This is a genomic window from Microbacterium marinum, assembly GCF_014204835.1.
Classification (GTDB): Bacteria; Actinomycetota; Actinomycetes; order Actinomycetales; family Microbacteriaceae; genus Microbacterium; species Microbacterium marinum.
In genome coordinates this window covers 2370202-2427267 of sequence record NZ_JACHMD010000001.1, presented here as the reverse complement: position 1 = coordinate 2427267, position 57066 = coordinate 2370202, and the positions used below count along the sequence as shown (strand labels likewise).

Sequence of the window (57066 nt, the reverse complement as noted above, 5' to 3'; positions counted from 1 at the left end):
GCTCGAGTCCGGGCGCGCGCTCGTGCTGGCGTTCAACAAGTGGGACCGCCTCAACGACGTCGACATGGACAACGCCGATCGGCGCCGCTACCTGGAGCGGGAGATCGAGCAGGACCTCGCGCACGTGACGTGGGCACCGCGCGTGAACCTGTCTGCGCGCACCGGTCGTCACCTCGACAAGCTCGTGCCGGCCCTCGAGACCGCACTCGAGTCGTGGGATCAGCGCATCCCGACCGGCAAGTTCAATGCGTTCCTCGCCGAGCTCGTCGCCGAGCACCCGCATCCGCTGCGAGGCGGCAAGCAGCCGCGCATCCTGTTCGGCACGCAGGCGTCCACCCGGCCGCCGACATTCGTGCTGTTCACGACCGGATTCCTCGACCCGGGATACCGGCGCTTCATCCAGCGCCGCCTGCGCGAAATCTTCGGCTTCGAGGGCACGCCGATCGTGACGAACATGCGGGTGCGCGAGAAGCGCCAGCGCTGATCCTGTTCCCTCCCGTGACGCATGCCGCGTCCTCGCGTGCGGCTGCGTGAGAGGGTGGACGGGTGACCATCCACCCTCCCGCTCCCGGTGAGCCGCGGCGTCCGGCCGGCCCCCGCGATCCCGGCGATGCGTGGGTCGTCGCGCCCACTGGGGAGAAGTACTGGGGCCGTTTCGGCGCTGCAGGGCTGCTCGCGCACGATCCCGAGCGGGGTGTGCTGCTGCAGCATCGGGTGTCGTGGAGTCACTTCGGCGGCACCTGGGGGATCCCCGGCGGCGCACGCCACGAGGGTGAGTCCGCTGCCGCCGCCGCCATCCGCGAGTCGCAGGAGGAGGCCGGCGTGCCCGACGGCGTGCTCGCGCCCCTGTTCACGAGCGTGCTCAACCTCGGCATCTGGTCGTACTCGACGCTGGTGGCGACCGTCACGACCCCGTTCGAGCCGGTCATCGCCGACCCCGAGAGCAACGCGCTCGAGTGGGTGCCGGTGGACCGCGTCGATGAGCTTCCGCTCCATCCCGGCTTCGCGGCCTCTTGGCCAGCGCTGCGCGAGGCGCTGTCCACCCGAGTCACGATCATCGTCGATGCTGCGAACGTCATCGGATCCGTGCCCGACGGCTGGTGGCGGGATCGTCCAGGCGCTGCGGAGCGGCTGCTCGACCGGCTCGATGCGGTCATCGATGCCGGACTGCCCGCCGACGAGTTGTCCCTCCCGGGGACCACGTGGCACCCGGTCGTCGTCGCCGTGCTCGAGGGCGACGCGCGCAGCGCGGCCGACGCTCATCGCCGTGTCGAAGTCGTCCGGGCCGAGGGTTCGGGTGACGATGCGCTCGTCGCCGAGGCGGAAACGCGTGTCGCGCGCGGCGAACAGGTGATCCTGGTCACGAGCGATCGTGGTCTCGCGGACCGTGTCGACGCCGTCGGGGCCGCCGTCCGTCCGGTGTCGTGGCTGCGTGACCGACTCTGAGCCGATGAGTCGTGACCGATCAGCGGTGACACGGCGGATCGTCGGGGCCGCCGCGGCGGTGGCATCCGGTCTGGTCGTCCATCTCGGCGCCGGCTGGTGCCGCCTCCGACATCGCGGGCGACGCCCTGTACGTGGTCGCGGTCTGGGGCGGCCTCGTCGCGCTGCTGCCGCGGCTGTCGCCGTGGGTGGTGGGCGCCGTCGTCCTGGCGTGGTGCGTCGCGGTCGAAAGCTTTCAGCTCAGCGGCTGGCCGCTGCGGTGGGCGGGGGAGTGGCCGCCGATCGTTCTCGTCTTCGGGACGGTCTTCGATCCGCGGGATCTGCTGGTCTACGCCGTGACGGCGTCGCTGGTCACCGTGGTCGATGTCGTCGTGCGCCGCTCCCTCAACCGCCGTCAGGGATGATCGTCAGCGGCCGCGGAGACGTTCGATGTCGCGTCGTTCGCGTTTGGTCGGCCGTCCGGCGCCCCGATCGCGAACGGCCAGCTGTGCGACGGGTTCGCGGGCCGGCGTGCGGTCGTCGGCGGCCGCGGCAGCAAGCGGCGCACTGACCCGCTTCGTGAGGAGCTGACGCACCACGAGGATCCGGTCGAACCCGGCGATCCGAATGCGCACGTCGTCGCCGACGCGGACCTGCTGGGCGGCTTTCGCCTTCTCCCCGTTCACCCGTACGTGACCGGCTCGGCACGCCGTGGTGGCGGCCGAGCGGGTCTTGTAGACGCGGACGGCCCACAGCCAGGAGTCGGCGCGAACGGCATCCGGCATGGTCGTCCTCTCTGTCGGGGCGTCGGTTGGTGGTTCGACGGCGGGCGGAACGGATCGCCCCATCGTAGAACGGTCAGCCGCCGGCGAGAATCTGCGCGCGGCGGTATCGACGCGTGGCGGCGTCGAAATCCTTCGGCGCCAGCGTCCACCACTGACACCAGCAGCTGGCGCCGTCGCCGCCTCCGGTGGGGGCCGCCGACGCGGGCTGGGCCGGTTCGCGCCGCGCCTGCGGACCGGGTAGAGTAGGGGAGTTGTCCGCGAGGACGACGTCCGGGATGTGGCGCAGCTTGGTAGCGCACTTGACTGGGGGTCAAGGGGTCGCAGGTTCAAATCCTGTCATCCCGACCGGAGGGGCGTGAGCAAAGCGGTCGAGAAACGAGAAGGGCACTGGCTTCGCGCCGGTGCCCTTCTCGCTTTCATCGCGATACGGTGAGGCCACAACCGGGGGAGACGACAGTGACGCACCGCAGCATCCGCAAGGCCGCCCTCATCGTCATGGCCTCCGTCAGCGCGGTCGCGCTCGCCGGCTGCATCTCCACGGGACCGAAGAACATCGAACGCGCTCCGGAGGAAGTCCCCACTCCGGCAGCAACGGAGACCGCCGGCACCCCCGGACCAGACGACCTCATCGTGCGTACCGCCGACACCGAGCTGCACCTCGAATCTCTCACCGAAGAAGCAGGGTACGAGGGCATGCCCGACGGCACCCCCGCGATCAGCGGCGACGAGCTCTACGTCTTCGTCCGGCAGGACGGCTGGACGCTCTACGCCGAGCAGCGCGGCGGAGATCCCGTGGGATGCGGCCCGGAGAGCCGGGAGCCCGAAGTCACCGATCTCGGGAATGGGTGGTGGAAGGTCTCGAACCGGTCGGCCGCCGGCACATACGCGCTGTGGCTCATCGCGGGCAGTGGCCCCAGCCTGCCGTTCGGCGGGACCGTGGGTGCTTCGCGAGCGTACGTCGAATGGACGACGAAGACCGATGTCGACGAGCCCGCCGCCAGCTACCTCGACATCACCGCCTACGCCGACGGACGCGACGGGTCTGTCACCCTCGGACTCCTCGGCGTGGAGACGCCCCTCACAGCTGTGAAAGCCACCGTCACTCTCGAGGGAAGCGACGGGGAGGCGACAGTGGAGCTGTTCACCCCGGCGTGGGCGTGCGACCAACTCGGCGACCTCACCCTCCACGCCCCGCTCACGGCAGCGCAGGTCACCTCCCTCGGCGACACGGATGACCTCAGCTACACCGTGGAGCTCTTCCTCGACGGGGTCACGTACACCTCCTCCGGTTCGACCAACACAGCGTCCGCACCCGAACCCGACTGGACTCCGACGCTGCCCTGACAGGCGTCGTCTGTATTGGGGCCTCAGTACCCCTCCGCAGCGCCGGAGTCTGACCGGGTTTGCCGGACACCAAGGGTGAGGTGATGGGTCGGGCTCCGACGTCCTCTCGTGGAGTGCTCGTTCTGCTGCGGCTGGGGGGTCAGTTGTAGGTGTAGAAGCCCTCGCCGGTGGCGACGCCGAGCTTGCCGTGGTCGATGTACTCGCTCTTGAGCCAGGCCGCGAGCGTCTGATCCTTCTCTCCGCCGTGGGCGAGGATGTTGTACGGCGTGGTCAGGCCGATGATGTCGGTGATCTGGAAGGGACCCATCGGCGCTCCCGTGCCGATCCGCCACACGTTGTCGATGTCTTTTGGTTCGGCGAATCCGCCCGCGGCGAGTGTGAACCCGGCGTTGAGGAACGGCACCAGCAGCGAGTTGAGCACATAGCCGGACTTCTCCTTGTGCACGGGAATCGGAACCATGCCGATGTCGCCTGCGAAGGCCACGACCTCGTCGAAGACGGCCGGATCGGTGTCGGCGGTGCCCATCACCTCGGCGGTATTGAACTTCCAGACCCGGTTCGCGAAGTGCAGCGCGAGGAACTTGGCGGGGCGTCCGGTGGAGTCTTTGAGGTCGCTGGGCAGGAGTGTCGACGAGTTGGTCGCGAAGATGGTCTTCTCAGGTGCGAGCTCTCCGAGCTTGCGGTAGGTGTCCTGCTTGATGGAAAGCACCTCGGGGATCGCCTCGATGACCAGATCCGCGTCCGCGACAGCCTCGGCGAGGTCGGAGGAGAATCGGATGCGGCTCAGCGCCTCGTCGGCCTTTCCCTCGGACGCTCCTGCGACTCCGTCCTCCTTGTAGGCGGTGACGAGAGCATCGAAACGCGCCTCGGCTGCCGCGATTACGTCGTCGCTGATGTCATATGCGGTGACCTGGAAGCCGCTGAAGGCGGTCTGAAATGCGATCTGGCTGCCGAGGACCCCTGTCCCCAGGACGGTCACGTGTGTGATGTTGCTCATTGTTCTGTCTCCTTCATTTCTTCTCGCGCGGCCGATCGGGCCGCCGGGGTGTGTTGCAGCGCGCCGGTCACGATGTGGGTGACCTGACGTCTGAGGTCGTCGATCGCGTCAGCCTCGGGGATGCCGGAAGCCGTCATCCGGGCGATCGCGAGGTGAGTGACGGCGAACAGCGCCGACCCTGCGACCCGTGCCTCCCCGTCGCTGAGGGTCGGCGCGGCACGGCGCAACGTGTCAGACAGCGATGCCTCGAGCGCGAGGATCAAAGCCATGCCCTCGGCCCGGAACTTCGCCTCATGAGGGCCGAACAGCAGCTCGCGCTGGTACGCAGCACTGTTCTCCGGCTCTCGGGCAGCGGCGGCGACGAGCGGGCGCAGGCGAGTGAATACCGCGTCGGCAGGATCCGCCATCAACGCCGCACGCGCGGCGCCGTCAGCTATCGACGACCGGAGTGCCTCGTTGTAGACCATGAGCAGCAACTCACTCTTCGTCGCGGCGTAGCGGAAGAGTGTGCCCGCCGCGACTCCGGCCGCCGCGGACACCTCCTGCGTCGTCACCGCGGAGAATCCCCGCGCGCGCAAGAAATCAGACGCGACGCGAAAGATCCGCTCCCGCTTGAGTCGCATGTTCTGCTCGCGGCGGGGTTCCATCTCCCCGACGCCCGAAGCCCGTCCAAGCTCTGACGGCTGGCACAACCCGTTCACATGAATGAGCGTACTCAGTTTTTTGCACACGGCAAGGAGGCCCCGCGCGGATGGTCGGCGAGACGTTTCGTCGTTAACGTGCACAGAGCTGTGCAAATTGCGTATGCTTGCGAGGTGCGGATGAGCTGGCGGATTTTCAGGAGGGACGTCACCCGACTGATCCGTGTCCGGAAGACATGGATCATCGTGATCGGCGTGCTGATCACTCCGGCGTTGTACGCGTGGTTCAACATCAACGCGTTCTGGGACCCGTACGCGAACACCGAGAACATCGACGTCGCGGTGGCCAATCTCGATGAGGGTGCATCCTCGGACCTCACCGGCTCGCTGAACGTGGGTGATCAGGTCAGCAAGCAGCTTGAGGAGAATGATCAGCTCGGCTGGGTCTTCATGGGCGAGCAGGAGGCCATGGAGGAGGTCAAGCGCGGCGACGTGTACGCGGCCATCGTCATCCCTGCAGACTTCAGTGAGGATCTCCTCAGCATCACCAGCGGAGAGTTCACCCAGCCGGCGCTGCAGTACTACGTCAACGAGAAGGCCAGCGCGATCGCGCCGAAGATCACTGACGTCGGCGCGTCCCAGCTCGATCGGCAGATCACGGCTGCCTTCACCGAGCAAGTCGCCGAGGCCGCGACAGACGCGGTGCGGGACGCGGGGGACGGCGTGGAGTCGCGGTTGCTGACGGCGAAAGACAACGCGCTGAACGCCTTCGACAGCACTTCGCAGTCGCTGGCATCGGCGCGGGACAGCATCACCGACCTCCAGAATCGAATCGCCGGTTCCCGAGTGACGCTGTCCGATGCCCGCGACACGCTCACGGATGTCGATTCGACGCTGGCGGACGTTCAGAAGGCCGCTGGGGAAGCACGGTCGATCATCGCCGAAGCACAGGACCAGGTGATCGAGTTCGCCGATGCCGCGACGGCCGCGTACCTCACAGGCACGTCGCTGTTCGCGGAGGCCTCTGCCTCCGCGAACTCCTCGGTCAGTCAGGTGACGGAAGCTCTGACTTCTGCACGGCTACGGGTGGACACGGCGATCGGCGACGTCGAGACCGTCCTCGAGGCGAACGAGGCCGCGATCGCACAGGTGCAGGCTTTGCTCGATGACGCCGATCTCGATCCTGAGACGGCGCAGCGTCTGTCCGGGGTGATCGAGGCACTGCAGGAGCGGAACGCTGCAGATCAGCAACTCGTCGCGGATCTGTCGCAGTTGAGCACCGGCACTTCAGACGCCGTCGAGGGGCTGCAGGCGGCTTCGGATGCCCTCGACGAGGCGGCCCAGGGTACGCAGACTGCGGCATCTGATCTGCGGACGGTGCTGACCGAGAACCTTCCGGCGCTGAACAGTGCGATGGCGCGGCTGTCCTCGAGTGCGGGAGAATTTTCGGCCGCGGTTGCCTCGCAGAGACAGGTCCTCACCCAGGTCGGGGATGTACTGCGCAGCGCGGATTCGCAGCTGGCATCCACCTCGACGGCGCTCGACAGCTTCGACGCCGACATCACGAGCATCGAGTCGAATCTGCAGACGGCTCGTACCGATATCGAAGCGGTCGCCGCCGCGGCGGAGTGGGATGCCCTCGGCACGATCACCGGACTGAACCCGGACGACATCGCCCGTTTCACCGCCTCGCCGGTCGCTGTCGACGAGCAGATGATGTTTCCGGTGTCCTCCTACGGGTCTGCGATGGCGGCGCTGTTCACGAACCTGTCCCTCTGGATCGGCGCGTTCGTGCTGATGGTGATCTTCAAGATCGAGGTCGATACGGAAGGCGTCGAGGGAGTCACGGTCCGAGAGGCCTACCTGGGACGTTTCGGCCTGTTCGCGCTGCTCGCCGTCGGGCAGGCGCTGGTGGTCTCGATCGGCAACCTCATCATCGGCGTGCAGACCGTGAGCGCCGTCGCCTTCGTGGGGACCGCTGTGCTGATCGCCTTGGCGTACGTGAGCATCATCTACGCGCTCTGTGTCGGGTTCGGGCACGTCGGGAGAGGTCTGTGCATCCTGCTCGTAGTCATGCAGATCCCGGGCGCGTCGGGGTTGTACCCGATCGAGCTGATGCCCGACTTCTTCCGCGCGATCTATCCGCTGCTGCCGTTCTCTTACGGCATCGACGCAATGCGGGAGACGATCGCGGGGTTCTACGGCGGCCACTACTGGCGGTTCCTCGGGACACTCGCCGTCTTCGTCGCCCTCGCATTCTTCTTCGGACTGGTCCTGCGGCGCAGGCTCGCTAGCTTCCACATTCTGTTCAACCGCGAGGTGGCCGCGACCGACCTGCTGATCGGTGAGAACGTCCAGGTCGCCGGTTCGGGCTACCGGCTGAGAGAGATCATCCGCGCGCTCTCGGATCGCCGTGCATACCGGGTCGAGCTCACCCGCCGAGCGCAGCCGTTCACTCACCGTTACCCGGTGCTGCTGCGGGCGACGCTGATCGTCGGACTGGCGGGACTTGCACTGGTCTCCGCGGTAGCTCTGACATTCGCGGACGCCAAGGCGCTGCTGCTGGGTATCGGAACCCTCTGGTGCCTTCTGATCATCGGATTCCTTGTCGCCATCGAGTACATCAGATGGAGCTTCGCGCAAGCCGGAGAGATCGCCGGGCTTGATGACGCCGACCTGCATCAGGCGGTCCTCGCCGGGGGCGCGGATGCGCACGCCGCCGTCGCCTCCACGGAGTCGCGCACGGCACGCCAGTCCGTTCCCGGCGCACAGCATTTGCTCGCGGAGGACCTCAGCTCCGGTGATTCTCTCGACGAGAGTCACTCCGCTGACGTCGCTGCCACTGGTGATGCGGATGAGCACATCAGTGACGACGCGGATGATGTCGTGGCGAAGTGGTTCCAGGATGCGCCCGAAGCCGACGCGTCGCTCGAGGCTGACGACTCCGCCCAGCGGGACGTCGACGCGCCCGAGACGACGAAGAAGGCGGCGAGCCGGGTTGAGCCCGCCGAAGCGGAGGAGAGCGAAGGCGTAGCTCAGCAGGAGGACGACCGCGCTGCGGGGAAGGGGGAGCAGTCGTGAGGGTCATCCTGCGGCTGGTCGCGCGAGACGTGCGTCACGCGACACGGAATGTGATGGCGTGCATCGTCATCTTCGGCCTCGTCGTCATCCCGTCACTGTTCACCTGGTTCAACGTGATCGCCAGCTGGGATCCTTTCGCGAACACCAGCAACTTGAAGGTCGCCGTCGCCAGCACCGACACCGGCTACGAAAGCGATCTGGTTCCGCTCCGGATCGACGTCGGCGAACAGGTCTTGTCCGCGCTGCGCGCCAACGATGACCTCGACTGGGTCGTCACGACGGAAGACGACGCAATCGACGGCACCAAGTCGGGTGCCTACTACGCCGCGATCGTGCTTCCGCCGTCCTTCAGTAGCGACATGATGACCTTCTACGTCGACGGTGCGGAGCACACCGACATCGCGCTCTATACCAACGAGAAGAAGAACGCCCTCGCTCCGAAGATCACCGCCCAGGGCGCCGACGGTGTGTCTGCGCAGATCTCCGAGACGTTCACCCAAACCCTCAGCGAGATCGCGCTCGGGCTGCTCTCCTCCCTCTCCGACTACCTCACCGACGACGACACCCAGGCTGCGCTCGCCCGGCTCCAGGCGCGTGTGTCCGGTCTGTCGACGCAACTGCGTGCCGGTGCGCAGACCGCCGACATGTTCTCCGCCCTCTTCGACTCCAGCATCCCCCTGGTGAACAGCGCCTCCCAACTCGTCGACGCCGCAGGAGGTGCGTTCAACGACGCCGCCGGCGCTGCCGGCAGCGGGCGCGATGCGGTCGACTCCGTCGCCTCCGCTCTGCGTAACGCCACGGGGGGAGTCTCCGACGCACTGTCTGCGACCACCAAGAGCTACAACGCGGTGGGCGATCGCATCGACGACCTCTACGCGGACATCGATCGTCTCAATGGCGACCGCGTGACGGTGCTCACCGACATCGCGGCACGAGTCCAAGATCAGATCGACCGATACAACACCATCCGCGACACCCTCGACACTGAGGTCCGGCCCACGCTCCCCGCAGCCGCGGAAGGCGCCCTCGACACCGTCATCGCCGTTCTCGATGACGCGATCGCCCGACAGCAGGCCGTCCACGATCGACTCGCGGAAGCTGCAACGGACGTTCAGGGGGACAGCGCTTCCGCTCAGGACTCCCACCAGGAGATCCTCGTCGCGATCGCCGAAGCGAAGACTGCTGTACAGAAAGCGCAGAGCGCGTACACCGACGATCTGAAGCCGCAACTGGATCTCCTGTCGTCGACGCTCTCGCGCCTCGACTCGGACGTCTCAGTCGTGCGTAGTGACCTCGCCGGCGTATCCGCCAGCTTGTCCGGTTCAGCGGACTCCGTGCTGACGGCCATCGATCGCGGCAAGACCGTCGCCAGCGGGATATCCACCTCACTGGACGAACTGGCCGACCGATTCGGCGACCTCGATCAGGCGCTCGGAACCGCAGCCGACACCGGTGATCTCAGCGAACTCCGCGACATCATCGGAGGCGACCCCGGCGTTCTCGCCGCCTCACTGGCAGAACCCGTCCGGGTCGACCGCACGGCGGTATTCCCCGTCGCCGGCTTCGGCGCTGCCATGGCGCCCCTGTACACCATCCTCGCGCTCTGGGTCGGAGCGTTGCTGATGACAGTCACCATCCGGGTCGACGTCAACCACAACACGCTTCGTGGCGCCCCAGCACTTACGACGACCCAGAAGTACCTCGGACGATATGGCATCTTCGGACTCGTCGGCCTCGCCCAGAGCACACTCCTCACCCTCGGGCTCATCCTGTTCGTCCGCATTGAGCCTGCACACCCACTGCTCATGGTCCTCGCCGGATGGCTGACTTCCCTCGTCTTCACCCTCATCGTCTACACCGCGGTCGTCACGTTCGGCAATGCCGGAAAGGCGCTGTGCGTGCTCCTCCTCGTCATCCAGATCTCCGGATCCGGCGGCGCGTACCCTCTCCAGCTGCTGCCGGATTGGTTCCAGAACATCAGCCCGTTCTTGCCAGCCACCTATGCGATCCAGGCCATGCGCTCGGCGATTGCCGGCGTCTACGCGGCGGACTTCTGGATCTCGCTTCTCCTCCTCGCCCTCTTCATCGTTCCGGCCTTGCTGCTCGGCCTGGTGCTGCGGCGGCCCCTGATCGCATACAACCGGGGCATGTCGGAGGCGCTTGAATCAACCAAGCTCATGTGAGCGTCCGCGAGAGGTGATCATGTCCACGCAAGAGTCCCCCGCCCGGCCGGACTCGGTTCCTACGCGCGAGCGCAGAAGTGACGCCACAACCAACCACAAAGCACTTCTGCACGCTGCGCAAGCCGTGCTCGCCGAAAATCCACAGGCATCCCTCGACACCATCGCGCAAGCAGCCGGCCTGTCGCGACGGGCTCTCTACGGCCACTTCCCCGACCGGGAGACCCTGCTGAAAGAGGTCATCGCGCTCGGCGCTGAGCGGTTCAATGCGATCGCCGACGTCATCGAAGACACCGACCCGCGCGTCGCTCTGGCCCGCCTCGCCGTGCGCCTTTGGCGCGAAGCTTCAGCAGTGCGCGCCGCCGCCAATATCGCCCTCAGTGAAGCCCATGTCGCAGAGACAGTCCGTTCGCTCGCGCCCCTTCGACGACGTGTCCGCGAGCTCTCAAATACAGGCATTGCAGCGGGGGTCTTCCGAAGAGACGTCTCGCCCGAAGTCCTCGCCATCCTCATCGAAGAGACAGCCCGAGCCACTCTGCGCCAGACTCGCCTGGACGCGGAGAGTGGTCCGTCAGCCATCGCGCGAGTCGTGCTCAGCATCGTAGGCCTGTCGTGGACCGAGCAGGCTGAGCTCATCGAGTCGAACCCCGACATCGTGGACCAAGCATGATCGGAACCGACCGACGTGATCGTTGTGAAGGCGAGCCGGACAGCCGACGGCTTCGAGAAGTTTCAAGCGCGCGATGACTCTGCCATAGTCATCGGGTCGGTCCGCTCCATCGAGGAGATGTCGCATCATCCGCCGCGCGTCGCCCCACGCTGGCTGAGAGGAGAGGATCGTACGGTGGGTCATCCGCACTGCGGCGGGCATGGCTGAATCATGAGTGCGCGAACGACGCTCGCGTTGAACGCTCAAGACGCTTCAGCTGCTCGCGGTTGGTTCCGCCTGCGCCACAGGAGCCAGGCGCAGAGCACGCCCTGGATCATGGCAATGGCGCTGATCGTTGAGGCGATGCTCCCGGCGGCGTGGTCAGCGGCGGTCAGCAGGTCGAAGCCGGCATGCCAGAGCAGCACCGGGATGATGCTCCAGTGTGCGCCGACGGTCATCCAGGCGAGCAGGTACGAGCCGCAGACCAGCGCTAGCATCCATCCGATGATTCCGGCGCCCATCGCCATGTAGGTCGGGTTGAAGAAGAACGCGGGGGCATGCCAGGCGATCCATACCCCGGCCACAATGAGCGCAGACCAGAACACCGGCATCCGCTGGGAGAGGGCGGGCAGAAGCCAGCCTCGCCATCCCGCCTCCTCCCCGAGACCGAAGGTGAGCACCCAGACGAACGCGACCGCCGGCCATGCCAGGCCGGGGAGTTTGTCGGTGAGGCCGAACGCGGCGGAGTCCGGCCACGAACCCGTCACGATGAGCGTGGTCACCCAGGCGATGGCGAAGTACGCCACCGGCATGCCGATGCCGGCGAGCCACCACTTCCATGAGAGGTGTACCGAGAAGGTGCGCCTCACCCATGCCGCCAACCCTCGCGGCCCGCTCTCCCAGAGCGTCGCGGCGATCGCACCGCACGCAGGCCCGGCGGAGGCGAGGAAGAACGTCCACGGCATTGCGTCGAGTCCGGTCGTTTGTGCTTCGACGAGGATCGGCAACCACATCGCCCAAGTCGCGCCGAATGCGACGACCAGGAACACCGCGAGCCCGCCGGGTGGTCGAACTGTCGACGGAGTCCCATTGGTCAAGTGGGATTGTTCGTGCATGTGCGGACTCCAGCTCCATCCTTGGTCGGGGAGGCCGTAGCAAGCGGTCCACCTGTTCGCGCGAGCCGACCGCTACCGTTCCGGTGATCCCCTTCGGGAGGAACCGAAGCCGCCAGTGTCGATGCGCGCCCGCGGATGACGTCGTGTCAGTGGGTCGACTCGTGTAAGCGAAGAGCATCTCCGCCCTGCAAGACTCCGGGCCTCACGAGGTGATCCAAGCATCTTTCTCGACCAGCGAGTCAAGAACGCGGGGACGGACAGCAGGATGAATCCGGCGCAGCCGACGGTAAGAACAGCCCCGCGAGAGACGCGTCAGCGTAACGACGGGTGACGTGATTGCATGCCATTCGGTTGCATGGAAGCGTGATTCTCGGGGGTCACCGCCCGTTGACGGCCGATGCCAGGACGCGCGTCGGAAGGTCGGCGATACTCGTCGCCGTTCGCACGACTGCAGCGAGATCGCGGGAGTGACTGTGCGCGGGCCAGGCAATCACGGTCGTCACTTCGGGCGCGTCGACCACGGGGATGGCGACGTGCTCTGGCCATTGCCAGGCACGGCTTGAGGCGGGGATGACGAGGAGAGCTTTGCCGAGGGCGATGAGTTGCGCGATCTGCGATTGTGTGTGCACTTCGGGGCCCGGGCCGTCCGGGTATGTGCCGTCTAGGCGTGGCCACCGGGCCAGGGGAAGGTCGGGCACATCACTGATATCAGCCATCGTGACGTGGGCTCGCCTGGCGAGAGGGTGTTTGGCGGGGACGATGGCGACCTGGCCCTCAATGAAGAGTTCCTCCGCGTCGAATCCTGCAAGGTCGTCGACGGGCCGATGCATGAGCGCGACGTCCGCGCGTCCGTCGCGGAGCATGCTCGCTTGTTCACCGACCTCGCAGAGGACGACATCGACGGCGGGGACCGTAGGATCGTCCGCGATCACCTCAAGGAGGTGCTGCAAAAGGTCGTGGGAGGCTCCGGCTTTCGTTGCGAGTGCGATCGAGTGTCGAGAGTCACCCGCCCGCCTTGTGCGTCGAGCCGCAGCAGTAACCGCGTTCAGCGCGAGTTTAGCCTCGCGGAGCAGAACGGCGCCGGCGTCGGTGAGGGTCACGCTGCGACGGTCCCGGTCGAAGAGCCGGACCCCGAGGCGCTCCTCGAGTTGCCTGATCGCTCGGGAGAGCGGCGGTTGCGCCATCCCCAGCAAATCGGCGGCGCGACCGAAATGCAGTTCCTGCGCGACAGCGACGAAATAACGCAACTCGCGGGTCTCTAGATCGCTCATGCCCCCAACCCTTCCCTGATACCTGCACGGTATCAGGGAAGGGTTGATTGGTCGGGGTACCTGGTTGGGGCAGGAGTGGGGATGGCGCGGAGTGTTTGTCCTGAGCGCCGGAGCGGCCGTGCTCGCATTCATCATTCAGGCGGCGACGCTTCCGCGCGTCCCCGCCGCTCACGGCGGTGGTTTCCGAGCCCTAGGTGTTCTTCCCCGAGACGTTGTGATCGGCTGAGGTAGGCGAAGACCTCCGGGACGATGTGGGTTACCACACTCGCATAGTCACACAGAGGTCTTCGTGACTCACGCTGATGCTCCTCTGACGCCGGAAGGGCGTCGTCGTCTGGCTTCGTCGATTGTCGATGACGGTTGGTCGGTTCGGGTCGCGGCGCAGCGGTTCCAGTGTTCGCCGGCGACGGCGTCACGGTGCTCGCGACGTTATCGGGCCGGGTTGCCGTTGACGGATCGCAGCTCGCGGCCGGCGAGTTCACCGAATCGGTTGCCGGTTCGGACGGAGCGGCGCATCGCTTTGCATCTCGGGATTCCGCGCTCGACGGTCGGGCGAGTGCTGACCCGATATCGGATGCCGTTGCTGCACCACCTGGATCAGGCCACCGGCCTACCGATCCGCCGACCGAGACCGGTCCGCTACGAGATGGGTGCCCCGGGTCAGCTGGTCCACGTTGACATCAAGAAGCTCAGCGTCATCCCGAATGACGGCGGCTGGCGAATGCACGGTCGTGGCTCCACACAAGACCGCCGAGCCGGTGCCGTTCGAGACCGCGCTACTCGTCGGGGCGCGTCCCCCTCACGCGGCTACGTGTTCCTGCATCACGCGGTCGACGACCACAGTCGCTTGGCTTACTCCGAACGACTCGGCGACGAACGCGGCGAGACCACGCCGGCTTCTGGGCCCGAGCTCGAGCGTTCTTCGCCGACCACGACGTCACCGTCGCTGCGGCGATGACCGACAACGGCGCCTGCTACCGCTCCCCGGCCTTCGCCGCGGCGCTCGGCGAGGGCGTCAAACACCGACGCACTCGCCCGTTCCGACCGCAGACCAACGGCAAGGTCGAACGCTTCAACCGCACCCTCGCCACGGAATGGGCTTACGCCCGCCCCTACGCCTCCGAAGCCGACCGCGAGGCCGCCTACACGGCCTGGCTGCATCACTACAATCACCATCGACCCCACACCGGCATCAGCGGCCAAATCCCCTCAGAGCGCGTTCACAACCTCACAGGGAAGAACACCTAGGCGCCACACTCGCCTCAGCCCTCCTCCTGGCCGGGCTGGTGGTGATCCTGCTCATCCAGGGCGGACAGTTCATCGGGTACACCTACGTCCTGCCCGCCACCGAAAGCCTCTCACCGATGGATGCGGGTGGACTGGCGCTCCTTTTGCTTGTCTATGGCGCTCGGAGCAACCGTTGCAGGGCCGGTCGTCGACCGCGCACTCCGCCTCGCGTCGATCCTCTTCCCCGCGATTCTCGCCGCTGGAATGGTCGGCGTGGTACTCACCGGCGGCACTTCGCAGGCCTGTTCGTTGCGGTTGCTCTGTCGGGATTCGGATACGGCGGTGCGACACCGGCCGCGCAGACCTGGGCAGCGAAAGCAGCCCCGGATCACCTCGAACAGGTCGGCGGCCTGGCCGTCGTGACCTTCCAGAGCGGCATCGCCCTTGGCGCCATCGTCGGAGGCCTCCTCGTCGACGGCATCGCACCCACAGCACCACTCGTCGTCGGCGCGATAGTCGCTGTCATCGGCGGCATCCTGCTCACGAGTTTGCGTCTGCGGCCCGCCACGTCGTAGCGCGACCCGTCCTCTGTTCAGGACGGCCGGGTATCACCTGATACTCGGCCGATCTTGGACGGCCCTAGCATCGCGGCGCACGATTGAGTGGATGAATACGAACAAGACGGCGCTTGTCACGGGCGCGAATAAGGGGATCGGCTTCGCGATCGCAGAGCAACTCGGAAACCACGGCTTCACGGTCGCCATCGGCGCGCGTGACGATGGTCGGCGCGCCGTCGCAGTAGAAAATTTACGGGGCAAGGGCATTGACGCGTTCGGCGTCCCCCTCGATGTCACCTCAGACGCCAGTGTCGCAAACGCAGCCTCTCTGATCGCGGGCACAACGGGAAGACTCGACGTCCTCGTCAACAACGCAGGTATCGGAGGCAACAGCGCTGGTGGTGCACAAGATCCCACAACGCTTGACCTGAGCGTGGTCCACACCGTCCTAGACACCAACGTTTTCGGCGCGGTGCGAGTCACAAATGCCCTGCTTCCGCTCCTATCTGCGGCACCGTCTCCGCGCATCGTGAATGTCTCCAGCAACATGGGCTCGCTGGAGCTTCACACTGGACCGATCATGGCAGCGTACGCTCCGTCGAAGGCGATGCTCAACGCCATCACCGTTCAGTACGCGCGCCGCTTCGCCGACTCGAACATCATCATTAACGTGTGCTGCCCCGGATACGTCTCCACCGACTTCACCGGTCACAACTCCGCCCGCACGCCCACGCAGGGTGCCGCAATCGCCGTCCACCTCGCGACTCTCCCGGACGACGGTCCCCGTGGCGGATTCTTCGACGACAGCGGCCCCATTCCCTGGTGATTCGCCCTCACACGAAAGGAGTGTCCGTGTCCGGCAACGCCCGGGAGGTCAGGACCTCATCCAAGCAGTGGGAGTCGATCGAGCCGTAGCCGCCATCGAGATCGGGGCGGCGTGGTCACCCGTTCAGTGACAACTGGCTGGTGAACGAGGGAATCGCGTTTCGGTTCCGGACCGGGATCCCGTGGCGTGAGCTGCCGCGGGAGCAGTTCGGCCCCGCGCAGACGGTGTGGAAGCGGCGTCGCCGGTACGCCAGCGACGCACCTGGGATCGCGTGCTGGCGCAGATCCTCGCGCAGCGTGCGCAGCGGCGAGATCGATGCCGCTGGCGCGGGGTCGGGGACTACCAGATCCTCATCGGATATCGCGGCGTGATCGACGAGATGTCTGTTCGACGCGGAGTTGAGGTCACCTATCGGGTCGGGTTCATGATCTACCATGACACGTTGCCGGCAGCCATCATCATGTGCCCAGCCGATCAGCAACAAGCCTGCCTCGACGAGATGGATCGGCTCGTGGAGGAGCTGGGCGACGCCGAGTAGGCGAAGCCGTGGTGACCCGCCATCGCCGCAGCCTCGATTCGTGTAGTCACGTCCCGGTCGGCCACTCCCACGTCGGGTCCGCGGCGTTGACCTGACGTCTGACCGTTCGCGCGTGCGAGATCTCGCGTTTCGCCATCGAGAGACCGGCCGCTCGCGGCCAGATCCACTCGTCGGGTACGAGGTGCAGCGCGAGAGTCGCGGTGTCCCCAGCGGTCACGTGGACGAGGATGACGGCGAGTGAGCCGACCCGCCAGGCGCATGCGCGACGCTCCCACTCGCCGCCCGCTGCGGCGATCCGCGCGCCGTAGCCTTCGCGCGCGGACAGGAGGGTCTCGGCGTGGATGTCGCCGCCACCCAGAAGCCAGACACCCTCCCGCTCGGTCTCCTCGCGTATGCGGCCGAGGTCTCGCCGTGCGTCGATCCCGACCGCTCGGGCGATCGGCACGATCCGCACCAGCCCTCGCTCCAGGACGACATCGCCCGAGACGGGTGGGGCGGCGGGTGCCTCGCGGTATTGAGGGTCCGGGCGCAACCACCCCCGTTTCAGTGCGTGGAGCGCCTCGCTGCTATCGACGAGCTGCTCGAGTGTCACAGGCGCAGGCTACTGCCTCCGTCGACGTCCGTCGCCCACCGTAAGCTCTTCCGGTGGGAATCGGAGAGTGGGTCGCGCCCCGGCGCCTGGGACGTGACTTCCGCTGGCTCCTGGCGTCGTCGTGGACGAGCAACATCGGCGATGGGATCGCGCTCGCGGCATCCCCCCTGCTGATCGCCTCGATGACGGATTCGCCGGTGCTCGTGGCATCCGGCGCCGTCATGCAGTTCCTGCCGTGGCTGCTCTTCGGCCTCCATGCGGGAGCGATCGCCGACCGGGTCGACCGGCGCGTGCTGATCATGTGCGCCAACGGCATCCGGGCTCTCGTCCTCGTGGCGCTGTGCGCGTTCCTGATCACGGGCACGGCGAGCATCTGGATCGTGCTCGCGGTGGCCTTCGTCTACGGGTGCGCCGAGGTGTTCGTCGACACCACGAGCAGCACGCTCCTGCCGATGATGGTCAAGAAGAAGGATCTGGGCATCGGCAACGCACGGCTCCAGGCCGGGTTCCTGGTCGCGAACCAGTTCGGTGGACCGCCGCTGGGCGCCTTCCTCTTCGCGCTCGGCTCGTTCTGGCCGTTCGCCGTGCAGGCGAGCTGCGTTGCGCTCGCCGTCGTGCTCATCTCGCGTATCGCCCGCACTCGAGTCCCCGCCCGTGAGAGCGACGGCGGGCGCACCGCCGTCCACACCGACATCGTCGAGGGGATCCGGTGGCTGTGGCGGAACCGTCCGGTGCGCACCCTCGTCATCATCATCCTCACGTTCAACATCACGTGGGCAGCCCCCTGGGGCGTGCTCGTGCTGTACGCGACCGAGCATCTTCAGATGGGGCCGGTCGGATACGGTGCGCTCACGACCGCGTCGGCCATCGGGGGCCTGCTGTCCACCGTCAGCTTCGGCTGGCTCGAGCGCCGGTTCACCTTCACCGCGCTCATGCGCGTCTGCCTGACCGCAGAGGTGCTGATGCACCTCGCCTTCGCGCTCACGACCTCAGGCGCCGTCGCCTTGGTGATCATGGTCGGCTTCGGTGCCTACGCGTTCATCTGGGGCACCATCTCCACGACCGTCCGCCAGCGCCTCGTCCCGCACGAGCTGCAGGGACGCATCGCGTCGGTGAACATGGTCGGGGTCTTCGGCGGCCTCGTGATCGGGCAGGCGCTGGGCGGGGTGATCGCCCAGGTGTGGGGGCTGACCGCTCCGTGGTGGTTCGCCTTCGTCGGGGCGGCCCTCACGCTGGCGCTGGTGTGGCGGCCGATCTCCCATATCGTCGCCGCGCCCTCGATCGATGACGAGGATGCCGCGCCCGCGTCGTGACCACGCGGCATCCTCGTCTCGCGTCTTCCCGCCGGTCGATCAGAGATCGGCGACCCGGATGAGCACCTTCCCGACGGCGGCGTTCTCGACCGCATCGTGCGCCGCAGCGGTCTGATCGAGGTCGAACCAGATGAGGGGGAGGCCGTCCGCGTCGCCGACGGGGAGCGCGCCGTCCTCGAGCGCGTGTGTGATGTCCTCGATCGCGGCGTCGAGCGCCGGTTCGCCCACGGTGTAGAGCAGCACGCCCTGCACGCGCAGGTTCTTCGCGAACGTGGGCCGGATCGGCATCGAGAAGGTTTCGCCGTTGTTGTCGGCGTAGAACGCGATGACGGCGTGGTTGGCCGCGAGTTCGGCGTCGGCGGCGGCATTGGTTGCGAGCGACACTTCGACGAACTGGTCGATTCCCGACGGCGCCAGGGCTTTCACCTGCGCGACGAGATCACCGGCGGTGTAGTCCACGGTGTGATGAGCGCCGGCGGCGCGCGCGAGACCTGCCTTCTCTTCGGAGCTGACCGTGGCGATCACTGTCGCACCGGCCCAGCGGGCGAGCTGGATGGCCGCGTGGCCCACGGCGCCGGCGCCTCCGGCGACGAGGATCGTGCGGCCCTCGAGCGCTCCCGGCGACAGGCGCGTCGGTCCGTCCTCGTGGACGGTCAGCGCGCGGTGCGCCGTGACCGCCGGGACGCCGAGGCTGGCCGCGAGCTCGAAGCTCACGCCTTCGGGCAGTCGGATCGCGCGCGACGCGGGGACGACCGTGTACTCCTGCGCGGTGCCCGTCGGGCGCTGATGCTGCGCGAGGTGGATCCAGACGCGGTCGCCCACGGTGAGCTCGGTGACCCCGTCGCCCACGGCGTCGACGATGCCGGCACCGTCCTGATTCGGCACGACCTCGGCGGAGTCTCCGCGCTGGGTCCCGCCGGCGCGCGCCTTCCAGTCCGTGGGGTTCACCCCCGAGACGGCGACCCGCACCCGCACCTCTCCGGTGCCAGGCGTGGCGATCTCCCGATCGACGAGGGACAGGACCTCTGATCCGCCGGGGGCGGAGTACACGATGGCTCTCATGTCTCGCCCAACCCGTCTGCGTGCTTCGTCATTCCGAAGAAGTGCGAACGTCGCCGGGCAGATTGCCAGGCGGCACCTGCGATGCTGGAGGCTCGCCTCAATCGGGGCGTTGCAGGGAAAGTGGTCACGTGCCCACCTGGCTCGAGGAGATCCTCCACTCCGTCTTCGGCCGATCCAGCGCGCACGACGCCCTGCCCGACCTGCGCCACCTCGTCTCGGCGCGCGTCGAGCTTGAGCGGACTCACTACTTGGTGGACGATCGCGAACGTCGCGCGCAGGGCGACCGGCTCTACGTCCTCCGGCGAGACGTCGGTTCGAAGAGGGACGACCATTCGATCGCCGTCTTCTCCAACGGGCGCGGCGTCGGATACCTGCCTGATCGAGCCTCACGCGAGATCGCACCTCTCCTCGATCAGCTTGGAGGCGCCGCTGTCGTGAACGGCGCAGGCGCCGCTCGCGGGAGCATTCGATTGCGGCTCGACTTGCCGACCCGCTCGGCTCTGCGCGTTTTCGCCACCGCGCGCCAGGCCTGATCTCATCGCGCGGCTCCGCCGTGGCAGTCTGTCCCCGTGATCGAAACCCTCGTCGTCCTCGTCCTGGGGCTGGTCCTCGTCGCAGCGGCGGCGGTCGTCGGCCCGCGCGTGGGTGTCGCTGCGCCCGTCCTCCTCGTGGGCCTGGGTGTGCTGGGGAGCCTGCTGCCGTTCTTCTCCGGCTTCGAACTCGACCCGGAATGGATCCTGATGGGGATCCTGCCGCCGCTGCTCTACTCGGCCGCCGTCTCCATGCCCGCCATGCACTTCCGGCGAGAGTTCGCGGCGATCGGCGGCCTGTCGGTCTTCCTCGTCGTGGCGACCTCGGTGGCTCTCGGTCTCTTCTTCATGCTGGTCATCCCGGACCTCGGGTTCGCGTGGGGTGTGGCTCTCGGCGCCATCGTCAGCCCGACCGACGCGGTCGCCACCTCCATCATCAAACGCACCCCCGTCTCAAAGCGGGTCGTCGCGATCCTCGAAGGCGAGAGCCTGCTCAACGACGCCACAGCCCTCGTCCTCCTCCGCACCGCGATCGTCGCGGCAGCGGCATCCTTCTCGTTCTGGGGTGCCGTGGGGACGTTCGCGTACTCGGTCGTCGTCGCCGTCGCGATCGGTGCCGTCGTCGGCTGGCTGAACCTCGTCGTGCGGGCGCGTGCGAGCGACCCCACGGTGAACACAGTCATCTCCTTCACGGTGCCCTTCCTCGCCGCGATTCCCGCGGAGCTGCTCGAGGCTTCCGGGCTCGTCGCGGCGGTCGTCGCGGGCATCGTGACCGGCATCCGAGCCCCGCGCGTGCTGTCCGCACGCAATCGGCTCTCCGACTCCCAGAACTGGCGCACCGTGGAGCTGGTCCTCGAGGGAGCGGTCTTCCTCCTGATGGGCCTTCAGATCACGTCGATCATCGCCGACGTCGAGGCCGCCCACGCCGGCGTGCGCGCCGCGATCCCCGTGGCGCTCGGCGGGTGGCTCCTCACGGTGCTCGTCCGTGCGGGATACGTCGCTCCGCTCCTGGTGCTGCTGCGTTCTCGGGGCCGACGCGTGCGGGAGCTCCAGCCGCGGTTGGAGACGATCCAGCGGCAGCTCGCCGATCCCGACGGCGAGTCCGGCGTCCGCGACGCGTTCGCGCGGCGCGGTCGTCCGATGTCGGAGAACGACGCCAGCAGATTCACCCGCCGGGTCACCCAGGGACTCGCGGACATCCGCTACTTCCTCGCGGCGCCCCTCGGATGGCGGGAGGGGACGGTGGTCGTCTGGGCCGGGATGCGCGGGGCCATCACCCTCGCAGCCGCGCAGACCCTGCCCGAGGAGACACCGCAGCGATCGGTCCTGATCCTCGTCGCCTTCATCGTGGCGGCAGTGTCCCTCCTCGTCCAAGGATCGACGGTCGGTCCCTTGGTGGGCGCCCTCGCCGCCAAGGACGACCGCGCGGATGCGAGCGAACGTGAGGCGGAGGACCGGCGTCAGGTGCTGGAGCTGATGAGGGAGAGCGCTCAGGCGGTGCCGAAGCCGGAGCGGCCGGCGGATCTTCCCCGCGACCAGATCGTCCGGCAGGAGAAGGCCTATCGCCTCGCGGTGCTCGCCGAACAGCGGGAGGCGCTTCTCGATGCGAGAGACAACGGCACCTACGATGCCGATGTGCTCGCCGACGAGCTGGCAGGGCTCGACGCCACCCAGATCGCGCTCGAGCTGCGGGGCCGTTCCCTCGAGTGATCGGCCGTCGCTAGCCTGGACGCATGCAACAGCGCTCCCTTGGCCGCACCGGCCGCACCGTGTCCGTCATCGGTCTCGGCACCTGGCAGCTCGGGGCTGACTGGGGAGACGTGTCCGAAGACGACGCGCTCGCCGTGCTCGAGGCGTCGGCGGCGGCGGGCGTCACCCTCTTCGACACCGCCGACGTCTACGGCGACGGCCGCAGCGAGTCGATCATCGGACGCTTCCTCGCGGCCCGGCCCGGTCACGGCATCACCGTCGCCACCAAGATGGGACGCCGCGTTCCGCAGGAGCCCGAGAACTACACCGCGGGGGACTTCCGCGCCTGGACCGATCGATCCAGGCGCAACCTCGGTGTCGACACGCTCGACCTCGTGCAGCTGCACTGCCCGCCGTCGGAAGTCATCGAATCGGATGCCACCTACGACGCGCTCGACGACCTGGTCGCGACCGGCGCGATCGCCGCCTACGGGGTCTCGGTGGAGACGACGGCGCAGGCGCTCGCCGCCATCTCACGCCCGAACGTGACGAACGTCCAGATCATCGTGAACCCGTTCCGGCTCAAGCCGCTCGACGAGGTGCTCCCGGCGGCCGCCGCAGCGGAAGTCGCGGTTTTCGCGCGCGTCCCGCTCGCCTCGGGGCTGTTGAGCGGTCGCTACAGCCGCGACACGGAGTTCGCCGCAGACGACCACCGCAGCTACAACCGCAACGGCGAGGCGTTCGATCGTGGTGAAACCTTCTCGGGCGTCGATTTCGAGACGGGCCTGGCCGCGGCATCCGAACTGACGAACGCCGTGCCCGCCGGGGCGACGCTCCCGGCCGCCTCACTCGCCTGGATCGCCTCACTGCCCGGTGTCACCTCCGTCATCCCCGGAGCGCGCAACGTGCGCCAGGCGGTCGCGAACGCCGAGGCGGGCGAGCTCGTGGGCACCCCCGGCCTCTCGGACTTCGACGCGGCCGTGCGCGATGCCTACGACCGACGGCTTCGTGCGGACATCCACCCCCAGTGGTGACACGGGTCCGCTGAGGGTGGGGAGACGCCGCGCCGACGTCGACCGCGATCGCTACGGTGGAGTCGGAGAGGAGCAGGCGTGATCGTCGAGTTCGAGGGTGAGCTGTTCCGCTGGCAGTCGCGGGCGGACGACTGGTACTTCGCGCCGTTGCCGCCCGAGATCAGCGCCGACATCCGCGAGGTGCCCCGACCCGGTCGAGGCTTCGGGTCGGTGCCCGTCCAGGTTTCCGTGGGTGACTCGACGTGGCGGACCTCCATCTTCCCCGACGCGCAGCGCGGGGTGTACGTCCTCCCGATGAAGAAGGCGGTCCGTGAGGCGGAGGGCATCTCCGAGGGAGACCTCGTCCGCGGCCGTCTCGACGTCTTCGACGGGTAGTCCCCGGTGGGGCCTTTCCGCGCGGATCTGCCAATCGCCGCCCTCGTGGTGATCGGCCTGGCATACGCGATTCTCGCTGCCGGCTCCGTGGCGCTCGCGGTGATCGACGCGCGGACGCACCGGCTGCCGAACCGGTGGGTGCTGCCGGGCTACCCCATCCTGATCGTGCTGCTGACGGTCGCCTGCCTGTGCGGTGCACCGTGGTCGTCGCTGCTCCGCGCCGTGGTCGCCGGTGCCGTCCTGTTCGCGTTCTATCTCTTGCTGCGCATGCTCGGCCCCGGTGGGATGGGCGGCGGCGACGTGAAGCTCGCCGGCGTCCTCGGCATCGCGCTGGGGTGGGTCGGCTGGGGAGCGCTCGCCGTGGGCGCGTTTGCGGGGTTCGTCCTCGGCGGCATCTACGGGGTGATGCTGATCGCGCTGCGCCGGGCCTCGGCGAAGACCGCCGTCCCGTTCGGGCCCTGGATGCTCGCAGGAGCGTGGGTCGGCATCCTGTTCGGCGAGGACCTCGGACATCGCCTCCTCGCGCTGCCCGTCTGACACGAACGACGCCGGGCCGCAAGGGGCCTGAGCGGCGACGGACGCCTCGGTAGCGTGGTCGATCGTGGATGCCGCGGCATCCACACCGGGACGCGAGGAGGACGACGATGACGCAGGACACCGCGAAGAAGCCGCTGCTGGCACGGGTCGTGGCATGGGCGCTCTCCCTGCGCCTGGTGCGGGCGTACCTCAGGTACAGCGAGCGGCGCGGGGCGATGCTCGCCGACAGCGTGACCTACCGCACCCTCTTCAGCGTGTTCGCGGGCGTGCTGCTCGGCTTCTCGGTGGCGGCGCTGTGGCTGGCGGGCAATCCGCAGGCCTGGGACGCGCTGATCGACGCGGTCGACAACGTCATCCCCGGTCTCGTCGGTGAGGGGAGCCTCATCGACCCCGATGATCTGACCGAGCCGATCGCCCTGTCCTTCGCCGGCGCCCTGTCCCTCCTTGGTCTCATCGGAGCCGCCATTGGTGCGATCGGGTCGCTCCGCACCGCGATCCGGACGATCGCCGACAAGGTGCACGACGACGTCTTCTTCCTGCTCGTGATGCTCCGCAACCTCCTGCTGGCGATCGCCATCGGTGCGGGCCTCGCCGCGGCGGCCGCCGCGACCATCATCGGCACCGCGGGTGTCGGTCTCATCGCCGACATCGCAGGAGTCCCCGCCGATCATCCTCTGACCCGAGTGGTCAGCACGTCGGTCGCCGTCGTCGTGACCTTCCTCCTCGACACCGCGGCGGTCGCGCTCATGTTCGTGGCGCTCTCCGGCGTGAAGCCGCCCGCCCGCGTGCTGTGGACCGGGGCGCTCCTCGGCGGCGTGGGCCTCACCGTCCTGCAGCAGCTCTCGAGCCTGTTCGTCGGGGGAGCCTCATCGAACCCCCTGCTCGCCTCCTTCGCCTCGCTCATCGCGCTCCTCCTGTGGATCAACCTGTCCGCGCAGGTCATCCTGATCGCCTCGTCGTACATCGTGACCGGCACCCTCGAGCACGCCGACCGGGTGCGAGCCGTCCACGGAGCGCAGACCATGATCGAGCGACGCGTCCAGACCGCGGAAGACCAGGTCCAGGCGGCGACCGACGAACTGCACGCCGCCCGCGAGGCTCTCGCCGAAGAGCGGGAGGGGGCGGCCGAGCGCGCCTGACGCGTCACGACCGTGTGAACTCTTTCTGTGGACGAGGCCGGACGGCATCGCCTGCGGCGATCGGTGTGTACGGTCGAAGCGTGAAGAACCTCAGCACTCCTTCGCGTCCGCAGCCCACCCACCCGCTCGCGGCGGCACCGGTCACCGCACCGGAGGCCACCGTGGACGGCTTCGTCGAGCAGTTCCTCCGGAACCTCAACAACGGCCGAGGCGTGGCACTGTCGGCATCCACCCCGAACGACCGCTACTTCGCCCTGGCGGCCACCGTCCGCGACTATCTGATGGCTCGGTGGCTCGAAGACGTCCGCCGACAGCGGACGGCGCAGTCCAAGGGTGTGGCGTACCTTTCGGCGGAGTACCTGCTGGGCCGTCAGCTCGACAACAACCTCCTCGCCACCGGTCTGACTGAGATCGCGGGGGAGGCGCTGGCCGCCTGCGGGCTGGACATCGACGAGGTCCGCGCGCTCGAGATCGAGCCCGGCCTGGGCAACGGCGGTCTCGGACGGCTGGCGGCCTGCTTCATCGACTCGCTCGCGACGATGGGCGTGCCCAACATCGGGTACGGCATCCGGTATGAATACGGCATCTTCCGCCAGACCTTCGTCGACGGTCAGCAGGTCGAGCAGGCGGATTCGTGGCTCTCCCTCGGCTCGCCCTGGGAGTTCCCTCACCCTGAGGCGGCGCAGACGATCTCCTTCGGAGGACACACCGAGACCTACGACGACGACGGTGTGACGCGGTCGCGCTGGATCCCGGCATGGAACGTCCAGGCGGTGCCGCACAACTACATGGTCCCCGGCTACCACAACGGACGCGTCAACACGCTGAGGCTATGGAGCGCGCAGGCGACGCAGGGCTTCGATCTGCGCACCTTCAACTCCGGCGACTATCAGGAGGCGGTCCGCGCGCAGACCTACGCCGAGAACATCTCCAAGGTGCTGTACCCCGAGGACTCGACTCCGCAGGGCAAAGAGCTGCGTCTGCAGCAGCAGTACTTCTTCGTGGCGGCATCCATCAGCGACTTCGTGAACCTCATCCTGCCCCGCGACTTCGACCTGACCCGCCTCCCGGAGCGCGTGATCTTCCAGCTCAACGACACGCATCCCGTGATCGGCGTGCCAGAACTCATGCGGGTCCTCGTCGACGAGAGGGGCCTCGAGTGGGATGCCGCCTGGGCGATCACCCGCGAGTGCTTCGCCTACACGTGCCACACCCTCCTGCCCGAGGCGCTGGAGGTGTGGCCCTCCGATCTGCTCGGCCGGCTGCTGCCGCGGCACCTCGAGATCATCTACCGCATCAACGACGAGTTCCTCGACGAGGTGCGGGAGCGCTACGGCGACGACGAGGACCGGATCCGGCGGATGTCGATCATCGCGCCCGATGGCGCGGTGCGCATGGCGTTCCTCGCGACGGTCGCCGGTTCGAAGGTCAACGGCGTCGCGGAGCTGCATTCGCAGCTGCTCCGCGAGAAGGTGCTGCCCGACTTCGACGAGTTCTTCCCAGGCAAGTTCACCAACGTCACGAACGGCGTCACCCCGCGACGCTTCGTGAAGCTGGCGAACCCCGGCCTGTCGCGCCTCATCACCGACACCATCGGTCCCGGATGGCTCACCGACCTGGAGCGGCTGCGGGAGCTCGAGCCTTTCGCGGACGACGCGTCGTTCCGACAGGCGTTCGCGTCCGTCAAGGCCGCGAACAAGCGCGCGCTCGCGAAAACCCTCCATGCTCGCGACGGACTTACCGTCGATGACGGCCACATGCTCGACGTGATGGTCAAGCGCCTGCACGAGTACAAGCGTCAGACGCTGAAGCTGCTGCACATCGTCAGCCAGTACGACGCGATCGTCTCGGGACGCGTCTCGCCGGCCGAGGTCACGCCGCGCACGTTCGTCTTCGGCGCGAAGGCCGCGCCGGGGTACGCGATGGCGAAGCGGATCATCCACCTGATCAACGCGGTCGGCGAGGTCGTGAACACCGATCCGCGCGTCGAGGGCCGCCTCGCGGTGCTGTTCCCGCCGAACTACAACGTGACGCTCGCGGAGCGCGTCGTGCCGGCGGCCGACCTCTCCGAGCAGATCTCCCTGGCGGGGAAGGAAGCCTCCGGCACCGGGAACATGAAGTTCGCCCTCAACGGCGCGCTCACGATCGGAACCGACGACGGCGCGAACGTCGAGATCCGTCAGCTCGTGGGCGATGAGAACTTCTTCCTGTTCGGGATGACCGAACCCGAGGTGGCGACACTGGCCGACGGCGGCTATCACCCGATCGACTTCGTCCGCGCCGACGAGAACCTGCAGAGCGCGCTCGACCTGATCTCCTCCGGTGCCTTCTCCGGCGGCGACGGTTCCGTGTTCGAGCCCGTGGTGTCGAACCTCGTGCACCACGACCCGTTCATGGCGTTGGCGGACTTCACGTCGTATGCGGCGGCGCAGCAGAAGGTCGACGCGCTCTACGCGGACACAGAGGCGTGGACACGTTCCGCGATCCTCAACGTGGCCCGGAGCGGGTTCTTCTCGTCGGACCGGTCGATGCGCGACTACATCGACCGCATCTGGCACACGCCTCCGGTGCGGTGACTCAGCGCGCGTAACGGGCGACGAAGTTGCGGAGCACCGCGCCCGTCTGGGTGACGGGTGCGCGATGCACGGCGTCGATCGTCGCCTGGAACTCGTGCGGCTCGAAGTACCCGTGGTGGCGGTAGGCGTCGATGCGGGTCACGATGCCGGCGAGGTCGAGCTCGGGGTGGAACTGGGTGGCGTAGACGTTCCTGCCGACGCGGAACATCTGCACCGGGCACCGCTCGGACGACGCCAGCAGCGTGGCGTCCGCGGGCAGGGCGGAGATCGCCTCCTTGTGGCCGACGAACGCCGAGAAGGCGTTCGGGAGTCCGGCAAGCAGCGGATCCACGCGCCCTGCCTCCGTCAGGCTCACCTCGGTGACGCTGATCGGCTCGCCGTGCCGACGGTCGATCGTGGCTCCGATGTGCGCGCCGAGCGTCCCGATCCCGTAGCAGGCGCCGAGAAACGGCGTGTCGCGAGAGGTCACGTCGGTCAGCAGAGACGCGAACTCCGCCTCGACCCGCCGTTGCACCGGCGACTTCACCGTCGGGTCGTCAGAGGCGTTGTACGGCCCGCCGCCGACGAAGATCCCCGAGATCGCGTCGAGGTCGAGCCGCGGCATCCGATCCCGCTCCAACCGCACGCGGAGGAGGTCTCGCGGGGCGAGTCCCGCGTGCCGGAGGAAGAGCTCGTACTCCTCTTCCGCCGGTCCGTCCTCGGCGCGCGTCGCGAGCAGGACGAAAGGCTTCATGCCTCACACGTTACGCGCGATTAGCACCGCATCCGGCGGCCGTGCAACCGGGTCAGGTCGTCTCGCGGCCCGGATTAGAGTCGGAGAAGGAGGTACGAACATGGCCATTGCACGACTTCACGGCGGTCCGCTCGACGGACAGGTGATCCCTGTCGAGGGCGAGCTCACCGATCGCCTCATCCTGCCCTACAGCGAGACCCAGGTGGTCTACGAGCGCGCGGGAGCCGACGAGAACACGGGCGAGGGGGACGGGCCCACCTCGGCGCAGTTCCACTTCGTCGAGGCGGAGGGCGACATCGACCCGTCCGCCGACGAGCGCGACGATCGCATCACCGGTGACATCTGACGCCGAGCACTCCCTCGAGATCGAGCGGAAGTACGACGTCGACGCCGAGACGCCCCTGCCGGACTGGACGGAGCTTCCCGGCGTCGACGCCGTGGGGGAGCCGGAGCCACGCCAACTCGACGCGCGATACCTCGACAGTGCAGACGGCGCGCTCGGTCGCGCTCGCATCGCGCTCCGGCGCCGGACCGGCGGCCCCGACGAGGGGTGGCACGTCAAGCGCGTGACGCCGGACGGCAAAGCCGAGACGCGCTGGCCGCTGGACGGCGACGGCGCCGGCGACACGATCGTGGTGCCGGACGCCGTGGCCGCAGCGGTCGCGGAGATCGCGGCGCCCCCCTTCACGGTGCTCGCTCGCATCCGCAACAGCCGCACCGCCTACGCGCTGACGTCTGCCGACGGCGCGGTGGTCGCCGAGTTCGTCGACGATCGCGTCGACGCGACGGACGAACGCACCGGCCGGAGCACGACGTGGCGGGAGTGGGAGCTCGAGCTCGGGCCCGCGGCGCCCTCTGACGAGAACGCTCGTGAGGTGCTGTTCGCCTGCGCCGAGGACCTGGTGCGCCGTGCCGGGGGAGTCCCCGCGGCATCCGAATCGAAACTGGGGCGCGCTCTCGGCGTGTGAGCCCGGAAAGCACTGACGCCGCCCCCGGCTTCGGTTGGGGCGGCGTCAGTCGTGTGAGTCAGGGTAACCGAAACGTATTCGTCTCGATAGGACCTGTCCTCAGAGGTTGATCATGTGTCCCGCGAGACCGTGGAACGCCTCCTGCAGACCCTCCGAGAGCGTCGGGTGGGTGTGGACGTTGCGAGCCGCCTCGAGGGCGGTGAGGTCCCACTTCTGCGCGAGGGTGAGCTCGGGCAGAAGCTCCGACACGTCGGGGCCGATGAGGTGGCCGCCGAGGAGCTCGAGGTGCTCGGCATCCGCGATCAGCTTGACGAAGCCGACGGGCTCGCCGAGGCCGTTCGCCTTGCCGTTGGCGGAGAACGGGAACTTCGCGACCTTGACGTCGTAGCCGGCATCGCGCGCCTGCTGCTCGGTGAGGCCGAACGAGGCGACCTGCGGCGAGCAGAAGGTGGCGCGCGGCATGTTGCGGTAGTCGCCGAGCGTCTGCGTCTCGGCCTTGCCGATGGTCTCGGCGGCCACGACGGCCTGGGCCTCGGCGACGTGGGCGAGCTGCAGCTTCGCGGTGACATCGCCGATGGCGTAGACACCCTCGACGTTCGTGCGCATGTAGTCGTCGATCTCGATCGCGCCGCGGTCGGTCAGCTTCACACCGGTCTTCTCGAGCCCGAAGCCCTCGACGCGCGGAGCGAAGCCGATCGACATGAGGACCTTGTCGGCCTCGATCTGTCCCTTCGCGCCATCGGCGTTCGCGGAGTAGTCGACGGTGACCTTGTCGCCGGAGTCGACGACCGACTCGACCTTCGTGGAGGTGAGGATCTCGATGCCGTACTTCTTGTACTGGCGCTGGATCTCCTTGGAGACCTCGACGTCCTCGTTCGGGAGGGCGCGGTCGAGGAACTCGATGATCGTGACCTTCACGCCGTAGTTGGAGAGCACGAACGCGAACTCCATGCCGATGGCGCCGGCCCCGACGATGACGATCGAGCTCGGCAGGTCACGCGTGAGGATCTGCTCCTCGTAGGTCACGACGTTCTCGCTGAGGGTGACGCCGGGCAGCAGTCGCACGGTCGACCCGGTGGAGATGATGACGTTGTCGGCGGTGACGGTCTCGGTCGACCCGTCGGCCTTCGTCACCTCGATGGTCTTCGCGTCGACGAAGGACCCACGACCCTGGTACTCGGTGACCTTGTTCTTCTTCATCAGGAAGTGGATGCCCTTGACGTGGGTTTCCGCGACCTTGCGGCTGCGGTCCCATGCCGTGCCGAAGTCGAAGTTCACGTCACCGCTGATGCCGAACAGGTCGGCCTTGTGGGTGAACGTATGTGCGAGGTCCGCGTTCTTGAGGAGAGCCTTGGAGGGGATGCAGCCGACGTTCAGGCAGACACCGCCCCAGTACTTCTCTTCGATGATGGCGGTGGACAGTCCGAGCTGCGCCGAACGGACGGCTGCGACATAGCCGCCGGGGCCGGCACCGAGGATGACGACGTCGTAATGAGGCATGCTTCCAGCCTAGTCCGACCCGTCCCGCCTCAGTCCTTCGTCGCGCCCCGTCGCCCGCGGGCGATGGCGATCGCGATCACGATTCCCACACCGAGGAAGAGGATGCCGCCGCCGACGGCATACGGGACGGCGTTGAATCCCTCGGAGCCGCCCTCGGCTTGCTCTGCCGCGGTCTCGACGCAGTCCCCGGCGGCGGCCTGAGCGCCTTCGGTTCCGACCGAGAACCCGAACTCACCCGAGATGGGGTGACCGTCGCTCGAAACGGTGCGCCACTGCACGATGACCGCACCCTCGACCGGCCCGGCGATCGCCTGGGTGATCTCCACGCCGTCGATGACGGGCTCGCCCTCGGTGATGGGCGCGCAGTCCTCGTCGAGGATGACGATCTCCGTGGCGCCGTCCTCGGTGAGGGGAGCGTCGCTGAATGTCAGGGTGACCTGCTCTGGGGTCTCGCCGACCACGGCATCGGCGGCCGGGTCCGGACCCACGAGTTCGTCGTGCGCGGATGCCGGGCTTGCGGGAAGGACCAGCGCGGCCGCGAGCGACAGGGCGACGAGGAGGCGGCCGGGGCGGGAGATCTGAGCGGTCGACATGCCACGACGATACGAGCGCGGTGTCGCAGCGCCTCGGGACTGTTGTGGTGCACGGCGGGGCGCTACCATGTCCCGCTCGCCCGCCGTCGGACCGTCAGGACTCGAGAAGGGCGTTGTACCGCGTCGACCCGATCGCGAGGACGTGGTGCCGCTCGTGGAGCGCGACGGGATCGCCTGCACGGAGTTCGGCCGCCCCGCCCGCTCCGTTCCAGAGCGAGACCTCGTGCCCCTCCTCGAACGTGCGGATGCGGATCGATCCGCTTGCAGCGTCCGCCGAGAGCACGATCGCATCGACCCATTCGCCCGGCGTCGCGGCGACCAGACGCGCCTGGACGCGGTGCACGGCATGCCCTGCGGCGAAGGAGGAACAGGCCCGCCCGACGCTGCACATGCAGTCCCCGGCCCCGCGAGCGGGTACGGCCGGAGTGCGGTGAGCGGGGGTGGGCACGATTTTCTCCTTGTCGAGACGGGGTGGTGTGCGAAAGGCTACGGGGACGACTTTCCGGTGTCGTCCCCCACGACACACGGTGAAACGAAGACACCCGAGCAGGCCCGGCGCCGATCACTGATCGACCGGTCGATCGGTTAGTGTGGAATGAGGAGGACATCGTGGACGACACTCACCGACCCGGCGGCGATATTCATCGCGGCGCTGAGACGTCGGCGCACCCGCGTCTCGTCGACGCGACGCAGACGTTCGGACACGATTCCGACCTGTCCTTTGTGCCGTTCGGCAGCGAGCTGACCGCCGCGGAGGTGGAGGCGATCAACGCGCTCCCCGCCCGCGCCGCGCTTCTCATCGTGCGCTCCGGTCCGACGGCGGGAGCCCGGTATCTGCTCGACACCGACGTGACGACGGTGGGTCGGCACCCCGAGGCGGACATCTTCTTCGACGACGTGACGGTCTCGCGTCGCCATGCCGAGATCACCCGGACCGGCTCCGTGTTCGAGCTGATCGACCAGCGGTCCCTGAACGGCACCTACGTCAACGGAGAGCGCGTCGACCGCGCCACGCTCGTCGACGGCGCCGAGGTGCGGGTGGGCAAGTTCCGGCTGAACTTCTTCGTCGCTCCCGCAGAGCGGGCGATCGGAGCGTGAGCCCGGCTGCGGCACCCCGCGGACGGACGACGTCTGCGGGGTCACTGAGCATCGGCCAGGTGCTGGCGCGTCTCAGCCCCGAGTTCCCCGCCCTCAGCGCGAGCAAGCTCCGCTTCCTCGAAGTGCAGGGCATCGTCACGCCCGTGCGCACGGAGTCCGGCTACCGGAAGTTCTCCGGCGCCGACGTCGAGCGCCTGCGCACCGCGCTCACCATGCAGCGCGACTTCGGCATCCCTCTCGCACGCATCCGCGAGTACCTCGAGGAGAACGGCGACGCCGGGACCCCTGCGGCGCCGGCGTCCATCGTCCAGACCGCGCGCCGGTACCGCCGCGACGAGCTCATCTCCGCCGCCGGTGCCGGAGCGGGCCTGCTCAACGATGCGATCTCCGCCGGACTCATCGCTCCCGCCGAGACCTACGACGAGCGCACCCTCGCACTCCTGCGATCGCTGGCGGCGCTCGACGCCCACGGCATCCAGCCTCGCCACATCCGAGGTGTCCGTCAGACCGCCGAGCGGGAGGCCGCGCTCATCGAGAGTGCGCTCGCCCCCCTTCTGCGCCGGACGGATGCCGGTTCGCGTGCCCGCGCGAACGAGTTGGCGCCCGAGCTGGCTCGACGTATCGATGATGTGCGCGACGTCTTCGTCCGGGCCGCTCTCGATCGCCTCACCCCCTGACGCACTCGCGACACGCCGACCGCGGGAATCGGATGTCGTTGCCGCTTCACCTTCCACCCTCTAGCGTGGAAGAACCGATACCCCGCAGGAGGTCCCGATGACCGCGCATGACGCGCTGGGCGAGCAGAAGTTCTCCACCGAGCTTCTGTTCACCGACGGCCTTCCCGCGATGGACGACGAGGTCGGCTACCGCGGCGCACAGGCCGCCCGCGCCGCCGGCATCACCTATCGCCAGCTCGACTACTGGGCTCGCACCGAACTCGTCGAGCCGACCGTTCGCGGCGCGAGCGGTTCGGGATCCCAGCGTCTCTACGGATTCCGCGACATCCTCGTCCTGAAGCTCGTGAAGCGGCTCCTCGACACCGGCATCTCCCTGCAGCAGATCCGGGTCGCGGTCGATCAGCTCCGCGCCTCCGGCATCCGTGACCTCGCCGGCACCACGCTGATGAGCGATGGCGCCTCGGTCTACCTGTGCACGTCGAACGACGAGGTCATCGACCTCGTCAGCCGCGGCCAGGGTGTGTTCGGCATCGCCGTCGGCAAGGTCCTGCGCGAGGTCGAGACGACGCTGGTCGAGTTCGACCCCCAGTCGCCGGATCCCGTCGACGAGCTCGCGGCCCGCCGCGCCGCACGCACGGCCTGACCCGCCGCACCGTCTGACCCGCGTTCGTCGGGAACGACCTGCATTCGCGCGCCCGCTGCTCGGGTCCTCAGCCGATCGGGCGCGACGCCCGGGGTCCACAAGACCCGGGATCGGCTGCCGAGCCGAGGAGGAGCGTCAGGCGCCCGCGGAAGCGCCGGCGACGGGGATCCGACCCGTGCGGACGATGCGGTCAAGGAGCGAGTCGAAGTCGGCGGCGAGCTCCTGTGCAGAGTCGCCCGGCCAGATGTGCAGCGGCTTGGCCGCACCCTGCGCCTGCTGTAGCGAGGTGCGCTCGGGCAGCTGGGGGGACAGGACGAGGGGTCCGAACATGTCCCGCAGCTCCTTGATGCGGAACTGGTGCTCGATCGACTGCGGCCTGACCCGGTTGACGACGATGCCCAGCGGCTGCAGGCGGGGGGAGAGGCCGCGGCGGATCTCCTCGATCGCGCGGAGGGCACGGTCGGCGGCGGCGACGGAGAAGAGACCGGGCTCCGTGATCACGACGACGCGGTCGGACGCCGCCCACGCAGTGCGGGTGAGGGCGTTCAGCGACGGGGCGCAGTCGATCAGCACGAGGTCGTAATCGGCCTCGATGGTCGCGAGTGCCTCTTCGAGCTTCCAGACATCGCGGACGCTGGGGTGGGGGCCGTCGAAGTTGATGGCGGAAGGGCTGCCGATCATGACGTCGATCGTCCCGGGGTGCACCTTGGCCCACCCGCTCGAGGTGATGGCCTGACGGACCACCTTCTCCTTCGGGTTCGCAAGCACGTCGGCGACGTTCAATCGCCCCGCGACCTGGATGTCCATGCCGGTGGAGACGTCGGACTGCGGGTCGAGGTCGACGACGAGAGTCCGCACCCCACGTGCGAACGCCGCCGAGGCGAGGCCGAGGGTCACGGTGGTCTTGCCGACGCCACCCTTGAGGGAGCTGACGGAGAGTACGTGCACGAGGCACTACGTTACCGTCCCCTAGGCTGTGAGGGTACTCAGCCCGTACGCCGGCGACCCGATGCCGTGGCGCCCCTGCACCCTCTCGAGGTGAAGCATGTTCCGCAAGATCCTGGTCGCGAACCGTGGTGAGATCGCCATCCGTGCATTCCGCGCGGCGTATGAGCTGGGGGCGCGCACCGTCGCTGTCTTCCCGTACGAAGACCGCTACTCGCTGCACCGCCTGAAGGCCGACGAGGCGTACCAGATCGGCGAGGTCGGTCACCCCGTCCGTGCGTACCTCGATGTCGACGAGATCATCCGGGTGGCGCTCGAGAGCGGCGCCGACGCGATCTACCCGGGCTACGGCTTCCTCTCCGAGAACCCGGAGCTGTCGGCGAAGGCGGCCGCGAACGGCATCGCCTTCATCGGGCCCTCCGCCACCGTGCTGGAGATGGCAGGGAACAAGGTCACGGCCAAGCAGCACGCCATCGCGGCGGGCGTGCCGGTCTTGCGCTCCACCGACGCCTCGGATGATGTCGACGCGCTCGTCGCGCAAGCCGAGGACATCGGCTTCCCCATCTTCGTCAAGGCCGTCGCCGGGGGAGGCGGGCGGGGAATGCGACGCGTCGAGAACCGCGACGCGCTCCCGCCGGCCCTGTCAGAGGCCATGCGCGAAGCGGGGAGCGCGTTCGGTGACGCCCGGGTCTTCCTGGAGCAGGCCGTGCAGCGCCCGCGTCACGTCGAGGTCCAGATCCTCGCCGATAAGAATGGCCACACGGTGCACCTGTTCGAGCGGGACTGCTCGGTGCAGCGCCGACACCAGAAGGTGGTGGAGATCGCACCCGCGCCGAACCTCGCCGACGAGGTCCGCATCGCCCTCCACGGGTACGCGGTCGCGTTCGCCACCTCCATCGGGTACGAGAACGCGGGAACCGTCGAATTCCTCCTCGAGACCGCGGGGCCCCGGACCGGCGAGGTCGTCTTCATCGAGATGAATCCGCGCATCCAGGTCGAGCACACCGTGACGGAGGAGGTCACCGACGTCGACCTCGTGCAGTCCCAGATGCGCATCGCCTCCGGCGAGAGCCTCGCCGATCTCGGCCTGCAGCAGGAGAACATCCACCTGCGCGGAGCAGCACTGCAATGCCGCATCACGACCGAGGACCCCGCCCAGGGTTTCCGCCCCGACACCGGCAAGATCACGACGTACCGCTCGCCCGGCGGCGCCGGCATCCGCCTCGACGGCGGCACGACCGCGGCGGGCTCCCAGATCAGCCCGCACTTCGACTCCATGCTGTCGAAGCTCACCTGCCGCGGCCGCGACTTCGCGTCGGCGGTCCGTCGTTCGCGGCGCGCCCTCGCCGAGTTCCGCATCCGCGGCGTCTCGACCAACATTCCGTTCCTCCAGCGCGTGCTCGACGACCCCGCGTTCGTCGCGGGCGATCTCAGCACCGCGTTCATCGACGAACGACCCGAGCTCGTCAACGGTCGGGAGTCGAAGGACCGCGGCTCGAAGATCGTGTCGTGGCTGGCGGACGTCACCGTGAACCGTCCCCACGGGGAGAGCCCGGTGCGCTCCGACCCCGGCGCCAAGCTGCCGACGCTCGACCTCACGTCCACCCCGGCGGCAGGGTCGCGACAGCGGCTCCAGGAGCTCGGCCCGCAGCGCTTCGCCCAAGCGCTCCGCGCCCAGTCGGCCCTCGCCGTCACCGAGACGACCTTCCGTGACGCCCACCAGTCGCTCCTCGCCACCCGTGTCCGCACGAAAGACCTCGCTCGTGTGGCGCCGTACGTCGCCCGTCTCACCCCCGAACTCCTGTCGGTGGAGGCCTGGGGCGGGGCGACCTACGATGTCGCCCTTCGCTTCCTCGGCGAAGACCCGTGGGAGCGGCTCGACGCCCTCCGCGCCGCGTTGCCCAACGTCGCGATCCAGATGCTGCTGCGGGGCCGGAACACGGTCGGGTACACGCCCTACCCGACGAAGGTCACCGATGCGTTCGTGGCCGAAGCCGCGGCATCCGGAGTCGACATCTTCCGCATCTTCGACGCCTTGAACGACGTCGACCAGATGAGGCCCGCCGTCGACGCCGTCCTCGGGACCGGGTCGGCCGTGGCCGAGGTCGCCGTTTGCTACACCGGCAATCTGCTCGACCCCGCCGAAGACCTGTACACCCTGGACTACTACCTCCGACTGGCGGAGCAGATCGTGGACTCCGGCGCGCACATTCTCGCGATCAAGGACATGGCGGGGCTGCTCCGGCCGGCCGCGGCGGCGAAGCTCGTGCGGGCGCTGCGCGAGCGGTTCGACGTGCCCGTCCACGTCCACACCCACGACACTGCGGGCGGGCAGCTCGCAACGCTCCTGGCCGCGAGCGCCGCCGGCGCTGACGCCGTCGACGCCGCCGCCGCGCCGATGTCGGGGACGACCAGTCAGCCGTCGCTGTCGGCTCTGGTCGCAGCCCTCGCCGACACGGAGCGCGACACGGGTCTCGACCTCGACGCGGTCTCGGACCTCGAGCCCTACTGGGAGGCGGTGCGCAACCTCTACGCGCCCTTCGAGTCGGGACTGCCCGGGCCGACCGGTCGCGTCTACCACCACGAGATCCCGGGCGGTCAGCTGTCGAATCTCCGGCAGCAGGCGATCGCACTCGGCCTCGCCGAGGACTTCGAACTCATCGAGGACATGTACGCCGCCGCCAACCGCATCCTGGGTCGCGTGCCCAAGGTGACGCCGTCGTCGAAGGTCGTCGGCGACCTCGCCCTGCACCTCGCGGCCGTCAAGGCGGATCCTGCCGACTTCGAGGCGAACCCTGAGAAGTACGACGTGCCCGACTCGGTCGTCGGCTTCATGGCGGGCGAGCTCGGCGACCTCCCGGGCGGGTGGCCCGAGCCCTTCCGCTCGAAGGTGCTCGCAGGGCGCTCGGTGAAGGTCGGCGTCACCGAGATCTCGGACGACGACTCCACGGCATTGGATGCCGACTCCTCGACGCGGCGGGCCAAGCTCAATCGGCTCCTGTTCCCGGCCCCCACCAAGGCGTTCCACGAGGTGCGCGACACGTACGGCGACCTGAGCGTCCTCGACACGATGGACTACCTCTACGGTCTCGTGCCCGGGCAGGAGCACGTCGTCGAGATCGAACGCGGCGTTCAGCTCTACGTCGGCCTCGAAGCCATCGGCGAGGTCGATGAGAAGGGCATGCGCACCGTCATGGCCACCCTCAACGGGCAGTTGCGACCGGTCGCCGTGAGGGACCAGCAGGTGACCGTCGAAGCGCGGCAGGCCGAGAAGGCCGACACGTCGAAGCCCGGCCAGGTCGCGGCGCCGTTCTCGGGCGTCGTCACCCTGAAAGCCGATGAGGGCGCGAAGGTGCAGGCCGGGCAACCGGTGGCATCCATCGAGGCGATGAAGATGGAAGCCGCCATCACCGCGCCCGTCGACGGGACGGTCGAACGGCTCGTGATCCCCGGAACCGCGCAGGTCGAGGCGGGTGACCTTTTGCTGGTCATTCGCCCCGCCGAGTAACCTGGTTGGTCGGGCGCTCTCGCCCCCGATGAACCTGGAGTGAACCGCCCGTGATGCGTGACCGCGACAACGAGACGTCCGAGGACGTCGACAACGGCGTGCTGGCCGGCACCGACCGCCTCGAGACCACCGGGATCGGCATCGTCGACGGCTCGACGGCGCAGGTCGAGGTGGTCCTGCCCGCACTGCACGACGACGATGCCGACGACGATCTCGACGACGCCGACTTCGCTGCGGCGGCGGTCACGGCCGAGTCGATCGAAGACGCCGGGCCGCCGGAGCTGATCGAGGACGCCCCCGTCGAGGAGCTCCCCGTCGTCCGTCCCGCGCCTGTACCGAACGACGTCGTCGACGCCGACGTCATGGTGGAGACCACCCCGACCGGAACCGTCGTCACGGGCCAGACCCGTCGCGAGATGCACCACGCCTCGGGCGCCGACAAGCACGCCCTCGAGCGCGTACGGACCGCGCGGGCCGAGGAGGAGCCGCTCGCCTCGCGCCGACTCGACCAGCTCGGCGCCGACCGCGAGACGGCCGACCTCCTCACCGCCGACCGTCTGCTCGACCGGTCCCGCGTGGCCTCCGCCGAGCCCGATGGACCCTGGCAGCGCTTCGTCTACGCCGCGACGGCCCGCCGGGTGAACCTCGGCGACAGCAAGAGCTCGCGAGCCCGCAAGGAACTCGACCGGCGGATCGCGGCGCCCCTCCACGGCGGCGCCAAGTTCGTCCCCGTCCTCTCGCGCAAGGGCGGCGTGGGCAAGACGAGTGTCACGACCCTGCTCGGCATGGCCCTCGCCGATGCCCGGGAGGACCGGGTCATCGCCGTCGACGCCAACCCCGACCGCGGCACCCTCGCCGAGCGCATCGGACGCACGAGCGGCAAGACCGTCCGCGACCTCGTCCGCATGCGCGGCGCCATCACCGGGTTCAACGACCTGTCCGCCGTCGTGGCGCGCGACGAGACGCGGCTCGACGTCCTCGCATCCGACGCCGATCCCCACCTCTCCGAGGCCTTCAGCGACCGCGACTACCACGACGTCGCCGCCGTCGCCGCGCACTACTACTCGATCGTCCTCACCGACACGGGCACCGGGATCGTGCACTCGGTGATGGATGCCACTCTCGAACTCGCCGATCAGCTGATCATCGTCGCCGGTCGCAGCATCGACGAGGCGCGGCTCGCCTCCGAGACGCTCACCTGGCTCGAGACCAACGGGTTCGCAGACCAGGTCCGCACCGCCATCGTCGTATTGAACACCTCGCGACCGGGCGCGAGCCTCGTGAAGCCGGCGGAGCTCGAGTCCCACTTCCGCAGCCGCGTGCGCGCGGTCGTCACCCTCCCGTACGACTCCCACATCGCCACCGGCGGCCCCGTGACGTTCCGCGAGCTCGACCCGCAGACCCGCCACGCCGCGCGGGAGCTCGCCGCGCTCGTCGTCGAGGGCCTGCGTGCCGGCGGCGGTGGACTCGCATGACCGCGCGTCCCATCCGCGTCTTCGGAGACCCCGTGCTGAAGACCGTCTGCGACCCCGTGGGCGCCATCGACGACGGCATCCGCTCGCTCGTCCGTGACCTCGTCGACTCCGTCGAGCTCCCCGGACGCGCCGGAGTGGCGGCACCCCAGATCGGCGTCGCGGTACGCGCCTTCAGCTACAACGTGGACGGCGACGTCGGGTACATCCTCGACCCCGTCCTCGAGGTGTCGGGGGAGCCGGTGCCGACCGGCGAGGGGTGCCTGTCCGTGCCGGGTCTGTGGCACGACACTCCGCGGCATCCGTGGGCCCGCGTCACCGGTCGCAACCTCTCCGGCGAGCAGATCGTGATCGAGGGGGAGGGGCTCCTCGCGCAGGCGTTGCAGCACGAATGCGACCACCTTGATGGCATGTTGTACCTCGACCGGCTTCCGAAGGACGTTCGGCGGCAGGCGATGCGCGAGGTGCGCGAGTCGGACTGGTTCTGACGCCAGCGGCGACGGCGTCCGCGTCGATGACGCAGCGAACGACGAAGAAGGGCCCGGTTTCCCGGGCCCTTCTCGCGTTCGCTCGTCAGTTGCCGAGCGAGATGTTGGTCGTGGAGACCTTCGCGGCGTAGATCTCGTCGATGTCGGCGGCGAAGTCCTGCAGGATGACGTTCCGCTTGATGCTCATCTTCGGCGTCAGGTGGCCCGAGCCTTCCGTCCACTCGGTGTCGAGGAGGGTGAACTTCCGGATCGACTCGGCGCGCGACACATTGGTGTTCGCGCGGTCGATCGCGGTCTGCACCTCGGCGAGCACCTTCTCGTTCCGGATCGCATCGGACATCGGCAGATCAGCGCGGAGCCCGTTGTTGGCGAGCCAGGTCGGGAGCATCTCGCGGTCGAGGGTGATCAGAGCCGCGATGAATGGCTTCTGATCGCCGACCACGACGACCTGCCCGACGATCGGGTTTGCGCGGATCGGATCCTCGAGCCCGGCCGGTGCGACGTTCTTGCCGCCCGCGGTGACGATGATCTCCTTCTTGCGACCGGTGATGGTCAGGTAGCCCTCGGAGTCGAAGCTGCCGATGTCGCCCGTGCGGAACCAGCCGTCGTCGAACGCGTCAGCGGTCGCCTCGGGGTTGCGCCAGTACTCCTTGAAGACGTTGACGCCACGCACCTCGACCTCGCCGTCTTCTGCGAGACGGATGCCGACACCCGGCAGGGCGGGTCCGACCGTCCCGATCTTGGACTTCGACGGAATGTTCACCGAGGCGGGCGCCGTGGTCTCGGTGAGCCCGTAGCCCTCGAGGATGTGCACGCCGAGGCTGTGGAAGAAGTGACCCAGTCGCGGACCCAGCGGAGCCGATCCCGACACGGCGTGCTTCACACGACCGCCCATCGCGGTGCGCAGCTTGCTGTAGACGAGGCGGTCGAACAGGGCGAACTTGATCTTCAAGCCGAGCGGGATCTTCTCGCCGTCCTGAAGCCTGCGGGAGTGCTCGATCGCGACGGCGGCGGCGGCGCGGAAGATCTTCCCCTTGCCGCCCGCCTCCGCCTTCTGCTCGGCGGAGTTGTAGACCTTCTCGAACACGCGCGGCACGGCCAGGAGGTAACTCGGCTTGAAGGAGCCGAGCGACGCCAGGAGCTTCGTCGTGTCGGGTTCGTGTCCGGTCTTCACGCCACCGTGCACGTTGAGCATGGAGATGAACCGCGCGAACACGTGGGCGAGGGGGAGGAAGAGCAGCGTCGAGGCCTCGGGGACCTCGACGACCTCGTGCAGGGCACGAGCTGAGTTGCGCGAGAGCTCGACGAAGTTGCTGTGCGTGAGGACGCAGCCCTTGGGGCGACCCGTCGAACCGGACGTGTAGATCAGCGTCGCGATGTCGTCGGCGTTCGCGAGGGTCCGGCGGCGCTCGATCTCCTCGTCGGTGACCTCGCTGCCCTTCGCTCGCAGCGAGTCGAGGTCGCCGGACTCCATCGTCCAGACCTCGCGGATGAGCGGGACCTCGGAGCGGATCTCCGCAACCCGCTCGGCGTGCTTCGCGCCCTCTGCGATCATGGCGATCGCCCCGGAGTCGGAGAGGATCCAGCTGATCTGCGACGCCGAGCTGGTCTCGTACACGGGGACCATCACGGCGCCCGCGAAGAAGAGGGCGAAGTCGACCAGGGTCCAGTCGTAGGTCGTGCGGGCGATGAAGGCGACTTTGTCGCCGGGTTCGATGCCCGCCGCGACGAAGCCCTTCGCGAGGGCGACGACCTCCCGCTGGAACTCGGCGGCGGTGATATCCCGCCAGCCGTCGCCGTCGGGCACGGCGAACAGGGCGAGCGACGGCGTCGCCTTCACCCTCTCGACGAGCAGGTCTGACGTGTTCGCAGTCGGGTCTGCGGGGACGACGGCGGGGGAGTCGAATTGTACGGCGCTCATGGGCGGCAGCTCCTTCGGTACCGATTGGCGTCGGGTTGGTGCGACTGAGTCTATGTCACGTGAGCCTCGATCCCACGGGAAACGGCCGGTGAGGCGACGCCACTAGACTCTCGGATGCCGCGTGCCCGTGCGCGGCCGAAGGGAATCGCGTGCTCAACGTCGGCATCGACATCGGTGGGACCAAGATCGCCGGAGGGGTCGTCGACCCCGACGGGAACATCCTCGAACGGCGCCGTGTGGCGACGCCGACGGACCCTTCCGCCCTGGCGGAAGCGGTCGCCGTGATGGTCGCCGACCTGACGACGACGCACGACGTGCACGCCGTCGGCGTCGCCGCGGCCGGGTTCATCGACGCGACCCGCTCGGTGATCCTCCACGCGCCCAACATCGACTGGGTCGAGGAACCGCTGCGCAGCGAACTCGAAGGACGGATCGGCCGACCGGTCACCCTCGAGAACGACGCGAATGCGGCGGGCTGGGGCGAGTTCCGGTTCGGCGCGGGTCGCGACGTCGACGACATGGTCATGCTCACTCTCGGCACCGGGGTGGGTGGCGCCGTCATCATCGGCGGCCGGCTCCTGCTGGGCGGGAACGGCACGGCCGCCGAGCTGGGGCACATCCGGTTCGAGCGTGGCGGGCGTCCCTGCGGCTGCGGCCAGCGCGGGTGTCTCGAGCAGTACGCCTCGGGTCGTGCCCTGCAGCGCGAGGCAGCGGAGATCGCGGATGCCGGCGGCATCGGGGCCGGACTCGCCGCCGCCCGGGACGCAGAGGGCATCGTCCCGGCTGCGGCGATGGCGGCGCTCATCGAGGGGGGAGATGCCGGCGCGCTCGAAGCGGTCAGCCGAGTCGCGACAGCGCTGGGCGAGGCGTGCGGCGGCATCCAGTCCGTCCTCGATCCCGAGCTGTTCGTGATCGGCGGGGGAGTGGCCGATCTGGGGGAGCGGCTCCTCGGCCCTGCCCGCACGGCGTTCGCCGCCGCGCTGCCCGGCTACGGTCAGCACCCGGTGGCGTCGTTCGCGATCGCCACCCTCGGCAACGACGCTGGGCTCATCGGCGTCGCCGACCTCGCCGGAGGGCGCGTCTGAGATGGTCTATTGGATCCTGAAGTACCTCATCATCGGTCCGGTCGTGAAGGCGATCTTCCGGCCGTGGGTCGTGGGTCGCGGGAACATCCCCGCCTCGGGCGCGGCCATCATCGCCAGCAATCACCTGTCCGTGAGCGACTCGATCTTCTTCCCGCTCATGATCGACCGTCCCATGACCTACCTCGCCAAGAGCGACTACTTCACCGGCAGCGGGCTCAAAGGATGGGCCACGCGTGTGTTCATGAAGGGGACCGGACAGATCCCCATCGACCGCACCGGAGGCAAGGCCTCGGAGGCATCGCTGAACACGGGACTGCAGGTGCTGGGACGGGGAAGCCTCCTCGGCATCTACCCGGAGGGCACGCGCAGCCCTGACGGCAAGCTCTACCGCGGACGCACGGGCCTGGCCCGCATGGCGCTCGAGGCACGCGTGCCCGTGATCCCCGTCGTCATGATCGGCACCGACGACGTCATGCCGATCGGGCGGTCGGTGCCGCGCGTGGGCCGGGTCGGGATGGTCATCGGCGAGCCTTTGGACTTCAGCCGGTTCCACGGACTCGAGTCCGACCGGTTCGTGCTGCGCTCCGTGACCGATGAGATCATGGTGGCCCTGCACCGCATGGGCGAGCAGGAGTACGACGACGTGTACGCCTCGACCGTGAAAGACCGGCGTCCGCCCACCGACACCTGAGCGTCACAGCGCGCAGGGAGGTCACCGCCCGCCGGTAGGATCGAGGGATGCCCACCCCTCTCGACCACTGGCGCACGCTCCCGATCAAGCAGCAGCCGGCCTGGCCCGATCAGGATGCCGTCGCCGCGGTGTCCGCCGAGATCGCGACCCTCCCGCCCCTCGTCTTCGCCGGCGAGGTCGACAACCTCCGCGCGCGTCTGGCGAAGGCCGCAGCCGGAGAAGCATTCCTGCTCCAGGGCGGCGACTGCGCCGAGACGTATGCCGGTGCGACGGCGGAGCAGATCCGCAACCGCATCAAGACCGTGCTCCAGATGGCGGTCGTCCTCACCTACGGAGCGTCGATGCCGGTGGTGAAGATGGGCCGCATGGCGGGACAGTTCGCCAAGCCCCGCTCCAGTGACACCGAGACGCGCGGGGACGTCACCCTGCCCGCCTACCGCGGCGACATCGTCAACGGGTACGACTTCACCGCAGCCTCACGTCAGCCCGACCCGCAGCGACTGCTGAAGGGGTACCACACCGCGGCATCCACGCTGAATCTCATCCGCGCCTTCACTCAGGGCGGTTTCGCGGACCTCCGCGAGGTGCACAGCTGGAACAAGGGCTTCGCGCAGAACCCGGCGAACCAGCGCTACGAGCGGCTGGCGGGCGAGATCGATCGCGCCATCAAGTTCATGGAGGCTGCGGGCGCCAACTTCGACGAGCTGCGGGGCGTGGAGTTCTACACCGGCCACGAGGGCCTGCTCATGGACTACGAGCACCCGATGACGCGGATCGACTCCCGCACGCTGACGCCGTACAACACGTCGGCGCACTTCCTGTGGGTCGGGGAGCGCACCCGCGAGCTCGACGGCGCGCACGTCGACTACTTCTCGAAGATCCGGAACCCCATCGGCGTGAAGCTCGGCCCGTCGACGACGCCCGAGACTGCTCTCGCCCTGATCGACAAGCTCGACCCCGCACGCGAGCCGGGTCGACTGACGTTCATCACCCGCATGGGCGCCGGTAAGATCCGCGATGCGCTGCCGCCGCTGCTGGAAGCCGTCAAGGACTCCGGCGCCACGCCGCTGTGGGTCACCGACCCCATGCACGGCAACGGCATCACGACGCCGACGGGCTACAAGACGCGTCGCTTCGATGACGTCGTCGACGAGGTGCGGGGCTTCTTCGAGGCCCACCGCGCCGTCGGCACATTCCCGGGCGGTATCCACGTCGAGCTCACGGGCGACGACGTGACGGAGTGCCTGGGCGGGTCGGAGATGATCGACGAGGCGACCCTCGCGACGCGCTACGAGTCGCTGTGCGATCCGCGCCTGAACCACATGCAGTCCCTGGAGCTCGCCTTCCTCGTCGCCGAGGAGCTCGAGAAGCGCTGAGCCGTACCGCGACGACGCGCCGTGTGACGATCCGTCCGCGGCGCGTCGTCGTTGCTCCAGGATGCCGCGGGACGCGGCTCAGCCCTGGAGGATGCAGAGGATCGGGGTCAGCGTGATGGTCGCGCCCGGCAGTGCGGTTCCGCTCGGGTCGTAGGAGTTCACGCAGTACGCGTCCCAATACCCACCGCCCAGCGGCAGCGGGTCATCGTTGATGCCCGCGTTCACGTCGAATCCTTGGGCTTGAACGGACGCGACGGCCTCCCGGATCGTCGATCCGGTCACGTCGGGCACAGCGATCGGCTCGGGGCCCTTCGACACGACGAGGGTGACCTCGTCGCCAGGGCGGAAACTGCCGCCGCCCTCGCGCTCCAGCACCCGGATGACGCGTCCGGCTTCGACCTCGCCGCTGTACTCCTCCGTCGTGGTGGCGCCCAGATCCACGTCGCGGAGCGTCCGGACCGCCTCGTCCTCGGTCTGGCCGGCGACCGCCGGAACCGGACCGAGCGAGACGCGGAGCTCCGCGGTGGAGCCGTGCAGCACGCGGCATCCCTCGGTGCACTCGACCGGCTCCGAACCGGCGCCCTGCGTCACGTAGACGCGCACGACGCGATCCGGGTCGAAGCTCGTGAAGAACATCTTCTCCTCGGCCACGGTGATGCTCACCTCGTCGAGGAGCGCGGTCACCTCGTCCGCGGTGCGGTCCTGGAGGACGGGGAGCTCGGCGGTCGCCGGTCCGGCGGAGATCTGCACCGTCACGGACGACTCGCGGTCGAGGCGCGCCCCGGCGGAGGGACTCGAGCCCAGCGCCTCGCCCACGGGCACGTTGAGGTCGTGGACTTCTTCAGCGACAGCGGTCAGGTCGTTCTCCGCCAGCAGGTCCTGAGCCGCGGCGAACGTCATCCCCTCCACGTCCGGAACCGACGTCAGCGATCCCGGCCCCGAGCCGAACCACCATCCGGCGCCGCCGGCGGCACCCGCGAGCAGGAGGACGAGAAGGAGGAGCCACCCGCCCTTCACGGCGTTCCGACGGGATCGCGTGCGCAGCCGCGTCGCGTTGTCGACGTCCTCCGTGACCTGCGGCGCGGTGAACGTGCCGGGCATGACGCGGGTCATCTCGTCGGAGTCGAGCGTGTCGTCGACGACGACCGCGCCTCCGGCGGGAGTGGACCGCACCACCTGCGGGAAGATGCCGAGCTCTTTCTGGATGGCGCGCAGACGTTCGAGCATTTCGCGGGCATCGGTCGGACGATCTTCGGGATCGCGCTCCGTCGACCAGAGGACCAGCTCGTCGAGCTGCTCCGGGACGCCGGGGTTCTTCACGCTCGGGCGGGGGACCGAGTGCGTCGCGTGCTGGTAGGCGATCTGCATCGGCTGCTCGCCCTTGTACGGCTGCTCGCCGGTGAGCATCTCGTACAGCATGATCCCGAGGGCGTAGATGTCACTCCGCGCATCGGCGGTGCCCCGGGTCACCAGTTCCGGCGCCAGGTACGCGATCGTGCCGAGGAGCATCTGCCCCGTCGCGGTGTTCGCGCTGGTCGCGCGAGCGAGCCCGAAGTCGCCGATCTTGATGCGGCCGTCCTCGGCGAGCAGCACGTTCTCGGGCTTCACATCGCGGTGGATGATGCCCGCGCGATGAGCCGCCGCGAGCCCCGAGAGGACGGCATCCATGATGGTGATGGTCTGGGGGAGCGTGAGTCGACGCTGCTCGCGGACGAGCTCGCGCAGTGTGATGCCGGGCAGGTACTCCATGACCAGGTAGGCCATCTCGCCGTCCTGACCCTGGTCGAACACGTTGACCACGTGCGGGTCTGCCAGGCGCGCGGCGGAGCGAGCCTCCTGGATGAACCGGTTCTGGAAGACGGTGTCGTCGGACAGGTGGCCGTGCATGACCTTCAGCGCCACGCGCCGTTCGAGTCGAAGATCCGTCGCGACGTACACCGTCGCCATGCCACCACGTGCGATGCGGGCGCGCACACGGTACCGACTGTCGACCAGGCGGCCGATCAGCGGGTCGGTCTGCTGGCTCGTACTCACGAGCCGATTCTACGGAGCGGATGCCGCAAGCCCGCGGAGCGCCTCACCCGCGAACCCGAGGATCAGCCGTACAGATCGATCCAGCGGTACGCCTGGTCCTCCCAGATGCCGTACCGCTTCGGGTACGCGGAGATCTGGACGGCTTGGGCGGCGTCGGCGAAGTCCATTGACTCCCAGCCGTCGATGTCCAGAAGCCCGCGGGTGTCGCTCCCGTTGGGGTCCCGGGGTCCGCCGAAGAAGGCGGCCGCCGCTCGGCGGGTGTCGCGGACCTGGTCCTCCGAGCCCCACCCGGCGCTGGGGCGCTGCTGGAAGAGTCCGAGGGAGTCGCGGTCACCCCAGTCGAGGTTCCGGATCCAGGACTCGACCATCGCGGTGGACAGCGCCACCGCGATGCCGTCGCGCGAGACGCCGCGACTGCGACCCACCTCGATGATCGTGCGGACGTTGCCGATCTGCTCCTCGTCGAGCACGACGTCCGCCGCTTCGGCGCGCGAGGTCGCGGCCACGGCGGCGGTGCTCGGGATGTCGAGCTTCTGCCCCGGGTAGATGATGGACGTCCGGTCGAGCCCGTTGGCGGCGAGGAGGCGCGTCAGGCTGACGCCGTGACGGTCGGCCACGGCCCAGAGGGTCTCGCCGGCGGCCACCTCGTGGCGCGCGGACCGGGCTTCGGGGGCGGGCGTCGGGGTCACGGTGCGAGCGGCGCTCCGCGTCATAGCCGCCGTGCCGGGGATGGTGAGGCGCTGGCCGGGCCGGATCGTCGTGGTGGAACCCAGGTCGTTCGCCTTCGCGAGCGCGGAGACGGAGACGCCGTGGCGCTTCGCGATGGCCCACAGGGTGTCGCCGTCGCGGACGGTGTGGCGCCCCGCGGCGCGGGGCGTCTCTGCCTGCGCGGATGTCGACCGGGGACGCGACCGCTCCGCTCCGGCGCCGAGGCGGAGGACGTCGCCGGGGTGGATCACGGAGCGCCAGGTGAGGTCGTTCCACGCGAGGACGTCGGCGGTGCGGAGTCCGTGGCGGGCAGCGATCGCGCTGACGGTGTCACCGTGGGCGACGACGTGGGTGCGGATGGCCGACGAGGATGCCGGACGACCGACGACGACGCTCTTCGCCGCGGGAGCGGGGTGGGTGGCGGGCTCGCGCTCGGGTCGAGGAGCGACGTCTGCGGCGGAGGCGGTGAGGGGTGCGGGGAGGACCGAGAGCGTCAGGGCGATCGACCCGACGACGGCGGGGGTGACCCGCGAGCGCAGGGCAGGGGAGGGGGTGGTCCGGTGCAACGGGCGTTCCTTCTCGTCATCCCCAGATGTCACGACCCCAGTCGTCTCTGCCCGCCACACGCTGTCACGGATGTGCACAGGTGTCAACGCGTGATGCTGATGTGACGAATGTGATTTGCGGTTCTTCTCGGTCGTCGGCGGGCATCTCGCACGGCGGGCAGTGGCGGATGAGAGGATGAGAAGGTGACGAACGACGCTCCCTCCGACTGGCTCTCGCTCCCCGAACTCGTCGAGGTGACGGGCGAACCGCTGGGCCGTGTCCGCCGCATGCTCGACGAGCGTCAGCTCGTCGCCTCTCGCCGGTTCGGCGCCCCGCGCGTCCCCGCCCTCTTCCTGGTGGACGGTTCGCCGCTGTCTTCCCTTCGGGGCACCGTGATCGTGCTGCAGGATGCCGGTTTCTCCGACGACGAGCTCATCGACTGGCTCCTCGCCCCGGAGGAGTCCATCGGCGTCGCGCCCATCGAGTCTCTGCGGGCCGGACGCAAGAGCGAGGTCCGACGCGTCGCCCAGTCGCTGGCCTGACGCCGGCACCGCCGATCAGGCCGTCCGGACGGTCGCAGCGCGGGCGAGGTCCCGCAGCTCCGACACCGGGGCGTTTCCGAGCGCGGCCCCACGCAGCGCGCGGTCCGCTTCGACGGCCCAGGTGCCGATGAGGTCTTCGACGCGCTGCAGCGCGTCGGTGTCGACGATCGTCTGCTGCAGGGAGGCGATCTGCTCCCGCGAGAGGGAGGGGTCGCCGATCAGCTCGTCGAACACCCGCGCCGCTCCTGCAGTAAGTCGCTCGCGGGCGAACGCGACCAGCAGGGTGCGCTTGCCCTCCCGCAGATCGTCGCCGACGGGTTTGCCCGTCGCCGCCTCGTCGCCGAACACGCCCAGCACGTCGTCGCGGAGCTGGAAGGCCAGACCGACCGGGTGGCCGAAGGCGCTCAGCGCGTCGTACTGAGCGGCATCCGCTCCGGCAAGGGTCGCGCCGAGGAGGAGCGGATGCTGCACGCTGTAGCGCGCCGACTTCAGTGAGGCGATGCGCAGCGCCCGCTCCGCGTGTTCGGCGGCGGGGACCGCGACGTGGGCGGACTCCTCCGCGACGTCGAGGAACTGGCCGATCGTCACATCGCGCCGCATGCGCGCGTACTCCCGGCGGGCGGCAGCGGCTCGGGCGTCGTCGTCGAAGTCCGCCAAGCCCTCCTCGAGCAGATCGTCGCTCCAGGCGACCAGCAGATCGCCGAGGAGGATGGCAGCCGATCGGCCGAATCCTTCGGGGTCGCCGGCCCACTCCGCGTCCCGATGGCGACCCTCCCATCCGCGGTGAGCGGCCGGTGCGCCGCGGCGGGTGTCGGAGTTGTCGATGATGTCGTCGTGGACGAGCGCGGCGGCGTGGAAGACCTCGAGTGATGCCGCAGCCGAGATCACGGCATCCGGCACGACAGAATCTGCGCGCCGACCGGCGGAGGCGACAGCACGCCACCCGGCCAGGCAGAACCTCGCCCGGAACCGTTTGCCGCCCGTGGCGGCTGCGGCGCCCGAACGGACGAAGGCCGCGGCCTCATCGCCGAATCCGTCGACGGCATTCAGCTGCTGCTCGAGGAACCTCTCGACTCGCTGGGAAACGGCCGCGATCGGTGAATCGGGAGAGGACACAGGCCTAGCCTAGTGATGACGCGCACGCGTACTATTGGTAGACCGACCCGAGGGGGATGCATGCCACTGTCAGAACAGGAGCAGCGTCTGCTGGACGAGATGGAACGCCATCTCATGCGCAACGACGCCGACGTGGTCAGTGCTGACCGCGGCGCGAACACCCTCAGCTACCGGAACATCGTGTACGGGTCCGTGATCGTGCTTCTCGGCATCGCGGGACTCGTCGTCGGGGTCGCGTCCTCCCTGATCGTCATCGGCGTGATCGCCTTCGTCGTCATGGTCGGAGGAGTCGTGCTCGCCTTCACGCCGGCTCGTGGTGCGGCGGCTGCGCGGTCCGCCTCGACCGGGTCGCGCAAGCCGGCACCCGCACGTTCCTCGGCGTCCTTCATGGACCGGATGAACGACCGCTGGGACCGCCGTAACGAAGAGCGCTGACCGGCCTCCACCCTCCTCCACTGAGAGCACCGCCCTCCGGGTCGGTGCTCTTTTTTCGTGCGCCTACGGATGCCGCGGTGGCGGCGTGGCGCGCCCGTTCGCCACGGAACCGCGCGCAGCGGCGTGTTCTCCCAGGATGTCCTCGTAAAGTGGAGGGAAGTGGAGTAAAGTGGCGCACACCTGAGTGGGCCGGACGAAGGGGGTGAGCAGCTGATGCTGCTGGGCACGCACACCCCCAAGCTCGACGACAAAGGCCGCGTCATCCTGCCGGCGAAGTTCCGCGACGACCTCGGATCCGGAGTCGTGGTGACCCGCGGCCAGGAGCGATGCCTCTACGTGTTCAGCTCGGCTGAGTTCGAGCGCGTCTACGAGCGCATCCGTGAGGCGCCCCTCACCAACAAGCAGGCTCGCGACTTCCAGCGCATGTTCCTGTCGGGGGCGAGTGCGGAGAAGCCGGACTCGCAGAACCGGATCACCGTGCCGCCGCACCTGCGCGTATACGCGGGCCTCGAGCGCGAGCTGATCGTCACCGGCGTCGGTGCCCACGCGGAGATCTGGAACGCGGACGCGTGGAACGCCTACGCGGACAGCAACGAAGACACGTACTCGGACATGGAGCAGGAGGTGATCCCGGGACTCTTCTGACCCTCGGCTGTGACTCCCAGCCGCACGCCCTGACGCACTTCCCCGGTGTCAGGTCGGAGCGGATGGGGATCAGAGCCGAGGGAGGCCCCCTCACATCATGGCCCTCGACGACATCCACACCCCCGTGCTCCTCGACCGCTGCGTCGACTTGCTCGCCCCCGCGCTCCGGCGCGAGGGCGCGGTCTTCGTGGATGCCACCGAAGGGATGGGCGGACACTCCGAGGCGCTTCTGGAGCGGTTCCCCGAGGCGCACCTGATCGGACTCGACCGCGATACGGACGCGCTGCGGATCGCGGGCGAGCGCCTCGCCCGGTTCGGCGACCGTGTCACCCTCGTCCACACCGTCTATGACGGCATCGCCGAAGCCGTCCGTTCGACGGGCCGGCGTTCGGTCGACGGCATCCTTTTCGATCTGGGCGTCTCCTCCCTGCAGCTCGACGAAGCCGACCGCGGCTTCGCGTACTCGCAGGACGCCCCGCTGGACATGCGGATGGATCAGACCTCCGACGTGACCGCGGCGGACATCGTCGCAACCTACGGCGAGGGCGACCTGCGCCGGATCTTCGAGCGCTACGGCGAGGAGAAGCTCGCCGCCCGCTACGCCCGCGCCATCATCGCGGCGCGAGCGGAGGAGCCGCTGACCCGCTCGGGGCAGCTCGTCGATCTGTTGATCGCGGCGACCCCGATGGCGGTGCAGCGGGAGCGCGCCGGGCACCCCGCCAAACGGGTCTTCCAGGCGCTCCGGATCGAGGTCAACGGCGAGCTGACCGTGCTCGAGCGTGCGCTGCCCGCAGCGCTCGATCTGCTGCCCGTCGGAGGACGCATCGTCGTCATGTCGTACCAGTCGCTCGAAGACCGGCTGGTGAAGCGGGTCTTCGCGGAAGCGTCGTCGTCCACGGCGCCCGCGGGACTCCCGATCGAGCCGCCCGAGCACGCTCCCAAGTTCCGGCTCCTCGTCAAGGGTGCCGAGTTGGCCTCCGACGAGGAGAAGCTCCGCAACCCGCGCGCCACGCCGGTCCGGCTGCGCGCGGCCGAACGTGTGAAGGAGGCGGCAGCATGAGCGTTCCCGCTCTCGCCCCGATCCCCGAGGCCCGGCCGGCCGAGCGGGTCGGCCGCCGACTGCGCGCACTGGCCGAGGCCCGCCCGCGCCGACGTCCGCGCCTGGTGTTCGGCATCGTCGCCGTCGCCGGAGCCCTTGCGATCGGCGCGACGCAGATGGGCCTGTCGATCCTGACCACCCAGGGGGCCTACGAAGTGCGCACCCTCACCGCGGAGCAGCGGTCGGCGACGTGGCAGAAGCAGATCCTCCAGGAGGAAGTCGCGGGACTGAGCTCGCCGCAGTTCCTCGCGGCGAACGCCGCTGCGCTCGGCCTGGTCGCAGGTGGCGAGCCGAACTACCTCCGTCTGAGCGACGGGAAGACGCTCGGAGCGAAGCAGGGCGCCTCCGACCAGTCGGCCATCCAGGCACTGTCCCGCGCCGCCGTCGCGAACGCCCACGTCGCCGGTGTGCCTCTGGTCACCGACCCCGAGGCGAGCCTCAGCAGCGGCGTCTCGGTCGATGAGAAGCTCCTGAGTGAAACGCCGACACCCCCGGCGATCACCGACGGACTGCCCACGCCGACCACACACTGAGAAGCATGACGACTCGCGCAACCCGCAGCCCGCGCCGTCGGACCGTCGTCGCCCTGGGCGTCGTCCTGGTGGTCCTGGTGGCGTTCGTGATCCGGCTGGTCGACATCCAGATCGTCAACGCGAGCCAGCACATGACCGATGCTCGGGACAAGGGCATGGAGACGACGTCGAAGCTCGCCGGCACGCGAGGCGACATCGTCGACGCGAACGGCACGCCGCTGGCATCCAGCATCCTCCTGTACGACGCTCAGCTCGACCCGATGCTCGCCGTCGAGGGCATCGACGAGCGCGACGACAACGGGGCTGTGGTCAAGGACGAGAACGGTGACGTCGTCAAGATCACCTGGGCCGAGCTCGCCGTGCGCATCGCGGACGTGACAGGTCAGGATGCCGAGGATGTGCAGAGCATCGTCGACGATGCGATCGCCGCCGATCCTCACGACCGATTCGAGTACCTCGATCGCTACATCTCCACCTCGGAGTTCCGCGCTCTCGCGGACCTCGAGCTGCCGTTTCTGACGTTCCGATCCAACCCCTCGCGCACCTACCCCAACGGTGCGGTCGCCGGAAACCTGCTCGGCTTCGTCGGAAGCGACGGCGAGCCGCTCGAAGGATTCGAGGAGATGCAGAACTCCTGCCTCTCGGCGACCGACGGCAGCATCCGCTATCAGCGTGGCGCCGATGGCGTCACCATCCCCGGGACTGCCGTCGAGGAGCCTGCGGTCAACGGCGGCACCCTGCAGCTCACGATCGACTCCGACCTGCAGTGGTACATGCAGCAGCTCATCGCCGAGGAGACCGACCGCTACAAGGCGGACTGGGGCGGGATCATCGTCATGGAGACCGCCACCGGCAAGATCCGCGCCATGGCCGAGACACCGACCGTCGACCCCAACGACCCGGGCGCCAGCGAGCCGGACGACCGAGGCTCTCGCCTGCTGCGCTTCTCCTACGAACCCGGTTCGACCTTCAAGCCGGTCACCGCGGCCACGGCCATCGAGCAGGGCGGCGCCACGCCGGAGACGTCGGTGACGGTTCCCGATCGCATGGTCTTCAAGAACGGCGCCGTGATCAACGACTCGGAGGACCACGTCACCGAGAACCTGACCCTGACGGGCGGGCTCGTGGAGTCGTCGAACGTCGCGATGTCGCAGTTCGGCGCCATGGTCGACGCGCAGACCCGATACGACTACCTGCAGAAGTTCGGTGTCGGACAAGCGTCGAGGCTGAACTGGACGGGCGAGCCGACGACGACGCTGCACCCCGTCGACCAGTGGGACAACCAGACGTTCTACACGACCACCTTCGGTCAGGCCTTCACCGTGACCGCCGTGCAGGTCGCCAACGTGTACCAGACCTTCGCGAACAAGGGCGTCCGCATGCCCGCCTCGCTCGTCGAGTCCTGCACGCTGGCCGACGGAACCGTGATCGAGCCGGACCTCGCGGAGCCCGAACGCGTCATCGAGGAGAAGACGGCAGAAGAGGTCTCCCTCATGCTCGAGAACGTCTTCGCGCAGGGCACGATGGCTGACGACATCGCCATCGACGGCTACCGGATGGCAGGCAAGACGGGCACCGCGCAGGTGTCCGACGGCGAGGGCGGATACAAGCCCAACCTGTACTTCACGTCGCTGGTCGGCTACGCCCCGGCAGATGATCCGCAGTATGTTGTCCTGACGGTCTTCGACGAGCCCAAGAAGCAGCGCATGTCGTCGGCCAACCGCTCGGTGTTCAAGAAGGCGATGACACAGGTGCTCACGCACTACCGCGTCATGCCGTCGGGTTCGGAGACCCCACTCCTGCCCGTGAACGGCTGATCCGAGCGCACGAGGAGAACCCCACAGCATGATCCGGATGACGCTCGCCGAGGTGACCCGTGCCGTCGGCGGCACCCTCCACCTGTCCGCCACCGACCACGAGGAATCGCCCGTCGAAGGCGTCGTGGACACCGACTCGCGAGAGATGGGGCCCGGCTCCGTGTTCGTCGCCAAGCCCGGCGACGTCACGGACGGGCACCTGTTCGTCGGCGCGGCCGCAGAGGCCGGCGCGGCACTCGCGATCGTCGAGCGCGTGGTCGACGCGCCGATCTCGCAGATCGTCGTCGCCGACGCCGTCGCCGCCCTCGCGCGTCTCGCCCAGGAGGTCGTCGCTCGGGTGCGCGCGTCGGGTCAGCTCCAGGTCGTCGGCATCACCGGCTCGAACGGCAAGACGACCACCAAGAACCTCCTGGCGCGCATCCTGCAGGACGAGGGCCCGACGGTCGCCCCACGCGCCTCGTTCAACAACGAGGTCGGCGCCCCGGTGACGATGCTGCGCGTCGCGGCCGACACGCGGTTCCTCGTCAGCGAACTGGGTGCCTCGCGACCCGGTCGCATCGCGGAACTGGCCGCCCTGATCACCCCCGACATCGGCGCGGTGCTGATGGTCGGCCTGGCGCACGCCGGCGGCTTCGGCGGGGTGGATGCCACGCAGAAGGCGAAGACCGAACTCGTTCAGGCCGTGCGACCCGGCGGCGTGGCCGTCTTGAACGCCGACGACCCCCGCGTCGCCGCGATGGCCGCCGTCGCTGCCGAGCGGGGCGTCGCGGTGCGGTGGTTCGGCCGTGGTCCCGACGCCGACGTCCGCGCGGAAGACGTCGAGGTGACGGCATCCGGAACCGTCTGCACGATCGTCGTCGGAGGCGAGCGCTTCCCGCTGCGTCTTCGCGTGCTCGGTGAGCATCACGTCATGAACGCCCTCGCGGCCGTGACCATCGCCGGTGTGCTGGGCGTGTCCACCGCGGACGCCGTCGCTCGCCTCGAGACCGTCGAGATCGCGGAGCGGTGGCGCATGCAGCCGCTCGGCAGCGACCGCGTGCGGATCATCAACGACGCCTACAACGCGAGCCCCGACTCGATGTCCGCCGCGCTGCGCACGGTCGCGCAGATCACCGAGCCCGGCCAGCGCAAGGTCGCCGTGCTCGGTGCGATGAGCGAGCTCGGCGAGCAGGCAGGGGAGGAGCACGACCGCGTCGGACTCCAAGCCGTGCGCCTGCGCTACGAGCGCATCGTCGTGATCGGCTCCGCCGCGCGCCGGCTCTACCTCGCCGCGATCAGCGAAGGCTCGTGGGACGGCGAAGCGGTGTTCTTCGAGACCGCCGACGAGGCGTTCGACTACCTGCGGGGGGAACTGCGCGACGGCGATCGTGTGCTGGTGAAGTCGTCCAACTCGGCCGGGCTCCGGTTCCTCGGCGATCGTCTGGGAGAATCGTTCTCGTGAGATCTCTGCTTGCCGCTGCGACGATCTCGTTGGCGTTCACCCTGTTCCTGACCCCACTGTTCATCCGCTTGTTCCAGCGGATCGGCTGGGGGCAGGTCATCCGCACCCCCGAAGACGCGCACAACCCGAGCCACCACACGAAGCGGGGCACCCCGACGATGGGCGGCATCGTCTTCATCCTCGGCACGGTGGTCGGCTTCTTCGCCGGCACCGTCTTCGGTGGCACCCCGCCGACCGTCTCGGCGCTGCTGGTCCTGTGGATGATGGTCGGCCTCGGCGCCATCGGCTTCATCGACGACTACATGAAGGTGCGCCAGCAGCGCAGCCTGGGTCTGTCGGGCTGGCGCAAGATCGTGGGCCAGGTCGCCGTCGCCGTGCCGTTCGGGATCATGGCGCTGAACTTCCCGAACGCATACGGTGAGACGCCCGGTTCGGCGTACATCTCCTTCTTCCGCGACATCCCCACGCTCTCGTTCATGGCGCTCGGCGCCGTCGCCGGATGGATCCTCTATCTCGCCTGGATCTCCTTCCAGGCGGTCGCCTGGTCGAACGCGACGAACCTCACCGACGGCCTCGACGGTCTCGCCACGGGCGCCGGGATCTTCACGGTCTCGGCCTACAGCCTCGTGACGTTCTGGCAGCTGCAGCAGCGCTGCCACTCGACGGCTCTCGTCGCCGAGTACACGAACGCGTGCTACGACACGCGGGACCCGATGGGCCTGACGATCATCGCCGCGTCCTTCGTCGGCGCGCTGGTCGGCTTCCTGTGGTGGAACGCCCCCAAGGCCAAGATCTTCATGGGCGACGTCGGCTCTATGGCGATCGGCGGCGTCGTCGTCGCGATGGCCGTCCTGAGCCGGACGCAGATCCTCGCGGTCATCATCGCCGGCGTGTTCATCATCGCTCCGGCATCCGTGATCCTGCAGCGGTACTACTTCAAGGCCACGGGCGGGAAGCGCCTGTTCCTGATGA

The 57066-nt window shown here is 68.6% G+C and carries 53 protein-coding genes, 1 tRNA gene and 3 pseudogenes (2 of these 57 cut by a window edge); 40 read left to right on the top strand and 17 right to left on the bottom strand.

What is annotated here, in order from left to right:
- The 3 genes from der to BKA24_RS11945 form a co-directional block, all read left to right on the top strand.
- A protein-coding gene (der, locus tag BKA24_RS11955) for a ribosome biogenesis GTPase Der (RefSeq protein WP_184218433.1) crosses the window boundary here: on the top strand, positions 1 to 484 show its end. 1040 nt of this gene lie to the left of the window's left edge; 484 of the gene's 1524 nt are visible here — the last part of the coding sequence; its start codon lies off the left edge, out of view; the stop codon is at positions 482 to 484.
- A 62-nt stretch (positions 485 to 546) separates the two neighbouring features.
- Positions 547 to 1446 carry an NUDIX domain-containing protein gene (locus tag BKA24_RS11950; RefSeq protein ID WP_184218430.1) on the top strand — a complete coding sequence of 300 codons (900 nt, stop codon included), beginning with the start codon at positions 547 to 549 and terminating at the stop codon, positions 1444 to 1446.
- 131 nt (positions 1447 to 1577) lie between these two features.
- The gene (locus tag BKA24_RS11945) at positions 1578 to 1847 is read left to right on the top strand and encodes a DUF2809 domain-containing protein (RefSeq protein ID WP_343066113.1); all 270 of its coding nucleotides are present in this window, start codon (positions 1578 to 1580) and stop codon (positions 1845 to 1847) included.
- A 3-nt stretch (positions 1848 to 1850) separates the two neighbouring features.
- On the opposite strand, the gene BKA24_RS11940 is transcribed toward BKA24_RS11945, so the two are convergent.
- The gene (locus BKA24_RS11940; RefSeq protein WP_184218427.1) at positions 1851 to 2207 is read right to left on the bottom strand and encodes an RNA-binding S4 domain-containing protein; all 357 of its coding nucleotides are present in this window, start codon (positions 2205 to 2207) and stop codon (positions 1851 to 1853) included.
- A gap of 271 nt (positions 2208 to 2478) precedes the next feature.
- On the opposite strand from BKA24_RS11940, the gene BKA24_RS11935 reads away from it, so the two are divergent.
- Together BKA24_RS11935 and BKA24_RS11930 are read left to right on the top strand one after the other, a co-directional pair.
- Positions 2479 to 2552 (top strand) — tRNA-Pro (locus tag BKA24_RS11935).
- Between the two features lie 111 nt (positions 2553 to 2663).
- On the top strand, positions 2664 to 3551 hold the full coding sequence (locus BKA24_RS11930) for a hypothetical protein (RefSeq protein WP_184218424.1): 888 nt from the start codon (positions 2664 to 2666) through the stop codon (positions 3549 to 3551).
- A gap of 139 nt (positions 3552 to 3690) precedes the next feature.
- On the opposite strand, the gene BKA24_RS11925 is transcribed toward BKA24_RS11930, so the two are convergent.
- Together BKA24_RS11925 and BKA24_RS11920 are read right to left on the bottom strand one after the other, a co-directional pair.
- Positions 3691 to 4548, bottom strand: coding sequence for a 3-hydroxyacyl-CoA dehydrogenase (locus tag BKA24_RS11925; RefSeq protein WP_184218420.1), 858 nt, complete (start codon positions 4546 to 4548; stop codon positions 3691 to 3693).
- Positions 4545 to 5345, bottom strand: a complete 801-nt coding sequence (locus tag BKA24_RS11920) for a TetR/AcrR family transcriptional regulator (RefSeq protein ID WP_246367091.1) — start codon at positions 5343 to 5345, stop codon at positions 4545 to 4547. Before BKA24_RS11920 ends, BKA24_RS11925 begins: the two co-directional genes overlap by 4 nt.
- 24 nt (positions 5346 to 5369) lie before the next feature.
- On the opposite strand from BKA24_RS11920, the gene BKA24_RS11915 reads away from it, so the two are divergent.
- The 3 genes from BKA24_RS11915 to BKA24_RS11905 are packed head-to-tail and all read left to right on the top strand — an operon-like array spanning position 5370 to position 11120.
- Positions 5370 to 8270: a YhgE/Pip family protein gene (locus tag BKA24_RS11915; RefSeq protein WP_221417319.1), complete on the top strand. Its 2901-nt coding sequence runs from the start codon at positions 5370 to 5372 to the stop codon at positions 8268 to 8270.
- A complete protein-coding gene (locus tag BKA24_RS11910; RefSeq protein WP_184218413.1) occupies positions 8267 to 10453 on the top strand; it encodes a YhgE/Pip family protein in 2187 nt (728 codons plus the stop codon). Before BKA24_RS11915 ends, BKA24_RS11910 begins: the two co-directional genes overlap by 4 nt.
- 19 nt (positions 10454 to 10472) lie before the next feature.
- A complete protein-coding gene (locus tag BKA24_RS11905; RefSeq protein WP_184220746.1) occupies positions 10473 to 11120 on the top strand; it encodes a TetR/AcrR family transcriptional regulator in 648 nt (215 codons plus the stop codon).
- Positions 11121 to 11362: 242 nt separating this feature from the next.
- On the opposite strand, the gene BKA24_RS11900 is transcribed toward BKA24_RS11905, so the two are convergent.
- The 3 genes and pseudogenes from BKA24_RS11900 to BKA24_RS15945 all read right to left on the bottom strand — a co-directional run.
- Complete coding sequence (locus tag BKA24_RS11900; protein WP_246367089.1) at positions 11363 to 12112, bottom strand: CPBP family intramembrane glutamic endopeptidase; 750 nt, start codon at positions 12110 to 12112, stop codon at positions 11363 to 11365.
- A 479-nt stretch (positions 12113 to 12591) separates the two neighbouring features.
- Positions 12592 to 13077, bottom strand: a complete 486-nt coding sequence (locus BKA24_RS15950) for a LysR substrate-binding domain-containing protein (RefSeq protein WP_343066149.1) — start codon at positions 13075 to 13077, stop codon at positions 12592 to 12594.
- 276 nt (positions 13078 to 13353) lie between these two features.
- Positions 13354 to 13485 (bottom strand): annotated as a pseudogene (locus BKA24_RS15945) (helix-turn-helix domain-containing protein); the annotation flags it as partial.
- 289 nt (positions 13486 to 13774) lie between these two features.
- Here BKA24_RS15945 and BKA24_RS11890 point away from each other — a divergent pair.
- From BKA24_RS11890 to BKA24_RS11870, 5 genes and pseudogenes are all read left to right on the top strand, one after another.
- Positions 13775 to 14733: pseudogene (locus BKA24_RS11890) on the top strand (IS481 family transposase).
- A gap of 38 nt (positions 14734 to 14771) precedes the next feature.
- Positions 14772 to 15287, top strand: coding sequence for an MFS transporter (locus BKA24_RS11885; protein ID WP_184218405.1), 516 nt, complete (start codon positions 14772 to 14774; stop codon positions 15285 to 15287).
- Positions 15288 to 15378: 91 nt separating this feature from the next.
- Positions 15379 to 16095 carry an SDR family oxidoreductase gene (locus BKA24_RS11880; RefSeq protein WP_184218401.1) on the top strand — a complete coding sequence of 239 codons (717 nt, stop codon included), beginning with the start codon at positions 15379 to 15381 and terminating at the stop codon, positions 16093 to 16095.
- 20 nt (positions 16096 to 16115) lie between these two features.
- Positions 16116 to 16390, top strand: a pseudogene (locus tag BKA24_RS15640) (transposase); the annotation flags it as partial.
- On the top strand, positions 16367 to 16633 hold the full coding sequence (locus tag BKA24_RS11870; protein ID WP_184220930.1) for a hypothetical protein: 267 nt from the start codon (positions 16367 to 16369) through the stop codon (positions 16631 to 16633). The pseudogene BKA24_RS15640 and the gene BKA24_RS11870, both read left to right, overlap by 24 nt.
- A 46-nt stretch (positions 16634 to 16679) precedes the next feature.
- On the opposite strand, the gene BKA24_RS11865 is transcribed toward BKA24_RS11870, so the two are convergent.
- A complete protein-coding gene (locus tag BKA24_RS11865) occupies positions 16680 to 17225 on the bottom strand; it encodes a hypothetical protein (protein ID WP_184218396.1) in 546 nt (181 codons plus the stop codon).
- Between the two features lie 53 nt (positions 17226 to 17278).
- On the opposite strand from BKA24_RS11865, the gene BKA24_RS11860 reads away from it, so the two are divergent.
- The gene (locus BKA24_RS11860; protein WP_343066112.1) at positions 17279 to 18538 is read left to right on the top strand and encodes an MFS transporter; all 1260 of its coding nucleotides are present in this window, start codon (positions 17279 to 17281) and stop codon (positions 18536 to 18538) included.
- A gap of 39 nt (positions 18539 to 18577) precedes the next feature.
- Here BKA24_RS11860 and BKA24_RS11855 read toward each other — a convergent pair whose 3' ends face one another.
- Positions 18578 to 19600, bottom strand: a complete 1023-nt coding sequence (locus BKA24_RS11855) for an NADPH:quinone reductase (RefSeq protein ID WP_184218393.1) — start codon at positions 19598 to 19600, stop codon at positions 18578 to 18580.
- Between the two features lie 128 nt (positions 19601 to 19728).
- Here BKA24_RS11855 and BKA24_RS11850 point away from each other — a divergent pair, with 128 nt between their 5' ends.
- The 7 genes from BKA24_RS11850 to BKA24_RS11820 all read left to right on the top strand — a co-directional run bounded on the left by BKA24_RS11850 (position 19729) and on the right by BKA24_RS11820 (position 27480).
- Entirely contained in the window at positions 19729 to 20133 is a 405-nt protein-coding gene (locus BKA24_RS11850; RefSeq protein ID WP_184218390.1) for an HIRAN domain-containing protein, read from the top strand.
- 36 nt (positions 20134 to 20169) lie between these two features.
- Complete coding sequence (locus BKA24_RS11845; protein ID WP_184218387.1) at positions 20170 to 21840, top strand: cation:proton antiporter domain-containing protein; 1671 nt, start codon at positions 20170 to 20172, stop codon at positions 21838 to 21840.
- A 23-nt stretch (positions 21841 to 21863) separates the two neighbouring features.
- Complete coding sequence (locus tag BKA24_RS11840; RefSeq protein WP_184218384.1) at positions 21864 to 22853, top strand: aldo/keto reductase; 990 nt, start codon at positions 21864 to 21866, stop codon at positions 22851 to 22853.
- A 78-nt stretch (positions 22854 to 22931) separates the two neighbouring features.
- A complete protein-coding gene (locus tag BKA24_RS11835) occupies positions 22932 to 23228 on the top strand; it encodes a DUF1905 domain-containing protein (RefSeq protein ID WP_184218380.1) in 297 nt (98 codons plus the stop codon).
- Between the two features lie 6 nt (positions 23229 to 23234).
- Complete coding sequence (locus tag BKA24_RS11830; protein WP_343066111.1) at positions 23235 to 23765, top strand: prepilin peptidase; 531 nt, start codon at positions 23235 to 23237, stop codon at positions 23763 to 23765.
- A gap of 107 nt (positions 23766 to 23872) precedes the next feature.
- Positions 23873 to 24904: a YihY/virulence factor BrkB family protein gene (locus tag BKA24_RS11825; protein ID WP_184218377.1), complete on the top strand. Its 1032-nt coding sequence runs from the start codon at positions 23873 to 23875 to the stop codon at positions 24902 to 24904.
- A gap of 80 nt (positions 24905 to 24984) precedes the next feature.
- Positions 24985 to 27480, top strand: a complete 2496-nt coding sequence (locus tag BKA24_RS11820) for a glycogen/starch/alpha-glucan phosphorylase (RefSeq protein WP_343066110.1) — start codon at positions 24985 to 24987, stop codon at positions 27478 to 27480.
- Position 27481: 1 nt separating this feature from the next.
- Here the strand turns inward: BKA24_RS11820 and BKA24_RS11815 are convergent, their stop codons facing one another.
- Positions 27482 to 28213 carry a glutamine amidotransferase gene (locus BKA24_RS11815; protein ID WP_184218372.1) on the bottom strand — a complete coding sequence of 244 codons (732 nt, stop codon included), beginning with the start codon at positions 28211 to 28213 and terminating at the stop codon, positions 27482 to 27484.
- Positions 28214 to 28313: 100 nt separating this feature from the next.
- Here BKA24_RS11815 and BKA24_RS11810 point away from each other — a divergent pair, with 100 nt between their 5' ends.
- Both BKA24_RS11810 and BKA24_RS11805 read left to right on the top strand, forming a co-directional pair.
- A complete protein-coding gene (locus BKA24_RS11810) occupies positions 28314 to 28559 on the top strand; it encodes a response regulator (protein ID WP_184218369.1) in 246 nt (81 codons plus the stop codon).
- Positions 28549 to 29181 carry a CYTH domain-containing protein gene (locus tag BKA24_RS11805; protein ID WP_184218365.1) on the top strand — a complete coding sequence of 211 codons (633 nt, stop codon included), beginning with the start codon at positions 28549 to 28551 and terminating at the stop codon, positions 29179 to 29181. The genes BKA24_RS11810 and BKA24_RS11805 overlap by 11 nt, the downstream gene beginning before the upstream one ends.
- Before the next feature lie 99 nt (positions 29182 to 29280).
- On the opposite strand, the gene lpdA is transcribed toward BKA24_RS11805, so the two are convergent.
- The 3 genes from lpdA to BKA24_RS11790 form a co-directional block, all read right to left on the bottom strand.
- A complete protein-coding gene (gene lpdA, locus BKA24_RS11800; protein WP_184218361.1) occupies positions 29281 to 30681 on the bottom strand; it encodes a dihydrolipoyl dehydrogenase in 1401 nt (466 codons plus the stop codon).
- Positions 30682 to 30710: 29 nt separating this feature from the next.
- The gene (locus BKA24_RS11795; RefSeq protein WP_184218358.1) at positions 30711 to 31274 is read right to left on the bottom strand and encodes a copper resistance CopC family protein; all 564 of its coding nucleotides are present in this window, start codon (positions 31272 to 31274) and stop codon (positions 30711 to 30713) included.
- A 94-nt stretch (positions 31275 to 31368) separates the two neighbouring features.
- Positions 31369 to 31617 carry a hypothetical protein gene (locus BKA24_RS11790; RefSeq protein WP_343066109.1) on the bottom strand — a complete coding sequence of 83 codons (249 nt, stop codon included), beginning with the start codon at positions 31615 to 31617 and terminating at the stop codon, positions 31369 to 31371.
- A gap of 266 nt (positions 31618 to 31883) precedes the next feature.
- Here BKA24_RS11790 and BKA24_RS11785 point away from each other — a divergent pair, with 266 nt between their 5' ends.
- The 3 genes from BKA24_RS11785 to BKA24_RS11775 all read left to right on the top strand — a co-directional run bounded on the left by BKA24_RS11785 (position 31884) and on the right by BKA24_RS11775 (position 33692).
- Positions 31884 to 32372, top strand: coding sequence for an FHA domain-containing protein (locus tag BKA24_RS11785; RefSeq protein ID WP_184218355.1), 489 nt, complete (start codon positions 31884 to 31886; stop codon positions 32370 to 32372).
- On the top strand, positions 32369 to 33049 hold the full coding sequence (gene ftsR, locus BKA24_RS11780; RefSeq protein ID WP_343066108.1) for a transcriptional regulator FtsR: 681 nt from the start codon (positions 32369 to 32371) through the stop codon (positions 33047 to 33049). Before BKA24_RS11785 ends, ftsR begins: the two co-directional genes overlap by 4 nt.
- Positions 33050 to 33146: 97 nt before the next feature.
- On the top strand, positions 33147 to 33692 hold the full coding sequence (locus BKA24_RS11775; protein WP_184218352.1) for a MerR family transcriptional regulator: 546 nt from the start codon (positions 33147 to 33149) through the stop codon (positions 33690 to 33692).
- Positions 33693 to 33827: 135 nt separating this feature from the next.
- Here BKA24_RS11775 and BKA24_RS11770 read toward each other — a convergent pair whose 3' ends face one another.
- Positions 33828 to 34640 carry an AAA family ATPase gene (locus tag BKA24_RS11770; protein ID WP_184218349.1) on the bottom strand — a complete coding sequence of 271 codons (813 nt, stop codon included), beginning with the start codon at positions 34638 to 34640 and terminating at the stop codon, positions 33828 to 33830.
- Between the two features lie 97 nt (positions 34641 to 34737).
- Here BKA24_RS11770 and BKA24_RS11765 point away from each other — a divergent pair, with 97 nt between their 5' ends.
- The 3 genes from BKA24_RS11765 to BKA24_RS11755 are packed head-to-tail and all read left to right on the top strand — an operon-like array spanning position 34738 to position 40105.
- Positions 34738 to 38145, top strand: a complete 3408-nt coding sequence (locus tag BKA24_RS11765; protein WP_184218345.1) for a pyruvate carboxylase — start codon at positions 34738 to 34740, stop codon at positions 38143 to 38145.
- A gap of 53 nt (positions 38146 to 38198) precedes the next feature.
- Entirely contained in the window at positions 38199 to 39620 is a 1422-nt protein-coding gene (locus BKA24_RS11760; protein ID WP_184218342.1) for a MinD/ParA family ATP-binding protein, read from the top strand.
- Positions 39617 to 40105, top strand: coding sequence for a peptide deformylase (locus BKA24_RS11755; RefSeq protein WP_184218339.1), 489 nt, complete (start codon positions 39617 to 39619; stop codon positions 40103 to 40105). The genes BKA24_RS11760 and BKA24_RS11755 overlap by 4 nt, the downstream gene beginning before the upstream one ends.
- Positions 40106 to 40190: 85 nt before the next feature.
- Here the strand turns inward: BKA24_RS11755 and BKA24_RS11750 are convergent, their stop codons facing one another.
- Positions 40191 to 42026: an AMP-dependent synthetase/ligase gene (locus BKA24_RS11750; protein WP_184218336.1), complete on the bottom strand. Its 1836-nt coding sequence runs from the start codon at positions 42024 to 42026 to the stop codon at positions 40191 to 40193.
- 149 nt (positions 42027 to 42175) lie between these two features.
- On the opposite strand from BKA24_RS11750, the gene BKA24_RS11745 reads away from it, so the two are divergent.
- Genes BKA24_RS11745 through BKA24_RS11735 form a run of 3 tightly spaced genes read left to right on the top strand, consistent with a single transcriptional unit; the run spans position 42176 to position 45178 of the window.
- Positions 42176 to 43111, top strand: coding sequence for an ROK family protein (locus BKA24_RS11745; protein ID WP_184218333.1), 936 nt, complete (start codon positions 42176 to 42178; stop codon positions 43109 to 43111).
- Position 43112: 1 nt separating this feature from the next.
- Positions 43113 to 43802 carry a lysophospholipid acyltransferase family protein gene (locus tag BKA24_RS11740; RefSeq protein ID WP_184218330.1) on the top strand — a complete coding sequence of 230 codons (690 nt, stop codon included), beginning with the start codon at positions 43113 to 43115 and terminating at the stop codon, positions 43800 to 43802.
- A 47-nt stretch (positions 43803 to 43849) separates the two neighbouring features.
- Positions 43850 to 45178, top strand: coding sequence for a class II 3-deoxy-7-phosphoheptulonate synthase (locus BKA24_RS11735; protein WP_184218327.1), 1329 nt, complete (start codon positions 43850 to 43852; stop codon positions 45176 to 45178).
- Between the two features lie 78 nt (positions 45179 to 45256).
- Here the strand turns inward: BKA24_RS11735 and pknB are convergent, their stop codons facing one another.
- Both pknB and BKA24_RS11725 read right to left on the bottom strand, forming a co-directional pair.
- Entirely contained in the window at positions 45257 to 47212 is a 1956-nt protein-coding gene (gene pknB / locus BKA24_RS11730) for a Stk1 family PASTA domain-containing Ser/Thr kinase (RefSeq protein ID WP_184218324.1), read from the bottom strand.
- Positions 47213 to 47274: 62 nt separating this feature from the next.
- Positions 47275 to 48486 carry a LysM peptidoglycan-binding domain-containing protein gene (locus tag BKA24_RS11725; protein ID WP_246367086.1) on the bottom strand — a complete coding sequence of 404 codons (1212 nt, stop codon included), beginning with the start codon at positions 48484 to 48486 and terminating at the stop codon, positions 47275 to 47277.
- 183 nt (positions 48487 to 48669) lie between these two features.
- Between BKA24_RS11725 and BKA24_RS11720 the strand changes: the two genes are divergently transcribed.
- Positions 48670 to 49008, top strand: coding sequence for an Rv2175c family DNA-binding protein (locus BKA24_RS11720; protein WP_184218321.1), 339 nt, complete (start codon positions 48670 to 48672; stop codon positions 49006 to 49008).
- Positions 49009 to 49023: 15 nt separating this feature from the next.
- Here the strand turns inward: BKA24_RS11720 and BKA24_RS11715 are convergent, their stop codons facing one another.
- On the bottom strand, positions 49024 to 50124 hold the full coding sequence (locus BKA24_RS11715) for a polyprenyl synthetase family protein (protein WP_184218318.1): 1101 nt from the start codon (positions 50122 to 50124) through the stop codon (positions 49024 to 49026).
- 60 nt (positions 50125 to 50184) lie between these two features.
- Between BKA24_RS11715 and BKA24_RS11710 the strand changes: the two genes are divergently transcribed.
- From BKA24_RS11710 to mraY, 7 genes are all read left to right on the top strand, one after another.
- Complete coding sequence (locus tag BKA24_RS11710) at positions 50185 to 50559, top strand: DUF3040 domain-containing protein (protein WP_184218314.1); 375 nt, start codon at positions 50185 to 50187, stop codon at positions 50557 to 50559.
- Positions 50560 to 50772: 213 nt separating this feature from the next.
- Positions 50773 to 51204, top strand: a complete 432-nt coding sequence (mraZ, locus tag BKA24_RS11705) for a division/cell wall cluster transcriptional repressor MraZ (RefSeq protein WP_184218311.1) — start codon at positions 50773 to 50775, stop codon at positions 51202 to 51204.
- Positions 51205 to 51301: 97 nt separating this feature from the next.
- Complete coding sequence (rsmH, locus tag BKA24_RS11700; protein WP_184218308.1) at positions 51302 to 52264, top strand: 16S rRNA (cytosine(1402)-N(4))-methyltransferase RsmH; 963 nt, start codon at positions 51302 to 51304, stop codon at positions 52262 to 52264.
- Positions 52261 to 52836, top strand: a complete 576-nt coding sequence (gene ftsL, locus BKA24_RS11695) for a cell division protein FtsL (RefSeq protein ID WP_246367084.1) — start codon at positions 52261 to 52263, stop codon at positions 52834 to 52836. The genes rsmH and ftsL overlap by 4 nt, the downstream gene beginning before the upstream one ends.
- A 5-nt stretch (positions 52837 to 52841) precedes the next feature.
- Positions 52842 to 54653 (top strand): peptidoglycan D,D-transpeptidase FtsI family protein, encoded by a 1812-nt coding sequence (locus BKA24_RS11690; protein WP_184218305.1) that lies wholly within the window; start codon positions 52842 to 52844, stop codon positions 54651 to 54653.
- 28 nt (positions 54654 to 54681) lie between these two features.
- The gene (locus tag BKA24_RS11685; protein WP_184218302.1) at positions 54682 to 56094 is read left to right on the top strand and encodes a UDP-N-acetylmuramoyl-tripeptide--D-alanyl-D-alanine ligase; all 1413 of its coding nucleotides are present in this window, start codon (positions 54682 to 54684) and stop codon (positions 56092 to 56094) included.
- Positions 56091 to 57066, top strand: the 5' portion of a protein-coding gene (gene mraY / locus BKA24_RS11680) for a phospho-N-acetylmuramoyl-pentapeptide-transferase (protein WP_184218299.1). Its footprint extends 134 nt past the window's final position; 976 of the gene's 1110 nt are visible here — the first part of the coding sequence; the start codon lies at positions 56091 to 56093; its stop codon lies off the right edge, out of view. The genes BKA24_RS11685 and mraY overlap by 4 nt, the downstream gene beginning before the upstream one ends.

What these genes read in the sequence shown, in the direction of transcription:
- BKA24_RS11905 (WP_184220746.1), top strand. Translation starts at nt 10,473, where the DNA reads ATGTCCACGCAAGAGTCCCCCGCCCGGCCGGACTCGGTTCCTACGCGC.
- BKA24_RS11710 (WP_184218314.1), top strand. Translation starts at nt 50,185, where the DNA reads ATGCCACTGTCAGAACAGGAGCAGCGTCTGCTGGACGAGATGGAACGC.
- BKA24_RS11940 (WP_184218427.1), bottom strand. Translation starts at nt 2,207, where the DNA reads ATGCCGGATGCCGTTCGCGCCGACTCCTGGCTGTGGGCCGTCCGCGTC.
- ftsL (WP_246367084.1), top strand. Translation starts at nt 52,261, where the DNA reads ATGAGCGTTCCCGCTCTCGCCCCGATCCCCGAGGCCCGGCCGGCCGAG.
- BKA24_RS11735 (WP_184218327.1), top strand. Translation starts at nt 43,850, where the DNA reads ATGCCCACCCCTCTCGACCACTGGCGCACGCTCCCGATCAAGCAGCAG.
- BKA24_RS11685 (WP_184218302.1), top strand. Translation starts at nt 54,682, where the DNA reads ATGATCCGGATGACGCTCGCCGAGGTGACCCGTGCCGTCGGCGGCACC.
- mraZ (WP_184218311.1), top strand. Translation starts at nt 50,773, where the DNA reads ATGCTGCTGGGCACGCACACCCCCAAGCTCGACGACAAAGGCCGCGTC.
- BKA24_RS11815 (WP_184218372.1), bottom strand. Translation starts at nt 28,213, where the DNA reads ATGAAGCCTTTCGTCCTGCTCGCGACGCGCGCCGAGGACGGACCGGCG.
- BKA24_RS11855 (WP_184218393.1), bottom strand. Translation starts at nt 19,600, where the DNA reads ATGAGAGCCATCGTGTACTCCGCCCCCGGCGGATCAGAGGTCCTGTCC.
- BKA24_RS11915 (WP_221417319.1), top strand. Translation starts at nt 5,370, where the DNA reads ATGAGCTGGCGGATTTTCAGGAGGGACGTCACCCGACTGATCCGTGTC.
- BKA24_RS11775 (WP_184218352.1), top strand. Translation starts at nt 33,147, where the DNA reads ATGACCGCGCATGACGCGCTGGGCGAGCAGAAGTTCTCCACCGAGCTT.
- rsmH (WP_184218308.1), top strand. Translation starts at nt 51,302, where the DNA reads ATGGCCCTCGACGACATCCACACCCCCGTGCTCCTCGACCGCTGCGTC.
- BKA24_RS11810 (WP_184218369.1), top strand. Translation starts at nt 28,314, where the DNA reads ATGGCCATTGCACGACTTCACGGCGGTCCGCTCGACGGACAGGTGATC.
- BKA24_RS11690 (WP_184218305.1), top strand. Translation starts at nt 52,842, where the DNA reads ATGACGACTCGCGCAACCCGCAGCCCGCGCCGTCGGACCGTCGTCGCC.
- BKA24_RS11880 (WP_184218401.1), top strand. Translation starts at nt 15,379, where the DNA reads ATGAATACGAACAAGACGGCGCTTGTCACGGGCGCGAATAAGGGGATC.
- lpdA (WP_184218361.1), bottom strand. Translation starts at nt 30,681, where the DNA reads ATGCCTCATTACGACGTCGTCATCCTCGGTGCCGGCCCCGGCGGCTAT.
- BKA24_RS11900 (WP_246367089.1), bottom strand. Translation starts at nt 12,112, where the DNA reads ATGTGGTTGCCGATCCTCGTCGAAGCACAAACGACCGGACTCGACGCA.
- BKA24_RS11755 (WP_184218339.1), top strand. Translation starts at nt 39,617, where the DNA reads ATGACCGCGCGTCCCATCCGCGTCTTCGGAGACCCCGTGCTGAAGACC.
- BKA24_RS11750 (WP_184218336.1), bottom strand. Translation starts at nt 42,026, where the DNA reads ATGAGCGCCGTACAATTCGACTCCCCCGCCGTCGTCCCCGCAGACCCG.
- BKA24_RS11760 (WP_184218342.1), top strand. Translation starts at nt 38,199, where the DNA reads ATGCGTGACCGCGACAACGAGACGTCCGAGGACGTCGACAACGGCGTG.
- BKA24_RS11825 (WP_184218377.1), top strand. Translation starts at nt 23,873, where the DNA reads ATGACGCAGGACACCGCGAAGAAGCCGCTGCTGGCACGGGTCGTGGCA.
- BKA24_RS11840 (WP_184218384.1), top strand. Translation starts at nt 21,864, where the DNA reads ATGCAACAGCGCTCCCTTGGCCGCACCGGCCGCACCGTGTCCGTCATC.
- BKA24_RS11795 (WP_184218358.1), bottom strand. Translation starts at nt 31,274, where the DNA reads ATGTCGACCGCTCAGATCTCCCGCCCCGGCCGCCTCCTCGTCGCCCTG.
- BKA24_RS11765 (WP_184218345.1), top strand. Translation starts at nt 34,738, where the DNA reads ATGTTCCGCAAGATCCTGGTCGCGAACCGTGGTGAGATCGCCATCCGT.
- BKA24_RS15950 (WP_343066149.1), bottom strand. Translation starts at nt 13,077, where the DNA reads ATGCTCCGCGACGGACGCGCGGACGTCGCGCTCATGCATCGGCCCGTC.
- BKA24_RS11740 (WP_184218330.1), top strand. Translation starts at nt 43,113, where the DNA reads ATGGTCTATTGGATCCTGAAGTACCTCATCATCGGTCCGGTCGTGAAG.
- BKA24_RS11925 (WP_184218420.1), bottom strand. Translation starts at nt 4,548, where the DNA reads ATGAGCAACATCACACACGTGACCGTCCTGGGGACAGGGGTCCTCGGC.